Origin of the sequence: Myroides profundi (genome assembly GCF_000833025.1) — a bacterium.
GTDB classification, from domain to species: domain Bacteria; phylum Bacteroidota; class Bacteroidia; order Flavobacteriales; family Flavobacteriaceae; genus Flavobacterium; species Flavobacterium profundi_A.
The window spans coordinates 692,059-749,729 of record NZ_CP010817.1 but is presented as its reverse complement, the minus strand read 5'-3'; the positions used below and the strand labels follow the sequence as shown (position 1 = coordinate 749,729).

Sequence of the window (57,671 nt, the reverse complement as noted above, 5' to 3'; positions counted from 1 at the left end):
GACTCATCATATGATATTGCATTTCTAAATGCAGAGAAAGCCTCATTAAAGTTATTCTCAGCTAAATAAGCCTTACCTAAAATATTATATGCGTTTGCATTAGTGTAATCTGCGTTAATAACATCCTGAGCTATTGCAATTGCTTCTTTTGGTAATTTATTCTCTGAAGAAATATAAGCTGAAGCAACTAATAACTTTTCATCATAGTCCTTTTTTCGAATACTATTTAAAGCCTTATCTAAATTTTCTTTAGCTACAGGCACGTTGTTTTCTTCCAAGGCTAATTGTCCTAATCCTATATAATTAAGGAAACCTTTACTCTTAATTGCTATACCCTTCTCAAAATAAGAGCGAGCAGATTCTACTTCATCTTCTAGTAAGAACACATCCCCTAAATAATAGTAGTTCTTACCATCATTAGGTTTACTTTCAACTAAAGACTTTAAAATAGCCTTTGCTTTATCATATTGTTCATCCTGAATAGCCTTCTTCGCTGTTTCTAAGTCTTGAGCAAAGCTTGTAGCGCTAATTAGAGCTATTGCAAGTAATGATTTTAGATTTCTTTTATTCATAATCTAGATATATAATTTGATTTAACGATTTTTCTTATATTTCTTTTCTCACGTTTAATTCTCTAGGAGGAACTTTAAATGGTACTAGATTTGATTTCAAAACAATTCGTTGTCCCTTATATCCAGCGATATAAGAAGCATATCCAACACCTAAACCAGATTTTCCTTGAATATCCACTACATACAAATCTCTAGTAAGTGGATATGTTCCCTCTGCTATATTATTCTGTGATGGCTTATAATACTTACTATCCTTAGCATTCTTAACTGATAGTACTTTTAATTGAGCTACTTTCTCTTCTAATTCTACAGTTGGTTGAGTAAGCCAATTCAAACCAATAACACCTATCGCATCAGAATTCTTACTAACATAATCAATCACACTTTCAGTATCACCAGCAAAATAGGCATAATCCTTTGTGAATTCACTAACACCAGCTTTTTCCTTGAAAGAAGACACTATACTAGAATTAATATTATCAAAAACTAAGATCTTCTTATTTGATTTATCGGCAGAACTACTTTTTAAATTATTCAGAATCCCTTGATAATCAACAATACTATCATTAAAAACCTTACTTGTTACAAAGACAATTGCATCAGTTGCAAAGTGAGTCATCTTAGGCTTTACCCTACCTTTAAAATGTTCTACTTCTAAATCTGTAAGTTTACGAGGTAACACTGCTACACGAATCGAATCATTCATTAGCATATTCAATACTTCTCCTTCAGATTTCTTAACCAAATCCACCTTTACTCTGTTATACTCATACATAAATACTTCATTCACCTCATTCACTATTGGATAAACTGATTCATCAACAAGAATTCGTGTATAACCAGAAACTGGTGTTTCATCTAATGCTTTATAATCTATCTCCATATTACTCTGAGTAGATTGTACTTCTTTCTTTTTACATTGTATGAAAACAACTGAAAATGCAGTAAAAGCTAAAACATAGCTTAAAACTCTAAAACCTCTTTTTATCATTTAATAAGTAGTATCTAAAAAATCTTATTTTATAAAGATAGAAAAAACAAATAACTTCAATTGTTAAGATTTGAACAAAAAAAGAAAGCCGCTAAAAGCGGCTTCATATTTTAAGAATCAATCCTGATTCCAAAGTCTTATAAATCTAAATACTCCATACACAATTAATAATCCTCCGAAAAGCATTCTATGTGTGTATTCAAGGGCTATAGGCATATTATCCCAAAACAAAAACATGCAACCTAATCCTAAATAAAGTAAAAAGAAGCATAGTCCGAAAACAAACAGAAATCGCTGTACTAGCGATTTCTGTTGAAATTTATTTTTAAACATACCTATTGTACTTGGATAGTAATTGGTAATGTAAATTGTGATCTAACACTTCTATTGTTTTGAATAGCTGGTTTCCATTTTGGCATAGATTTAAGTACACGTACTGCTTCTTTACCAGCACCGTAACCTGGGTCACGAGCAACTTTAATATCAGTTAATGAACCGTCTATCTCGACAATAAACTGAACGATAACTTGGATTCTTTTCACTCCTGAATCGATATCTGGTGTTCTGAATCTACTGATAAATTGTTTGTTAAAAGCCGCCATACCACCTGGGTATTCTGCTCTAACTTGTACTGCTACGAATACCTTATTAGGGTCTCCATCTCCAGATACTTCTTGTTTTTTATCTTTATCAGCTTCACCTGTACCTTCTCCAGTTTTGATTTCACCTTTTTCCTTATCCCCTTTAGCATCTTTCACTCCTGGATCTGCATCCTTAAGTTCTTCTTGATTAGTTAACTTTTCAGTTACTTCCTCTTTTTTCGCTACTTCAGGTTCAACGAATTTTTTAGTATCATTCACGTTCTTCACTTCCTCTACTGGTGGTGGTGGAGGTGGAACTTCTTCTGGTGGTGGAGGTAATTCCTCTACCGGTGGTGGAAGATCGATCTCCTTAATTTCTAAAGGCACATCGTATTTCTCCACGTTTTTAACTCCAAAAGTACCTTTTGCCATGTCTATCAACATTGGAGAAGCAATTGCTAATCCAAAAAGAGCCATACCAGCAAACAAAGCTACTGTAGTAACCTTTGGGTTTTCTGATCTTAATTGATAAGCTCCGTAAGATTTGTTACGTCCTTCGAAAACAATATCAATCCAATCTTTTTTAAAGATATTTAATTTTGACATTTCTTTTTATTATTTAGACGTTAACTATTTCTCACCTAAGAACTCTAAATCCTTATCAGAGATATCAACGATAGCATAAGTTTTAGTACCTGTAATTGCCATTTCGTCTAAGATATCTACTAGATTACGATAATTTGATTTCTCACTAGCTTTGATAATTACAATTAAGCCATCTTCAGGATTTTGAGAATAAGCCAAAGCTTTTTTGGTATTCTCCATAATTACTTTTCTTATCCCGTTTTGACCGTATGAACTATCTGTTGGTCCTTCTAATGGTGCATTAGGCATACCTAAGTACCATTTTATTTTATTATCCGCTCCGATTAAGACAGTCATCGTACGATTCTCATCTACTTTCGTTTTATCTTCTTTCTTTGCTTCTTCAGACTTGTCTGGCATAGCTAAGTTCATCGACTGCGGTTTATTCATTGATGTAGTCAACATAAAGAAAGTAATCAATAAGAAAGCAAGATCCACCATCGCAGTTAAATCCACTCCAGCATTCTGCTTTTTACTTCTTACTTTTTTATCCTTGTCGCCTCCACCTGTATTTAATTCAGCCATTTACAGTTTGTTTAATGATTAAAAATCCTCATTTCTTAGACCTGTCACCAAATAGAATTTGTTTAGACGTTGCTCCTGCATAACATCCATAACACTTTTCACTTTTGGATAGTTTACAGTTGCATCAGCTTTAATTGCTACTTCAAGAACTTTATTGTTCAAGTCTTTAGCTACAACACGAGCAGTCTGAACCCAATCCTTTAATTGGTTATTTACAGAATCTGTAGGAATCCCAGGTTGGTTTGAAGTAACTTTATTTCTAACATCTGGCGGAAGATTTAAGAAACTTTTCAAATCTTGCATTGGTGTACCAACACCTTCTAAGAATGAAAAAGTCTTTTTCTCTTCATCATTAAATTCTATATTGTAACGCTCTCCCATTTTTTCAAGAGTTGCGATACGATCCTCTCTACCTAAAACCCCAAAGAAAACCTTTTCTGATCCTTCTTCACCTCCGATAGTAACTGTAGCTAAATTCACCTCTGGTAATTTAGTTTGTACTGTTGAAGATGGAGTATCCACAGGTAATGGTTCTGGCATTTTAGCAGTAGAAGTCAATACGAAGAAAGTCAAAAGTAGGAACGACACGTCACACATTGCGGTCATATCCACTCTCATACTTTTCTTTTTCATTTTACCTTTTGCCATTGATAGTGTTTTTTTATAAACTAAACCTGTATTGATTCTAAGTCTACACAGGCTTAGTATTATTATTATTTACTTATTCTAATTACTTTACTAAACCTTTGAATCTTCTGTAAGATTGAGTAATAGCAAATCCTGCTTCGTCAATTGAATAAGTTAATCTATCAATTTTAGTTGTAAATGAGTTATACATAACAATAGCTAATGTAGAAGTACCAATACCTGTTGCAGTACATACTAACGCCTCAGAAATACCTGTTGCTAATGCTGCTGAGTCAGGAGTACCAGAAGTTGCTAAAGCTGAGAACGCTTTAATCATCCCTGTTACTGTACCTAATAATCCTACTAACGTACCAATAGATACTAATGTAGCTAATACGATCATGTTTCTTTCTAACATTGGCATCTCTAATGTAGTAGCCTCTTCGATCTCTTTTTGAATAGCTTCAGTAGCTTCTTCGCTATTGAATCCTTCTTTTTTCATTTCTTCATACTTGATTAATCCAGCTTTTACTACGTTAGCTACTGACCCTTGTTGAGCGTCACATGCATCCATAGCCTCGCTGATTCTTCCAGCATTGATGTTTCCTTGTAAGTCTTGTACGAATTTACCTACATTACCTTTTCCTGATGCTTTAGAAATTACAAAGAATCTCTCGATTGAGAAAACTACAGTCATTGTTAATAATCCAATTAACGCCGCTACTACAATTCCTCCTTTATAAACCATTCCCATGAAGTTCCCTGGTAGTGGATGTCCGTTTTCTGGATCACCGTTTTCAAAGTTAGCTGGGTTACCCATTACAAATTTCCAGATAATGTAACCAAATACAATACAAAATACTACTGCTAGTGATGCAATTACTCTGCTTGCTCCTGAACTAGATCCTTTTTTCTCAACTGATTCGTTTGATACTTTTGTCATCTTTTTAAAAATTTAATTCTTTTTTTTTCAATTATTACTTATTACTTATTTTCTCTTTTAAAACTAATGAGAGTCGCAAATTTATGTTTTTAGATCAAATAAAAAAATTTATAATGATTTTTTTCAACTCTTTCTTTCTTGATTTAACACAGAGGAAATTTAACACCCCGTATTAAAAGGAAATGTTAAGCTAAGGTAAAGATAACAACTCTAAATGAAATAAACTAAAGCATTTTTTACATTACCTTCAAATTTAACATTTCAAATTTATATATAATTTATTTTGCGAATACATTATCTTTGTTAAAGTTTAAAGATGTTTTTTACAAAATGACAACTATGAATAAAGAAAATTTCAGCACTAATCTCCAACAAGGCTATTCTTTTAAAGGAGATTATATTACTATAGGTGCAGCAAAATTAGAAGGTGAGATTCTAGCCGATCACTTTATCAATATTCCACTCAAAACCATTAATAGACATGGACTTATAGCGGGGGCAACGGGTACTGGTAAAACCAAAACAATACAAGTATTATCTGAGCAACTTTCTGCTAAAGGTATACCTGTTTTAATGATGGACATTAAAGGGGACTTTAGTGGTATAGCAATGAGTGGTGTAGAAAATGACTTTATAAAAGACAGACATTCTAGGATGAACTTGCCTTTTACCCCTTCTGGATTCCCTGTGGAGCTATTATCAATTTCGCAACAAAATGGCGTAAGACTTAGAGCTACCATAACTGAATTTGGTCCAATCTTATTCAGTAGAATACTAGATTTAAATGAAACTCAGTCAGGTATCGTCTCTCTTGTATTTAAATACTGTGATGATAAACAACTTCCTTTACTCGATTTAAAAGACTTTAAAAAGACACTTCAATACTTAACTAACGAAGGAAAAGAAGAAATAGAAGCAGAATATGGTCGTATTTCCGCAGCTTCAACTGGCGCTATTATTCGAAAGATAATAGAATTAGAACAGCAAGGAGCAGATATATTCTTTGCAGAACCTTCTTTTGATATACAGGATTTAATGCGCATTGACGAGAACGGGTATGGGTATGTAAACATTCTACGTCTAACAGATATACAAGACAAGCCTAAACTTTTCTCTACTTTTATGCTAAACCTACTGGCACAAGTTTATTCTCAGATGCCAGAACAAGGAGATAGTGGACAGCCAGAACTAGTAATCTTCATAGATGAAGCACACTTAATATTTAACGAAGCTAGTAAAACACTATTAAATCAAATAGAAACCATCGTTAAGTTAATCCGTTCTAAAGGAATAGGAATTTACTTTATCACACAGAATCCTACTGATATTCCTAATGGTGTACTAGCACAACTAGGTCTAAAAATACAACATGCATTACGCGCATTCACAGAAAAAGATCGCAAAGCAATAAAAACTGCTTCAGAAAATTTCCCTTCTACTGAATATTATAAGACGGATGAGATTATTACTTCTATGGGAACAGGAGAAGCTTTAGTAACTGCTCTAAACGAAAAAGGTATCCCTACCCCACTTGCAGTATGTACTATGCGTGCACCTATGAGTAGAATGGATATTTTATCTGATCAAGAAATAAATAACCTCATAACCAAATCTTCTCTTGCTAAAAAGTACAATGAGTATTTTGACAGAGAAAGTGCTTATGAAATATTAAATGCAAAACTTGAAGCTCTAAAACAAGAAGAGCAAAAGACAAAAGAAACAAAAACAAGTGCTACTAAAACACAACAAGGAAATAGTGATGTTACAAAAGGAATTATTAAAGTTGTAACTAGTGCTACTTTTATAAGAGGCGCTTTTGGTATCTTAAATAAAATATTATCAGGAGGAAACTCTAAGGGTAAACGTAAATAAATTTAAAAGGGTATATGTGATCACATATACCCTTCTTCTTTATATTATAGAAGAGACTTTATCTTATTCATCACTTCTTCACTATCCCATTTGTGTATAATCTCATCCATTTTCATGACCTCATCCATAATACCTGCCTGTCTATCCCCTTCTGCTAAAGCTGATACATAACTTTCTGTACTAAATGTAACCCTATCATATAAAGGTAACCACAGACTAGGGTACTTAGCTGCAAATTTTGCCTCGATCTTTTTTCTTAACAAGAACATATCATCAGCCGTATCCTCACTCATCTCTCTAAAGTTGCGATAAGACAGCTCTGCTATAGCATCTCCATTAGGCTTTCTTTCTTCTTGGTATTTTTTTAATACATCAAACCAACTACCACTTCCTACCTGATTTATTATTTGATTTAACACATATACATCTTCCAATCCCGCATTTAATCCTTGCCCATAAAAAGGAACTACTGCATGTGCGGCATCACCGATAAGAGCGACCTTATCTTCAGACACCCAAGGAAAGCACTTCATTGTAACCAATGAATTCACAGGGTTCTCTCTAAATTGTTCCAAATAATTTGGTATCAAAGCGTCTACATCCTTAAAGTAAAAACTAAAGAACTTTCTAATTTCCTCATCCGTTTGAACAGTATTAAAAGAGACTTCCCCTTCATAAGGCATAAATAATGTACAAGTAAAAGAACCATCAACATTCGCCAAAGCAATAAACATAAAGTCTTTTCTTGGCCAAATATGAAATGCATTCTTAGATAACTGATGTTCTCCATTAGGCATTGCTTCTATACGAAGTTCTTTATATCCTAAATGTAGATATGATTGTTGATATTCGAATCTACTTTGTTTTTGCATTTTAGATCTGACTCTAGAATATGCACCATCAGCACCAAAGATCAAATCAGTTTTAATCTCATTCCACTGATCACTCTCTTTCTCTGCTGTATATAAGATCCCTTCTTTTAGATTAACATCCCATATAGGAGTATCAAACTTAAATAACACACCTTCTCTTTCTGCAATAGAAATCAAATCTTTATTTAACCCTCCTCTCGAGATTGCCCATATTGAATCTCCTTTTATACTATAAGGTTGATATTTGACATTTCCATCCTCAGTATGGATTGCTCTTTCAGACATTGGGATACCTAGTTCCCTTACCTCATCTTCTATTCCTAATTCTTTTAATATGCGCCACCCTCGATCTGATAAAGCTAAATTAATAGACCTTCCTCTAAAATCTATATTTCGAATATCCTCACTCTTATCATATACTGTTACTGTATAGCCTTTCTTTTTTAAGCTGATTGCCAACACCACACCTACTAATCCACTACCAACTATTGAGACATCTTTTACCATGACGCTAACTAATTTATTTTTAACAAATTAAAATACAAATCCTTTGATTACTTATATTTTAACTCCAATATTCTAAGTATATTTAAGCAACAACACAACTAACAGATTCCCTATGAAAGATTTAATTTGGATCCTAGTGATACTTCTTTTAACAGGGTGGTATCTCTTTTACATCGTCTTCAATATAGAACATATTTTAGTCTCTATATTGCTATTTGCTGCCACTATACTTTCTTTGTATAATATATTCTTTTGTGACAAACCTATAAAAAAATAAAGAGTCTCGTGAGACTCTTTATTTTTGTTTATTTTTTAAACTCTATCTTTTGTCCTACTGCTAAGCCTTGTGATTTTGCAAATGCTCCACACATATGGAACAATAATCTAGCCCCAACATTTCCATCCCAATCATCTTCTCCTGGTGCTACCTCTACTAAATCCATCCCTATAATTAACTTATTAGATTCTGATAAACGAGTAATCATATAAGTTGCTTGCTCATAAGTTAATCCTCCTGGTACTGGTGTTCCTGTATTTGGACAATACCAAGCTAATAAAGCGTCAATATCAAAACTAATAGCTACTTTCTCAGGTAATGAAGCGATGATTTGATCACATTTATCTTTCCAACTCATCCCTTCAAATTCATCTTTCTTCAAATCTGCATCAGTATGTACTAACACTCTACCATCAGCTTCTACTACTGTTGCTACTTCTTGCTCACAGAAATCACGAATACCTACTTGTACAATTGTCTTTACTTGAGGTAATTTTAAAGTATTGAACATAATAGACGCATGAGAATAAGTAAACCCTTCATAAGCATCTCTTAAATCCATATGTGCATCAAAGTGTAAAATACCAAAAGCATCGTGATGTTTTGCTAAAGCATTGTAATATCCAAATGGAGTACTGTGATCTCCTCCTAATAATACTACGCGTTTTCCTTTTGTCATCCAGTAAGATACTTTCTCTTCTACTTCTTTGTGAAATTTATCACATACTGCATTGATTGTATCTAAATCTTTTTGTAACTCTGGTAAGTCTGCAATGTTCTCACCATTCTCAAGTGCTTCAATGATTGGCTGAGCCATTTCTTTATACTTCGCACTATCTGTTGCCCAATGTTCTGGAGCTTCATCTATATAAATACCCAATTTCCATAAATCAGGATATTGTTGGTGTAATAAGTCTACTTGATAAGAAGCTTCTAATATAGCTTCTGGCCCTTCTGACGCCCCTGCTCCATAACTTACTGTTACTTCCCATGGTGCTGGTACCACTATAATCTCACTTTCCTCTGCTGTAAAAGGCAATCCATATATCGTCGCATCTGCTAACCCTGGTTGAGATGGATCGAAATTATCTATCTTATTTTGTTTAGTTGACATCGTATTTTATTTTTTTGCAAATGTAATTTAATTTAAATGATAGACAAATCAGGCAAATTAAATTCTATTAAATAACTATTCATTCCTTATTTTCTCTACTACACTAATGCAGTAATATATCATACTAATAATCTAAAAAAGACTATCTGCTTTTTTCAGAATCTCTCCGAAACGATATATATCTTCATAAGAAGTATAGAAAGGAACTGGTGCTAACCTAACTACATTAGGCTCTCTCCAATCTACAATTACTCCTTCATTCATTAAATACGAAAACAGATCTTTACCCTTTCCATGAAGAAAAACAGAAAGCTGACTTCCTCTTTCGATTTCTTTTTTAGGCGTGATTAATTCATAATTAGCATTAACCGCTTTAGCCACATCCTCCATTACAAATTCAAGGTAAGCAGTAATCTCTCTCTGTTTTGTTATCAAAGCCTCCATTCCCACTTCATCGAACATCTCTATAGATGCTAAATAAGGAGCTAAGCTAAGAATAGAAGGATTACTAATCTGCCATCCATGTGCACTCTCTACTGCATCAAATTTTTTCTCCATTAAGAAACGACGTTCTTTATTATGTCCCCACCATCCAGCTAATCGAATCAAATCTTTATCTGTATGATAACGTTCATGAATGAAACAGCCTGATGCACTACCTGGCCCAGCATTCATATACTTATAACTACACCATGCAGCGAAATCTACATTCCACTCATGTAACTTTAACTCTATATTACCAGCAGCATGAGCTAAATCCCATCCTACCTTAGCTCCATATTGATGAGCATGAGCTGTAATGGTTTTGATATCAAACACCTGCCCTGTATAATAGTTAAGTCCTCCTATTAATACTAAAGCAACCTCTTCTCCTACTTCATCTATCTTTTCTAATATATCCTCTAATCTAAAGTTATGTTCTCCAGGTCTTTTCTTTAACTCTATAATAGCTTCTTTAGGTTCTAACCCATGCAACCTTACTTGAGACTGTATCAGATATTGATCACTCGGAAATGCTTTCTCCTCACATATAATCTTATACTTACTAGCAGTAGGACGATAAAAAGTAGTCATCAGTATGTGAAGGTTAACAGTCAATGTATTCATCACTGTAATTTCTGACGACTTCGCTCCTGCTATTCTACTCAATGGTTCACTTAAACGTTCGTGGTAATCCCACCAAGGTTTCTCTGCGTAGAAATGCCCCTCTACTGCTAAAGCCCCCCAATCATTCATAACCTCATTGACATACTCTACAGCTCTTTTGGGTTGTAGTCCAAGCGAATTACCTGTAAAATATATAACCTGTTTTCCATTTACCTCTGGAAAGTTAAACTCATCTCTGTACTTAGCTAAAGGATCTTTTTCATCTAAGCTCTTTGCATAAGCAAGTGTATTTTCAAAAGTCATTATATAGGAGTATTTCTGATTAAGTATTAACTGTAAATTTACTTCTTTTTAAACAAATAAGTTCCTAAATATAAGATAAAAGTCCGCTCTATGCTATTCATAAAAAAAGCCTTTGAGAATCTCAAAGGCTTTCTAATTTATTTTGATTGATCTATTACAGAATCAACATTGCATCTCCGTAAGAGTAGAATTTATATTTCTCTTCTACAGCTTCTTTATAAGCTTTCATCATTAAGTCATGTCCACAGAATGCAGAGATCATCATTAATAATGTTGACTTAGGCATGTGGAAGTTAGTCACCATACAATCAGCGATACTGAAATCATAAGGAGGGAAAATAAATTTATTTGTCCATCCCACGAATGGGTTTAACGTTTGACTAGAAGAAACAGAACTTTCTAATGCACGCATACTTGTTGTACCGATAGCACATACTCTATTCTTTCTCTCTTTAGCTGCGTTTACAATATCACAAGCTTCTTGATTCACAAACATCTCTTCTGAATCCATCTTGTGTTTAGATAAATCTTCTACCTCTACTGGGTTGAAAGTACCTAAACCGATATGTAATGTTACATTAGCAAATTCAACACCTTTTATCTCTAAACGTTTTAATAAGTGTTTAGAGAAGTGTAATCCTGCTGTTGGTGCAGCTACAGCTCCTTCTTCAGTAGCATAGATAGTTTGGTAACGCTCAGCATCTTCTGGCACTACTTCACGATTAATGTACTTAGGAATCGGAGTTTCTCCTAATTCTTGTAATTTAAATCTAAACTCTTCGTAAGAACCATCGTATAAGAAACGTAAAGTTCTTCCTCTAGAAGTTGTATTATCAATTACTTCAGCTACTAATGAATCATCATCACCGAAGTATAATTTATTACCGATACGTATTTTACGAGCTGGGTCTACTAATACATCCCATAAACGTTGTTCAGCATTTAACTCACGCAACAAGAATACTTCAATTCTCGCACCTGTTTTTTCTTTATTACCGTATAAACGTGCAGGAAATACTTTCGTGTTATTTAACACCATCACATCTCCCTCGTCAAAATAGTCAATTAAATCCTTGAATAATTTGTGCTCTATCGTCCCAGTTTTACGATCTACTACCATTAGGCGTGCCTCATCTCTGTTCTCTGCTGGAAACTCTGCCAATAATTCTTCAGGCAAATCAAAATTAAAGTTTGATAACTTCATTGAATATGTGTTTTGTTAGAAAATAATACTAAACTAATTTGGAAATCTAAGAGTATAGATGTCCAAATTGAGTACAAATATACAACCTCAGAGTAGGGGTTGTCAAGTATTTAGCCATATTTAATTTTACAGCTCTATTTTTTAACAATATTTACACCGATTTCAGCCAAACAATCCCAGTAATTTATAAATGACTTAGTTACAACCTCTGCTTCTAAAATAGTAACCTCTCCTTTCAGAGATAATGGAGCAAAAGCCATAGCCATTCTATGGTCTTGATAAGTTTCAATCTCTATTCCTTCTCTCATCCCTTTAGAAGGGTGAACAACAATAGATTCTTCTGTGATATCAACCACACCACCTAATTTAGTTAGCTCATTCTGTAAAGCCACTAAGCGATCTGTCTCTTTTATTTTTAAAGTATGTAGTCCAGTCATTTCACAACGAATGCCTAAACCAAAACAAGTCACAGCTATAGTCTGTGCCAAATCAGGAGTCTCTATCAAATCTGCTTTAAACTCAAAGTCTGTCTCTCTTACTTTTTCTAATTTTATGGTATAGTCTTCTAAGTATGTAGTCTCTACACCTAGTATAGTATACAGTTGACTTACTTGACTATCTCCTTGTAAGCTATCCTCTTTATAACTCTTCAGTTGCATAGTCGTTCCTATAGGTGACAGTGCTACAAAAGAATAGAAGTAAGAGGCAGATGACCAATCTGATTCTACTGTAAACTGTTCTGTACTAGCCTTGACTAAAGGTTTTACACTAATGATGTTCCCATTAAAAGAGCTCTCCACTCCTAATTGGCTTAACAACTGTAGAGTCATCTCTATATAAGGACGAGAAGTAATATTACCTACCAAGTGTAATTCTATTCCATTCTTTAACCTAGTCCCTACTAATAATAGTGCTGTGATATACTGACTACTCACATCCGCAGGTAATTCTACCTTACCTCCTATTGCGATTTGGCCTTTTATATGAAGTGGAGGATATCCCTCTTTCTTACTATATGTGATATCAGCCCCTAACTGTCTTAGTGCTTCCACTAGTACACCGATAGGTCTTTCTTGCATACGACTACTCCCTGTCAGAGTAAGCTCACGAGTACTACACAACGAATAATAAGCTGTCAAAAATCGCATAGTAGTCCCCGCGTGATGTATATCTACTACATCACCCGTAGATGCTAATGCACCTTGCATGGCACATACATCATCAGAATCAGATACATTCCCTATCGTTAAAGATGGAAACAACTCTTGCAATATTAATAATCTATTGCTTTCGGATTTACTACCAGAGATAACAAGCGTCTTGTCATGCTCTACTTTACTTTTTAACAGCTTAATATTCACGTATTCTCTATTTTAATTTTTCATTATTGTGGTGACGGTCGTGATCTCTCTTTGTTTTCAAGTCCATCTTTTTGTCAAATGCCTCTTGTAGATTCACACCAGTCTGATTCGCTAGACACATCACTACGAATACTACATCTGCTAGCTCCTCGCCTAAATCTTTATTCTTATCACTTTCTTTTTCAGATTGCTCTCCATATCTTCTAGCGATGATACGAGCTACCTCTCCTACTTCTTCTGTAAGCTGAGCCATATTCGTCAATTCGTTAAAATAACGAACACCGTGTTCCTTAATCCAATTATCAACTGCTAACTGTGCATCTTGAATATTCATAATTACTTATTTTTTGTTTTAAAAATTCTTCCTTTTACCCATTTGTCATAAACGAACATCAGTGCGATAAAGATAATATACTTTACCACAAAACTAATTAAACACTGCTCATCACCTGAAAAAGCACAACCGACCTCATCTGTTAAGAACCACGTCATCATCACATAGATAACCGTGAATAAACTAAACTTTACTAAACTATTCATTATTCTTTATTTTGACTATCTATTACGATTGTTACAGGTCCATCATTTAGCAATTCTACTTTCATATCCGCTCCGAATTTACCTGTTTGTATACGTTTACCTAAATCATTTTCTAACTTATCTATAAACTTCTCATACATAGGTATAGCGAAGTCTGGCTTAGAAGCCTTAATATAAGAAGGTCTATTTCCTTTTTTCGTAGAAGCATGTAAAGTGAATTGACTTACTAATAATACCTCACCATCTACTTCTTTTACAGACTTATTCATCACTCCATTCTCATCTTCGAAAATACGCAAATTCACAATCTTACCTGATAACCATTCTATATCTAGTTCTGTATCAATATCCTCTACCCCTACTAAAACTAAAAGTCCTTGTCCTATATTACCAACTACACTACCTTCTACAGTCACAGAAGCCTTTGTCACACGCTGGATTACTACTTTCATCTCTTTGTTCTTTTTTATTCTATTACTTACAAACTTAAAAACTTTCTAAAGTTCTACCTTCATTTCATTAGATTAATTTCTAACAATAAAGTAGAATCAGTTACTTCATAAAATATTATTAGGCAGAAAGCTACTTTTATAATAACTTAGAGGCTATATAATTTGCACACAGAACAATCTTCTAATTTTCCTTATTTTATGAAATTAAAATCCATAATAGCACTTTTTGTTGTTAGTACTTCTATCACATTTGCTCAGACCAAACAAGTTCTTATTGAGAATGTAAGAATCCTAGACCACAAGACTGCAGCCCTTACTGCGCCTATGAATGTCCTAGTCTCTGATCAAAAAATAGAGAAGATAAGCCCTTCTTCTATTTCTGTTAAAGGCAAAGATGTTACTAAAATCAATGGAAATGGAAAAACACTTATGCCAGGATTAATTGATGTACACGTACACATGGTATTCGGAGCTTTGACTATGGAACAAATGATGTCCCCTAATGCAACTCCTGAAAGCTTAATGCAAAATGTAGCTGTAGGAGCACACAGCATGCTTATGCGTGGTTTCACAAGCGTTAGAGATGCAGGTGGTCCTATATTTCCTTTAAAAGCAGCTATTGATGCAGATAAGACTGCAGGTCCACGTATTTGGCCTTCAGGTGCTACTATCAGTCAGACTGCAGGACACGGAGACTTTAGAACTCCTAATGAGCGCTCTAGACGCTTCTTTGGGAAGCCTTCTCGTGCAGAAGAGATGGGAGCTACTTTTATAGCAGATGGTCGTGACGAAGTACTTACTGCTACTAGAGAGAACCTACGCTTCGGTGCTAGTCAGATCAAAGTAATGGCAGGTGGAGGAACTTCTTCTGCTTATGATCCTATCGATGTTACACAATATACTTTTGACGAAATCAAGGCAGCTGTAGATGCAGCAGAAGATTGGGGTACTTATGTGATGGTGCACGCTTATACTCCTAGAGCAGTACAGCGCGCTATAGAAGCTGGTGTGAAATCTATCGAACATGGACAAATGCTAGATGAAGAGACTCTAAAAATAATGGCTGAGAAGAAGATTTGGTTAAGTCTACAGAACCTAATGGACAACAACGATAATATGGATGCGCAACGCAAAGAAAAACGCAAACCTGTATTAGAAGGACAAGACAAAGTATGGCCATTAGCCAAACAGCTAGGAGTAAAACTAGCTTGGGGTACTGACTTCTTATTCGAACCAGAATTAAACAAAGAGCAAAATGATTATATCCTGCGTTTACAAAAATGGTTCACTAATGCTGAAATCCTAAAGATGGTCACTCAAGATAACGGAGAGTTACTTCAGTTATCAGGATTGCGTAGTCCATACCCTGGTAAACTAGGTGTAGTAGAAGAAAATGCTTATGCAGACTTACTACTTGTAGATGGAGATCCTCTAAAAGATTTATCTCTTATTGCTAATCCTGAGAAGAACTTTATCTTAATCATGAAAGGTGGTAAAATCTATAAAAACACCATCAATACAAAGAAATAAGAATATCATTATAATATCAGAAGACTGCCTAATAAGCAGTCTTTTTTGTTTTAGTTATAGCCCATTGCTAGTCATTCTAGTTTTAATCCAAAATATGCAATAGACATATAAACGAAAAGCAATGATACAAAAGAGGTCTTACTTAGAGATACAAACATACAAGAGTATGGTTTTAAAACTAATGAAGGAGCTATGAAGTAGAATGACTCTGCAGTATGTGGCTAATGCAATTTTAGGTTTAACCTCACTAAGGCTATAAAAATTCAATTATCTTTGCGCAGTTATTTTATGACCTACATGATTTACTTCTTTATAATAAATCAGTAGTGTAAAATAACAAGGCTACTATCAAGCCTCCTTAAATTAAAATGTAATTCAAAAATATGAGAACAGAAATTTGCTCTTGTGAAGGTTTAGATCCTTTTTGTGATAAATGCTTTGGAACTGGTCATGCTCCTTTATCAACTTCAAAAAAAACTGTAACTAAACAGTCAAGCAAAGTAAAGCCGATTAAAAAAATAAAATCTTACTTACCTGAGAAAATAGACTCTTTAACTAAAATAGAAATAGATGCACTCGCGATAAAGATTATCTCTACTTTAGACTTAAAGTCTAAAAAACAAATGCAGATTCTTAATTCTATTCCTTTTAGTACATCTACTTTTAGAAGAGATTATAAAGAAAAGTTTATTGACTTAGAAAATATCGAAACTGAAAAACAACAATTGAGAAATGACTTATTTATTCTTGATCAAGAAATAGTATCAAAGAACTATAGAAGCCATTTCACATTCAGACATTTCTTATCTGATAAAGACGTTGATGTAACATCTAATCGAGAACTTAAAGGTTTAATTAGAGAATACAAAAAGCTTAAAAAATAAGCTGTTTTCTAAACCAAAACAAATACATCTGTACAGTTCACCTGTAGCCTCACTTCATGTTGTCGCGGATACCGTAATCCGTGACATCGATTAGAGGATACACACAAGACATTGTATATCTTCCCACTGTATAAAAACACATTTAACAAGCTCTATACTTGTGTTATCTCCATTGTTCATAATCTGTATGAGGTGACATCGTTTGGGTGACTTTAAACGCATTTATATATTGTAATCATGCATTCTAACCTCTATACTTGTGTTATCTCCACTGTTCATAATCTGTATTAGGTGACATAGTTTGGGTGACACACAAGATATTGTGTCTCTACTGTAAACGCATTTATATATTATAGAACCTCTGCTCCTATTAAAAAACCTTTAAAAGCGTCTTTATACCGGTACTCCGCAAAGCATCTTACACAGATAACTCCTAATGACTTATAAAGACAATCTAAAGAAGTTAAATCTTCGTCTTTACTAATCTCATATCTATCAGCTAATCTTAATCTATCCCTTGTCTCTAGACTTAAGACATAACTAAATTCTAGTTTATCCTCTATATCGATATGCATCACTACTTTTATCTTGCACAGACTTGTAGATAGCACCTCTTCTCCTAATTGTATTTTATCTACTAGGTCTTGCCCTATACAAGATATGATACCACTTAATCCATGTTTAGAGCAACTAATCATTCCCATATATTCTAATTTTAAACATAACATACTACCTAAGCACAATAGATAGCTTCAAATCAAAAAGAGCAAAAATAAAACAAATAAAACTTTATTTTAACAAAAATAAAAACACATAAACCTTTAAATTAACAATTAAAACTCATGTATCTTTCTACTGAATTCGTGTTGCTGACCCGTCCTAAAAAAACTGTACAGTTTTTAAAACATTAAAAGATGGGAAGAGAACCAAAAAACAAAGAGCGTTATCATTTAAAATTCATAGAACAAATAGTTCAAGAAATAGAGAATGGAGCAAGTCAAAATTCGGTAATTCGCGAGTATAGCCTAAATAAATCTACGCTAAATCGTTGGGTTAAGAAATATGCAAGTCCCGAGTATCATGCTACACGTAAGAATAAAGTTTATTCAGAAAGCCTTAAACGTCAAGTAGTTCATAGTATTACAGAACACCATATGACAGCACAAGAAGCCTGTATAATGTATGGTGTAGAAAGTATAAGTACAATAAATAACTGGTTGTTAGTTAATTATAATAAAAACATAGATATTTGTAATGAAATTGTTATTCCGTCACTTATGGAAGAAAAAACATCCAATACAGAATCTTTAGAAATTAAAGCTTTAAAAAAGGCTTTATCAGAGGCACAATTTAAGATAGTAGCTTTAAATACATTGATAGATGTAGCAGAGAAAAGTTTGGATATTGATATCAGAAAAAAGTCTGGTTCCAAGCAGTTGAAGAAGTAAAACTCTTATACCCTAATAAGGGAATAAAAAAAATATGTCAACTGTTTGGTAAAACTCGAAGTGCTTATTATCAGTCAATAGACAGATACGCAAGTCAATCTATTAAAGATGAGATTATTCTTCAAGAAGTTTTAAATATTAGAGCTACTCTACCAAGAGTAGGTACTCGAAAACTTCAACATATGTTACAAGAACGCTTAGGTTCGCACAATATAAGCGTAGGAAGAGATTATCTGTTTGATTTATTAGACAGTCATAAAATGTTGGTTAGGCAACGAAAGCGCAAAGCATATACAACAGACTCCAGAGCTTGGAGAGGACAGTATTTAGACTTGTATAATGGAGTAAAAGTTACTAGACCAGAACAATTTTGGGTAAGTGACATCACCTATATCAGGTTAAATAATACTTGGGGCTATTTAAGTTTAATCACAGATGCTTATTCTCATAAAATAATGGGCTATAGTTTTAGCTTAGATTTAACTACTAATGGATGCTTACAAGCCTTGAAAATGGCATTAAAGAACAGGATTTATACAGAGAAACTTATTCATCATTCAGATCGAGGATGTCAATACTGCAGTAGTGTTTATACTAAAATACTGATAGAAAACAACATATCTATTAGTACAACACAAGGTGGTGAACCAAGAGATAATGCAATAGCTGAGCGTGTAAATGGTATAATTAAAGGTGAATTTGATTTAAACTATTCAAGTTTAGGTTATCAAAAAACGATTGATAAAATTAAGAATAGTATAGAAGCTTATAACCAAATTAGACCTCATGATAGTTGTGATAGGTTAACTCCAAATCAAGCTCATTTAAAGACAGGTATTCTAACTAAGAGATGGAAGAATTATTACAAGACTAATAAACAAAAACAACAACCTGTGCAGTAATAAAAGGTTTAATAAAAATCTGTACAGTATTAAGTAGGATTATTAACTATAACTGTACAGTTATAGTAGGACGAGACAAGTCTTAGTTGCGTTGAGTCCGTAGTGAGTCCGTTATGAGTCCGTAGTGACTCCGTTTTTTGGGCTAAAATAACGGACTCACTATATACTCAAATAGCTTCTATCATTCACATATACCTAACATACCACTATGAACCTTAGAGCTACTCAAAAACTGTATTCTAAATAATCACATCATATTTAGACATCATCCTATCCTCAACTATTTTTATATTATAAGAAGTAATTCTAAATAACAAACAACACATAAAAAGCAATAAAACTAAACACAAAAACAAAACAAATACCTAATAACCAATAAAATAAACAAACAAAAAACCTATAATACAACTAAGCTTACTTTGTAAAAAACTCACGTATTGTAGTTTTTTAATACATAACTAATCTAAATAAAATCATTGTTCGTTTTGAAAAGTAAAAAAACTCCTTACTTTTGCACTTTAATTTAGAATTAGTCTTAATTACAACACACCATTATGCTACTTACTCCACTACGAACTATTACTACTCTCGTAATCAGTTTATTTTGTGCAATTGGAGTCTATGCACAAGAGCCTGTATTCACAGGTAAGATTTTAGATCTAGAAACTAAAAAAGGATTAGATACAGCTATAATCACTGTACTAGCCTCAGGAGATACCTTCTTCTCTAATGAAAAAGGAGAGTTCCAAATTCCTGAACTCTATCACTCTTCTGTTATCATCAGCCATGAAGGCTATGAAAATCTAGAAATGAAATTAAAAAAGGGAAATCAAACAATCTATTTATTACCAACTACAAAACAATTAGATGAACTGATCATCCGAAAATCTACTAATATCAATGATATCGACATTCGTAATAGTACAGGTTCTGTAATCACAGTAGACATGACACAGCTGAGTCAACGCTCAGAGTTAGACATGGCGAAGTTATTAGAAGGACAAGTAGCTGGTCTTACTGTTACTTACTCTGGAGAATTGGGCAAAAAACCAGAGATAAGACTACGTGGTAATTCTTCTTTCAACTATCAAGGAAATGCCAATGAGCCACTATTTATAATGGACGGAATTGTGATTTCGACAGAGACTTTTATGACTCTTAATCCTAATGACTTCTCCACTATCAAGGTATTAAAGGATGCCCCTGCTACCGCTCTATATGGTATTAAGGCAGCTAATGGAGTTATCGAATTAACCTCTAAAAGAGGTTTTGACGGTAAACCGATTATTAGTTATGCTATGAAACAAGGAATAACAATGAGAGGGGAAAGAACGGCTAATATGATGAATACTGATGAGAAATTAGCATTCGAACGCAGAATGCAAAATCCTGCTACTCCAGGATATCTATACTCATCTGAATATATCAATACTACATATCAGAACAGTCCTCTTCTAAGTCAGAAACTACAAGAAGGAGAGCACAAATTAGACTCCTTAAGAAGGATTAATACAGATTGGTTTAAAGAATTAGTAAAGCCTAATTATTTCCAATCTCATAACCTTAGTGTAAGGGGTGGTACCGAAAAAAACTCTTATTTCTACTCGCTGAATTACAGTAAACAAGGTGGTCGTATACCAGGCAATGATATCAATCAAATAACCGCACGTGCTAATTTAGATTATATATTAGCTCCTAATCTAACCTTATCTCTTAACAATAGTTTTGGGCTTTCGACTACCAATACTGAAAATGGAATGGATAATGATCCTACTTCATTAGCCTTTATGCTTAATCCTTATGAAACAAAGCATTCGACAAAACTAACGAGTTATTCAGATCGCTCTTATGCTGACTTAATCAATCAATACAAACAAAAACAGACTAGTAAAAGATTTAGCAGTTCCATGGTAATGCAATGGGATATATTGCCCGAATTAAACATAGCAGGGGTAATAGGTGCAGACTATTCATTAAGCGAAACTTATAAAAGAATCCTTAGTACTGCCTATAGTCAAAAGCAAAAGCCTAACAATGCTAAAGGCTTTATATCTGACTCTGATAGCAAGAACTTCGATTTTACATATAATCTACGTGCTAACTACCAAAAACAATTAGGCGATCATGATATTTTCCTAGGAGTAAATATGGATTACTATACTACGAATACAAAAATAATTGGGGGCGAAGGTCATGGAATAGATGATGAAATCAGTAGTCTATCGGGTATCAACAACTCTTTAACAGGTGGTTATGCTCCTAAAAACTCAGGAAGCAAAATAAAGAATACGCAACTTGGTTTTGGAGCTGCGTTGGGATATACTTATAAAGGAACTTATGATGTATATGGAAGTTTTAAAAGAGATGGTTCTTCCCTTTTACCTTCAAGTAAACGATGGAATGATGCATGGTCTACAGGAATAGGATGGTCTCCTATTCACTATGATTTTTTCAAGAATCAAAATATACTAACTGATTTGAAATTTAAAGCCTCATTAGGATATACAGCAAGTATGACAGGAATCTCAATAAGAGATATAGAGTCTACTTTTAGCAATCCTAATACATTCTATGGAGATTATAGATTATTAGTGCTACAAGGAATACCAAATAAAGATTTAAAACCTCAACAAACTCACTCTATAAACTACTCCGTAGATTTCGGCTTCTTTGAAAGACTAAGTCTATTAGTTAACTTCTATCAAAACACAACAAAAGATGCTATACTATCTATGCCTATAGCTATGAGTAATGGGTTTAATACATTTACTAAAAATATAGGAGAACTAGAAAATAGGGGGATAGAATTTATGTTAAGTGGAGATGCTATCCGACTAAAAGATTTTAGATGGAATACTTCTCTTTCCTTATCCTATAACGCCAATAAGGTAAAATCTCTTTATGGTACAGATAGAATATATCTAACAGAAGAATCTGTAATACCAGAATACGAAGTAGGTAAACCTCTAGGTATCATCTATGGGCTGGAAACTAATGGTATACATCCATTAACAGGAGTACCAGAATACATAGATAATGATGGTCATGTAATAGATCTAAATCAGCCAAAAAATGCAAATCACTTCAGACGTATTGGATATAGTATAGCTCCTTATAACGGCTTTTTCAACAACTACTTTACTTATAGAAATTGGGCATTAAATATAAATATCAACTATAATTTCGGTGGTAAGAAAATGTACAACCAATCTTATGTAAGAGACTATAAAAGTTCTAATTTAAATGCCATAGAGGGACAATTACAAGATAGCTGGTTTGAAGTAGGAGATGAAGATAAGGTTTATCCTATCAAAAAACTACCAAGCAATGCAGAAGAATATTATCAAAGCTTTGCTAATAATAGAACAATATATAAAACAGACTTTATCAAGCTAAATTACATACAACTTAGTTACAACTTAGGCAATAATAACTTTATCAATAAGTATTTTAAATCCCTACAGCTAAGTGTACAAGCAGATAATATCTATACATACCGTTTTCAGACAGATAGAGGTTCTTTAAATGATGTATTACAGCCAATATTAACTTTCTCTCTTAATGCTACTTTCTAATGATTAAAAAAATATTCTACTTATTCGTATTTAGTTCTCTATGGGGATGCAGTCTAGAAAATAAATCTGAGAACGAAATCTCTGGAAATGATATTATCAATTCACCTATCAAAGCTTATGGAGTACTATCACAGGCATATAAAGCTACACCTATACAACCAAAAGATTATACTTTATATACAGAAGATCTACAGCCATCTTATCTAATTAATTATCTAAAAGGAAGTAGCCTCGCTTATAAATGGGATGAAACAACCTTATCGATTAATAGTAGTTTGATATGGAATAATCACTATGATGCCATTGTCCACCTAAACGTACTATTAGAATCAGATCACAACTTCAATAGTCAGGATCCTGTATGGCAGTATATTAAAGGTTCTGCTTTAGTCTTAAAAGCCTATAATTACTTCGATTTATTACAGCTATACTCTGAACGTTATAACCCTACAGCTTTAGGTATTATCGCTAAAGATAAATTAATCGTAGAGGAAAAAGCTAGACTAACTCAAGAAGAGTCTCTTAAATTAATCAAAACATACTTATCTGAAGGTCTTGATTTAATAAAACAATCTGGTAAACATCAAAACTACTTTATCAAAGAGAAAGGGATCAACATACTACAAGCTAGAGTGGCTATGTATGAAAAAGAGTATGCAAAAGCAGAGTCCATTGCCCAAGAACTTGTAAATGATGGAGCTAAACTTCCAACCTCAACAGAGGATTATCGCAATATTTGGACTTCAGATAATACTAATATATACTGGTTATACAACAACCTAGATAATCCTAATCACTACTTATATTACGAAGATAACCAAGGGGATCTACTTTACATCAATGAAGATTATAATTTTGACTTGGACGATATTAGATATGCCGTATCTCAATATAAACACAGTATGAAAGCGACTGCTGAGGACAAAATAGAGCGTTCTCTTCTAGGTAAATACAAAAGGTCACAACTAGATAAAGACCCTAGAGATGTGGTAATGATACGCAGTACAGAGGCATATTTCATCTTAGCAGAGAGTCTTTTAGAACAAAATAAATTAGCACAAGCAAAAGAAGTTCTCAATACATTCTTATCTGCTATAAATCAGCCTAACATAGAAGATACGCCTAGTCAACAAGAACTACGTCATAAACTTCACTTCGAAAAACAAAAAGAGTTCATTGGAGAAAAGAACAACCTCTTTGATCTAAAACGATGGAATACACCCATAGAACGAAAAAAAGAAGATAGCAATACTATCATTATCAAGATAGAACCTAATGACTATCGCTGGACATGGCCAATACCCATGAATGAATTGAGATATAATAGCAATGCTCAACAAAACAAAGGCTGGCCTTCATTCAAATAAACAAAGTAAGATGAAAACAAGTTTTAAACATATAGTAAAGTCATTCACTATACTACTCCTAACTACACTATCTTTAAGTAGCTGTAGTAAAGATGATGGGGTTACTAAAGAATACTTAGGTGAAAATAAAGTTCATCTATCTACCCAAAACACGGTGCTAAAAAACAATGGTGAAGATGAGATCTCTATAGAAGTATTACTAGTTAAAAAAACACATCAGACCATCACTTTAACTTTTGGTCTGGAAGATAATCAAGAGCAAGGCAAAGATATTTTAGAATTAAAGAGTCAAACTATCACCTTTGCTCCAGGTGAGAAGAAAGCAGTACTTACCCTTAAAAGTAAAACAGCTCGTACTATCACTGAAGCAAAAAGAATAAAACTAAATTTAGTAGAAAACAATACAACTATTCCTTTAGAAAAACCTCTTGTTTTTACAGTATTACCCTTGAGTGTTATAGATGAACTAACGAAAGAACAGATTACTTTACTAGACGGTTATAAAGAAAAAGGATTAGATTTATACCCTCTACTAGGAGAAATAGATGTCACTACAGAGGTTAACTATCCTGGAGGAGGTGTACAAGAAGTATTTAACCTACCTTATACTACAATTCTAACAGGTAAGACGATAATAACACTAAGCGAATTAGCCACAACAGATAAACCAGTTCTTAAAATGACCTCTAATGCTATGGGACTGGAGGCTTATTTCTACAAAATGTTTAGAGACTTAACTATTGATGATTTAGAGTTTTGGAATAACCCTGGACCTGATGCTCCTCCACAAAACAAAGAAGTAATGAAATCTGTAGGATTAACACGTACTTCTACAGAGTCATTTGAGGTGACACTTAACCATATCGCTATAGATATTAATACTAAAGAAGTATCTTTTATATCAACACTAAAGAACTTATATAATGATGAATATCTAGCTGTACCTTTTGAGTTTAAATATTCTGCTTGGGATAGATTAAAAAAACTACTAGATGCAGGAGATTTAATGGCTACTGAAAACTATGAAATGGGAGGTTCTCTTAATCCGATTGACCATATCAATGTAGATCAAATAATAGAAGACGATTATGACAATTATACTTGGAAAGAATCAAAAGCTAAACTGACAGATAGTAAGTTTACTTTTGAGTTTATATTCATTCATAACAATGCTGATGGATATATCCAAGTTAAAACAGAATACAAATTAAAATAATGAAACGTACTCAAATACTATATTTCTTTGCTTTAGTACTTTGCCCTCTGCTTGTAGTAGGGCAAGGTACTTTTTCTCCATTGCCTAAAGCAGAAAAAGCAATTTATGGAACATTAGACAATGGGCTAAACTATATCATCCATCCTATACCTCAACAGAAGACAGAGTATCGTCTAGTCTTAAATGTAGGATCACTACAAGAACGCAATGATGAGAAAGGATTTGCTCATTTCTTAGAACATATGATCTTTAACGGTAGTGATGACTTCCCAGGTAGACAAGCTATTGATACATTACAGCGTTTAGGCTATCAGTTTGGGAGAGATATCAATGCTTATACTACTTATGAGCGCACCGTATATGATCTGTCTCTCTTAGATATCAAACAACAGGATTTAGCAATAAATATACTAGCTAACTTCTTAGGTAAGTCACATCTACATGATGAGGGAATAGAAAAAGAACGAAGAATCGTTATCCAAGAGATTAAAGACTTTGGTACAGAGCCTTTATTTAACCGCAAAAAACTAGAAGGTACTCCTCACTTAGATAGATTGCCTATCGCTACTGAAAAAGAGATTCTAAATCTAGATCCTGTAAAGCTTAAAGCATTCTATAAACGATGGTATAATCCTGCTCTAGCTACTATAATCATCGTAGGTAATGTGAATACTAAAGATGCTGTAGAGCAAATAAAAAAATACTTTGGATCTTTTAAAGGGCAGTTGAATCTAGATAGAAAACAAAGCGAAAACACTTTTAGCCCTGTCTATACTAACTTATTAGAAAAGCAGAGCAATGCGACTATAAATTCTAATAAATTAGAAATAGTTCGCTTTACAGAAGCGCCTTTCTTAGCTTCTAAAGAAGATTACAGACAACAGCTTATAGAACAAATCTATAAACAATGGATCAATAAGAAACTGTCTATAAGCAAGAGCACTGCTACTGCTCACAGTCTATGGTATCTACCTAATAAAAATGAAAATGCCATAGAAATACAGGCTAAGACAGTAGAAGAATTACAGAACCGCATAAGTTTAGTAGCTAGTACAGTAAACACTATGTCTGTAAAAGGTATTCACAAAAAAGAGCTTGAACATTATAAGCAACATCTACTGAACCATTCTGTTCCTTCTGAAGACGAAGACATTGCTTATATCACCAATGCTTATGTTGATCAGGTCGTAGTGAATAGCCACTACTTATCTTCTATAGCTAGACATGCTTTACTAACTGAATTACTTCCTACTATCACCACAAAGGATATAGAAAGCAAACACAGTAACACATGGTCTACTGATCAAGAGAACCTATATCTACTTACATATAATGATAGTTTGTTCTCAATAGACTCTGCTGATGAACTAAACAAGTATTGGAATGAAGGAAGTACAAAAACATTAGTATTCAAATCTGCTAAACAAAAGAAGACGCACGAAAGACCACGTGGTTCTTTCCATTGGAGAACAATGCCTCCAATACAAAAAGCAACAACTGATATAGCTGTAAAAGAACAGCTATATGCGGATATTAATCTTACAGAACTAACATTAGCGAATGGACTACGCATAGGTATTAAACCAACAAAGGCAACAGATGATAATTATATCATGACTTTGTTCACAAGAAATGGGCTAAATCAAATACCTACATCTGAACAAAAATATTATCAAGATGCTGGATATTTTATAGACTCTTCTTGGATACACGGTTTTACTAATGACGGGTATATGCAAGCGGGATCTGATAGAGAAATATCTACACTCGTGAGTATAAATAAGGATGCTAGTATTATCAATACTTCTTCGCGAAAAGGAAATAGCAAAGACCTTTTTGAATGGACCTATAGAAAGTTATATGACTATATCACACCTCAACAGGATTTTAAAGAATATATAGAGGAAAGTATCTCTTCTATAGATACTACTTCTAAGCCTTCTGCTTTACTAGATAATCCTGCTATCAAAATAGGACATCAAATAGAAGAATATAAAAAAGGAGGTAGTTTATTCTCTGAAGAGCTCACAACGATAGAAGGCTGGAAGAAAGTTAATCTAGATAGTTTCTTTACTTTATACAATCAATCTTTTGCTAATCTAGAAGAAGTGTATGTACTTATCGCAGGGAATTTTGATACAGATGATATCAAGAAGAAGGCGATCGCTTACTTCGGTGCTTTAAATAATGCTCCAAAGCAAGGAGATAAAAACAAGGCTAATTCATCTAAGGTATTCGCAAAAGAAGAAATCACACGAGCTATGCTAACGAGTAGTGATATCGAAAGACCTGATGTGACAATAGTATTCAATGGAACAATTAAACCTACTCTAAAAGAGAGCATGATGGCTCATATCGTAAGAGAGATGTTTAACAACCAGTTCTTAACACTATCGAGAGAAAAAGAAGGATTAGTATATTCTCCTTATTCTGCTCTAGACGTAGAAGTTTACCCTGAGCCTAGAACATCTGTTAGTTTATTCTTCTCTACTTCTCTAACTGATATAGACAAACTAGAGAACTTAGCTAAAGAAGTGATTCACTCTCTACAGACAAAAAGTATCTCAAAGACAGAATTAGAACAGATGAAATTAACGATTCTGAATAATAAACGCTTACATCTAACAGATACAAGTACATTCCAATGGGTAGAAAAGCTTAGAGAAACTCTATTAAACTTTGGTTCTCTTGAGGACTTTAATAATTATGATGAAATACTAAATAGTATCACTCCTGATGACATTAAAGAGATTTCAAAATCTATATTTAATACCTCTACCTACGGAGTATTTATACTCACACCTCAATAAAATAACAAGTGGTTATTGTTCCACTTTATTTTTCTCTTTACTAATAATAATTGAATAAGGCTACCTGATTTAGGTAGCCTTATTTTTATTTCTTCTCTAATGTAACTTGTGTTTTTAACTGTTCTAATAATTGAATGTACACATCTCTCACGCTGTCATAATCTTTTGAAGCAATCACTCCTTTAGCTTTAATAAAAATCAAACTACACAGTACTTGATTGTCTTTTACCTCAAACTTAGTTTGTACTTCTAATCCTGTCTGCTCACTTTTTAAAGTAAAGTTTTGAGGTAGAGTACTTACTTTATACCCTTCAGGAATGACTATCCCCATTAGATAATTGTCTAACTCTGGATACCCTATGTAAATAGGATTGTTTCTATATTCGTTTTGAAATGGATTAGAATACAATGGGTAGAACTGAAATGGATTAATAATATACTTATCATTAAAAAACAATACACCATTCTGCTTACTGAACGAGAATACTGCTCTTACATCCTTCTCATTATTATCACCATTATACACACGTGTACTACTTACATTCATCCCTACATATTGGCTCTCGTACCACTTCCCAAATCTCCATTCACTACCATCATACATATTTCTAAACTCTAGAGCACGATAGTTTTTATAGTTCTCTATAATCTGACCTGAAATACTTCCATTCGAGTTAGGAGTGATCTGATACTTCACTTCTTTACTAGAAATAAACTGAGGCATTAGATTCACTTTAAGAATAGCTCCTGTATCGTATAGTATAGTACCTGTACCATTTAAGTCATCTAATGATAAGATATTAAGAGTCGTATACTTATTCGTAGCATCTACTAAATAAATACTATTATCAGCTTCTATAGCAGTAATAATATGGTTATAATAGTTGCGTTGCCAAGCGGTCTTCACACCATTACTTCTAGTACTCAATAATACTGGATTAGCTTTTATACCAACATATCTTAGCATGGCTGTCAATAGTAAGTTCACATCAGCACTATTTCCAGTCCCTTTATAGAAAGTAGTTTTAATACCGTTCTGTGCGTAAAGTCCATATTCTTGATTCCACGTTACTCGACTCTGTACTATATTTAATAGTTTTGAAATCTGAGCTTCTGTACTTAGCCCCTTATAATCCTCTAGGTTAATTTCTTTTTTAAGAAACTTATCTTGTTTTAATTCTTTACCAAACCCTCTATTTTTAAGTAGGTCAGCATAAAACTCTTTCTCTGTTTGCATTACTTTTTCCGCAGAATTACCAGGGAACTGTACTTGCTGTAAATCAAAGCGCACTGTTGAAATATAGTTTGCAGGATTATCAAGATAAGGCTCTACAATAAAAGAAGGTACTAATTGTGCTTTATATGTTTTTTCTATAGCATTGATTTCAGACTTAATCATAAAGCCATTCACCCCACGAAAAGATACTCTTCTGTTATACTCTTGTTCTGTTAGCTTTATATCGCCCTTTTTTACGATGCTATATAAAAAGTACTCGGGTACTACTACTGTATAACTTGTACTTTCTTTAGGCATATCACTCTGTATATACCACTCAGGTAATTCATCTATATAGTTCGTAGATTTAATATAAGAATACTCTATAATATCTCCTGCTTTCGCATCATTATAACTCACTCCCTTCTCTCTCCAATTACCTTTATCTTCATCAATTAGATTTAGTTTTGGAGATTTCTGTTTTACCACTTTACCGTCTACTAATCGATATATATTAGATACATTAATAGTCATATCCTCTCTTGCGTACCCTTTAGGTGCATAAGGAACTACGAACTTCAACTTTTCCTTAGCTACCTCATCATATAATTTGATTTTACGTGATACAGTCTCATTTACTCTAAAACCATATTCATCAGAATATTCAAAGTCCACTCTAACTTCTTCTTGTAGTATGACTGCTTTATCCTTAGCAAAAGAAGTATTGCTAAGTTCTGCTAACTCAGCTGGCTTTACTTTTCCTAAGAAATCTTGTCCATAAGAAGGAGTCTGTAGACAACATATTATTACAAATAAAAAACAGGCTATTTTATTCATTATCTTATTTTTTGTGGTAGTAATTATAAAGTCAAAATTTACCACAATTATACAACATAGCAAGAGGACTTACACCAAAAAGATTCTTAATTAATCTGACTACTACTTTAAATACATAAAAAAAACCAAGACTATTCGTCTTGGTTCTTTCCATCTTTATATATATCTGTTCGATAATGTTCTTCTTCTCCGTCTAGAATCTGAATATAAGTCTTATATCTAGACCAGGCTAATTCATCTCTATCCAATGCGTCCTTTACAGCACAGTATGGCTCCTCTCTATGCAAGCAATTATTAAACTTACACTGATCCTTTAAAGCAAAAAACTCAGGAAAATAGTCACCTACTTCTTGTGGTTCCATATCTACTACACCAAATCCTCTAACACCTGGGGTATCAATAATCTTAGCATCGAATGATAAGTCAAACATCTCTGCGAATGTCGTAGTATGCTGTCCTTGTTGATGTTGTTCTGAGATTTGAGCAGTCTTTAAGTGTAATCCTGGTTCTATAGCATTAATTAAAGTAGACTTCCCTACTCCTGAATGCCCAGTAAATGTAGATACCTTACCTCTCATTCTTTCTTTAATGGCATCTATTCCCTTACCTGTGACAGCAGATACTCTTAAACACTCATAACCAATCTGAGAATAAATATACTGCATGTACAACTGCTCATCTAAAGCATCTTCAGAATAAGTATCTATTTTATTAAATACTAATACTGTCTTAATTCCATAAGCTTCAGCAGTCACTAAGAACCTGTCAATAAAACTTGTAGTCGTAACAGGATTATTTATGGTTACAATTAAGAATAGAGTATCAATGTTAGAAGCAAGAATATGTACTTGCTTAGATAAGTTTACAGACTTACGAACAACATAATTCTTACGAGGTTTTATATCATTAATAACCCCCGTAGTAACATCGTTTGTAGTTTCTAGTTCAAAGCGAACATGGTCACCTACAGCAATTGGATTAGTACTTTTAATACCTTTAATCCTAAACTTACCTTTAATTCGACAGTCATAAAACACACCGTCTTCACCTTTCACTGAGTACCAACTACCTGTTGATTTGTAAACTATACCATTCATATGGCAAATATACTTCAAAAAATATGTTCCTTAAACAGGTTTAAAGACAATTCTTAGTTAACCTGATTCACTATTATACAATGCTTTAAACAAAGAAAGGGCCTTTACATCTGTAAAAGCCCTTCTATAATTCACATTACCAACTACTATTTGTTGATAATTTTATCTTGTCTATGAATACTCTCTTGGTGAATAGCAGTATAAATAGCAGTGATAAACTCTTCTGTAAATCCGATATGTTTACCTTCCTCTTGCATCTTTTCAAGAATTTTCAACCAACGATCTTGTTGGAATACAGCTACGTTTTTCTCCTTCTTCAATGTTCCGATAGCATCAGAGATAGCCATACGTTTTCTCAATAGATCAAGTAACTTACTATCCATATCATCGATTTGGATACGATGAGCTTGTATTTGTTGTAAGAACTCTTCAGTTTCATCCGTTACGTTTCTCACTTGTAATTTAGAAATAATATCTCCTAATTGATCAGGTGTTACTTGTTGAGCAGCATCACTCCATGCATTATCAGGATCACAGTGTGTCTCTATCATTAATCCTTCATAGTTAAGGTCTAATGCCTGCTGAGATACACCTAATATTTTATCTCTATTACCTGTAATATGTGATGGATCACAGAAAATAGGAATATTAGGTAAATGTAATTTTAGATCAATTGGGATTTGCCACTCAGGGATATTGCGATACTTAGTTTTCTCATAAGTACTAAACCCTCTGTGAATAACTCCTAATTTAGTAATACCTGCTTCTGCAAGTCTCTCTACTCCACCCATCCATAAAGATAAGTCCGGATTCACTGGATTCTTTAACAAAACAACTTTGTCAGTACCTCTAAGTACATCTGCAATTTCTTGAACAGCAAAAGGATTTACGGCAGTACGTGCCCCAATCCATAAGATGTCAATATCGTGCTCTAAGCACAATTGTACGTGTTCTGCGGTTGCAACCTCAGTAGCTAATAACATTCCTGTCTCAGCTTTAACTTGTTGTAACCATTTCAATCCAATGGCACCTACTCCTTCAAATCCACCTGGACGAGTACGAGGTTTCCAAATCCCAGCGCGATAGACTTTAACTTCTTTTGGCAGTGACTTAGCGATTCTCATGACTTGCTCTGGCGTTTCCGCACTACAAGGACCTGCAATTATTGCAGGATTTTGTCCTTGGAATAAAGACAACCAATCCTTGTTAATGTTTAGTTTTTCCATTGGTTAATTATTAATTTGTATTTACATATAATGACGTTTTTACAACTTTGGTTTTGTACTCACCAAAACTGTCAAAAAAAGACTCTAATATATTATTTTAAATTATAAAGTTGGCCTTTTATTCGATATTTATTTGATAAATAATTACTTTTAACCACTTAAGAACAAAATAATATAAAAAATGACCTTATTAACTTTCACGCTGATCATGTTCTTAGGAGCATTTGCAGCAGGCTTCATAGGCTCTTTATCAGGACTAGGAGGCGGTATAATAATCATTCCTTTGTTATCTGTATTCTTAGGTGTTGATATGCATTATGCTATTGGAACTGCCTTAGTTGCTGTAATAGCAACTTCTTCAGGATCAGCTTCAGCCTATGTCAAAGAAGGAATTACCAATATGAGATTAGGAATGTTTCTAGAAATAGCTACTACTGCAGGTGCTGTTATAGGGGCTATCATCTCTACCAATGCGAATACTTCTGTCCTTGCAGTTATTTTTGGATTAACTCTTACTTTTTCTTCTATCAATTCTCTTCGAAAAAAAGAAGATCACTTGGTTACTCCTGAGAACTCAAGTAAACTTGCTCATAACTTAAAACTAGTCAGTACATACCCTACCCCTAGTGGTACAACTGTAAAATATGGTATGAAGAATATCATTGGAGGCTTTAGTATGATGGGGATTGCTGGAATGATGTCTGGGCTTTTAGGTATTGGCTCAGGTGCTTTTAAAGTAATTGCTATGGATTCTATTATGAAGATTCCTTTTAAAGTATCTACTACTACAAGTAACTTTATGATGGGAGTAACAGCTATTGCTAGCTCAGTTATCTATATCCAAAAAGGATATATAGAACCCTCTATCTGTATGCCCGTAATAATAGGTGTATTAGTTGGGGCAATGGTAGGAGCCAAAGTACTTCTTAAGGCCAACCCTAAAAAACTAAAAGTATTCTTTGCTTTTCTAATCTTAGCTTTAGCGATTAATATGATTTATAACGGAGTAGTAGGTAATATATAAGATTATGGGAACAACTAAATTTTCAGATACAGACTTACAATCTATAATTGGTAATGTACTGCGATATGGAGTATGGACTGCCCTATCTGTCGCTGGTATAGGAGGTATTATACTTTTTTCTAGCAAAGGAAGTGAACAAGTAAACTTCACTAATTTTATAGAAAAAGATGATAATATAATCAACGTGATAAACAATATTTTATCAGGTGTAGCCCAGGTAGATGGGGAATCTATTATCTTCTTGGGGATATTGCTTTTATTTTTAACACCTGTGCTTAGAATATTTCTATCACTTTTATCGTTTTTCTTAGAGAAAGATTGGTTATATGTATTTATCACATTGATTGTAATAGGTATTATTGTATTCAGTGTTTCTTTCGGATTTTCACATTAAATATATACTTTTGTTACTATCATATAAATCAAGATAATGTCACTACAGGTTAAAAATATAAGCAAGTTTTATGGCAAACAGAAAGCCTTAGACAGTATTAGTTTCTCTATCCCAAAAGGTCAAATAGCTGGCTTTTTAGGCCCTAATGGGGCAGGTAAGTCTACACTAATGAAGATTCTAACGACATACATTCACAGTGATGAAGGTCAAGCTTATGTCAATGACTTTAACGTAGAGACAGAACAGCGAAATGTACAGCGCTCTATAGGTTATTTACCAGAGCACAATCCGCTGTATTTAGAGATGTATGTGCGAGAGTATTTACAGTTCAATGCTGATATTTATAAAGTAGCTAAAAATAGAATTGACGAAGTAATTAACTTAACAAGTCTAAGCCCTGAAGCACATAAGCGAATAGGTGAATTATCGAAAGGATATAGACAGCGTGTAGGATTAGCCACTGCTCTTCTTCACGATCCAGAGGTACTTATCTTAGATGAACCTACCACAGGATTAGATCCTAATCAATTAGTAGAGATCAGAGAGTTAATTAAAAACATTGGTAAGGATAAGACAGTATTTCTTTCTACACATATTATGCAAGAAGTAGAAGCTATTTGTGACCGGGTGATTATTATCAAAAAAGGACAAATAGTAGCGGATCAAATGCTTTCTGCTATGTTAGAGAATCAAAATGAACAGATAATAGCTGTTGAATTTGACTTTAAAATAGAAGTTCAGTTTATAGATAGAATCCCTAATCTTATTCGTGCTAATCATATTCATGACACACAATGGGAATTAGTATTCCCTATAGATAATGATTATAGACCTACTGTATATGACTTCGCTCAAGAGAATGGTCTTAAAACACTATCTATGCAAGTGAAAAACAAGAATCTAGAAAGTCTCTTTAGAGAGATTACACAATAAGCAAAAACACCTCTACTAAGAGGTGTTTTTTATACCTCAACCCTACAAAAAAAAGAGGTTGCCACGAATGACAACCTCTTACGCTAACTAAAAACAACAACCAAATACCATTCTAAAATGGATACTTTTTTTAAAAATAAATGCTCAATTAATTACGAGCATCTAACTCTTCTTGAGGAATGACTAACTGAAAGCGTTTATCCTGTGCAGGAAGAGATACTACAGTTCTGTGATTACCTGTACGAGTGATCCCTCTTAATAATCGCTTAGCATCGAACCACTCTACTCCGCATTCTCCATATAATTCTTTTCTTCTCTCTAATAAGATTACATCTAGTAACGCTGTACCAGTAGCACTTGTAGCTTTTGCTTTTGCATCCCTATTTAGACGGATAGCATCTAATATCTCTTTTGACTTTCCTTCATTGCCTAAATGATATTCTGCTTCAGCTTCTATTAATACCAATTCAGGATATCTGATAACTGGTAAATCTGCTTCGAATGTGAATTTAAACTTAGAAGTCACATACTCTTGCCAATCTCCTTTAGGCTTTTCATAAAAATTACTAAACAAGTTTCGCACATCTGTTGGGCTAAAATATTTCACAAACTCATCATTGATAAACGTACCGTGATAAGCTACCGCTATATGATCCATCATAGCATGTGGATGTGATTTATAATACACAGACTGATCAGCACTCTGAGGCAATGCCCATAACCACTCTGTCGCACTCATCGTATCAAAGCCTTTGTTGTAATCTTCTGCATTCAATACTTTTAGTATATTTCCTCCATAAGCTTCATTCGCATTCTTCTTTGCTAGATCCCATTTACCCATGTATTGATATACCTGAGCCAAAAAAGCTTGAGCTACTGATTTATTGATATATGATTTATTTATTCTACCTCCTCCTAGTCTAGATGAAGCTTCTTCCAAGTCTTTTACTATTCTTCCAAAGAACTCTTCCTTAGTAGAGAATGGATTAGGTACAGTAGTTGGCTCTGTATATATCGGTGGAAATGTTACGTTTTGATTAGATAAATAAGCATCTCCAAACTCTATTGCTAATTGAAAGTAATAATATCCTCTTAATGCTAATGCTTGACCGATCAGCTCATCTTTATCCTCTTTATTAAGCTTTGTACTACTCTCTACCCCTTGAATAAAGTTATTTACTTGATCTATGATTCTATAAGGCAATCGCCATGAGAACTTAGATCTAGTCCCTGTACTTAAATACACCTGGTAGTCATAATCTGAGCCAAACCAAATCTGTTTTTGTATCAAATCTGCTCCTTTTACACTTCGAGCAAATAAAATACTATGTAATCCAGACGCTTCATCATTAATCAAAGTGCTTCTCTGTAATCTCAAAATTCCTGATAAGAATGAGGTCGCCCCCTCTTTACTCCCAAATACTACTTCTGGAGATATACTATCTTTTGGTTTTGGGTCATCTAAGAAATCTGATGAACACCCTGTAACTGTACTAATGAATAATACAGCTACGATACTTTTTATTATTGATTTTATCACGTATTTACTCTTTTAGAAATTAATATTTAATCCAACAGATAGGGTTGCAGATAGAGGTACACGATAGTTAGTCACCCCATTAATTGCTTGCTCTGGATCGATACCTTTATGTGACTGGAAAGTCAATAAGTTCTCTCCTTGTACATACACCCTTGCTTGTTTTAATTTAAACTTACCTAAACTCTCGATAGGTAAAGTATATCCTAGTGTTAATGCTTTTAATCTTAAATAATCATTCTTATATAAGAATCTAGTAGATGTTGCAGCGAAGTTATTTGTAGAGTTAATAAGTACTGGGATATCCGTAATATCACCAGGCTTTTGCCAACGATTAACTATATCAGGTGAACTTTGATACCCTATAGACATACCATTCATTAATCCAGAATAATCATTATCATAAATATAACCTCCTAAACTAAAATTAAAGAATGCACTAAAATCAAAGTTTTTATAAGATAAAGCCGTATTAAATCCTCCTACTAGTTTTGGTAGAGCAGACTTATTATAGTAACGTGTTGCCTCATTATAGTCCTTTGTAGTTTCTCTTCCTGTCACTTGACCATTTGTATCTACTACATCCTTATACCACATTCCATATCCATCATTAGGGTCTACACCAGCCCAGTCTCTTAAATAGAAATCATAAAGAGAGCGACCTTCTGCCCATCTATTTAACCCACTGATAAAACTGTCTTGCGTCAGTGATTTAATCTTATTTCTATCAATAGAGAAGTTAAATGAAGTATCCCATTTCCAATCTCCAGAACGTATATTATGAGAAGTCAAACTTACTTCTAGTCCATAGTTTTCTATTGTTCCTGCATTAGATAATATCTCTAAGTTACCTGTAGAAGGAGCTTGTGGAATAGCAAATAATAAATCAATAGAACGCTTTTTATAGTAATCTACAGATCCTTCTATTCTATTGTTAAACAAGCTAAAATCAATACCAGCATTGAACGAAGCCGTTTTTTCCCATGTCAAATATGGATCAGCTAAATCACCTAATACAACTCCAGGATTATCTAACTGATTATATCCTGTATCAAATAATCTTAAGTAAGGAAAGTACTTACCTGTGATATTATTGTTCCCTAGCTCACCATAAGAAACTCTTAATTTTAATAAATCAATAGTATTATTGTCTACTAAGAAATCTTCTGATGACACGATCCAAGATCCTCCTACTGAGTAGAAGTTTCCTTTTCGTACAGATTTATCAAAACGAGTACTTGCATCACGTCTAAACGATCCTTCTACAAAATACTTGTTTGCATAGTCATAACTTACCCTTCCTAAATAACTAGTCAATCTATCCTCTACATCATATCCATTGATACCCTCTAATGATGTACCACTCCCTATTTCTGTATTACCAGGTAAGAATCCTGTAGTAGAAGCATTAAAGAAATCTTTCTTAAACTTATAAGCCTCGTAGATACCATCTACTGCGATATGGTGTTCTCCTAATGTCTTATCGTAGTGCAATGCATTAATAAAATTCAATGTCTCTGACGTATCCTTGAATCTAAGTACACGACCATTCACACTAGATGCCTGACCATACTGAGAGTTATTGTATTCTTTATTGTCATAATCAAATTTCTCATAAGACAGATTAGTTCTGAAATATAACCCTTCTGCCAAATCTAACTTAGCAAAACCATTCCAGCTCGTCGTAGATCGTCTAATTACAGTACTATTATTTTGTAATATCCCTGCTGCATTCTCACCACTCATGATAGGACGAACACTATTAATATCTTTACTAGAAGCATTACCATAGTCATAGATCAGACTTCCTTGAGCATCATATACTACTTGTCCATTTAAGTCTCTTTTATATACAGGATACACACTAGGCATAGCATAGATCCATCCCATTGGACTATAAAGATTAGTACCACTCTGTACAGGGAAGTTTTGATTAGAAGCAGAGTACGCAGTATTAGCTCCTAATTGTAACCAGTCTGTCACTTGACTTTCTATATTAAGACGAACAGTCGTACGTTCAAAGTTAGAAGTCTTGATCATTCCATCTTGGTTTAAGTAGTTACCTGAAAGGAAATAAGTCGTACGATCACCTCCACCTGCTACATTAAAATTGTATTCATTTCTAAACGCTTGGTTTCTCTGCAATTCTTTTTTCCAGTCTGTCTCCCATAACAACGGATTCTTAACTGTCCAATTACCATTATAATCCACAGGTTGATCTGTTCCAAATGGGTTATAACCAAAGTAACTTACTAACCCATCTGAAGCCGTTTTACGTGCTGTCTCTTCATCTTGTCCTAGCACATATTGATAGTTATTCTTTCTAGCTTCCCACAGATACTGTGTATACCCACGAGTATCTAATACCTTGTGTGTTTTCACAGCGTCGAATGCTACTCCAGAACTCAACTTGATATTCACGTCTGGTTGGCTATTTAGCTTACCCATTTTTGTTTTAATCAGGATTACACCATTTGCTCCACGAGAACCATATAAGGCTGTAGAAGACGCATCTTTTAGTACGTTGATACTTTCTATCTGATCTGCACTTATAGAGCTAATATATCCTGAATACGGTGCTCCATCTAATATAATTAATGGATCTGCTGATGCATTGATAGAACCGATACCACGAATACGTATTGTAGGGCTCTCTCCAGGTTGAGAGCTAGAGTTTATGATATTCACTCCAGCTACTGTACCTTGTAGTGCAGACACTACAGAAGTAGACACTTGCTTATCTAAAGCATCACTCTTAATCTGACTAATCGCACCTACTACAGCTTTTTGTTTTTGAGCACCATAAGCCACGATTACGATATCGTCTAAGCCTATTACATCCTCAGTTAAGCTAATATTCACTACGCGCTGCTTAGTCACAGTGATAGACTGAGGTTTAAATCCTACATATTCGAACTGAAGCACATCACCTTCATTTACATCGATAGCATACTTACCATCTAAGTCAGTTTGTACTCCTTTAGTTGAGTTCTTTACGATAACTGAGACTCCAGGTAGAGAGAATCCCCCCTGTTCACTTACCACACCTGTCACAGTTACTTGTTGTGCTAAAGCCACATTACACAGCAGTAGCAAGCTACTTATTAGTAGCCGAAGTTTAATACTTTTCATTTATACTAAAAATTTTATTATTTTTAGCAGCACACACATTACCTATCGTTTTTTTGCTGCTTAAAAAAACGATACAAAAAAAGGAGGCTCTACCAAAGCCTCCTTTTCTGTTATTAAAACAAAAAATCAATAAAGCTTTTCTTCACATAAGGGTACACACATCTTCTCCATACACATAGAGAAGTTTTTAGCAAGAACAGGTGTACTGCATGATTTCGAAATAGGTTTTACTATTTTTTGTATAATCTTCATTTACTTATTTTTTATCTGATATAACAGTGCAAAGATATACACATAAATATTTTTTCTACAACACAACCACAATTAAGGAAAAAACATCTACAATCAATATCTTCAAAAGAAAAAAGCATTACTTTTACATAACCTAAACTTCACTAAACAGAAAAATTAACTATGCAACACATAGACGAAATTGATAAAAGACTACTTATCGAACTTCAATTAGACGGAAAACAGTCGACAAAACAGCTAGCAGAGAAAGTAAACTTATCACTTACACCAGTACACGAACGAATAAAGAAGCTTGAAGCAACAGGTATTATTCAAGGATACACTGCCCAACTTAACCCAGATCTATTAGGAAAAAAACTAATCGTATACTGTCAAGTCATACTGATCAGACATCAAGAAAGTCTATTCGAAGAATTTGAGAAGTATGTAAAGGGATTAGACGAAGTATTAGAAGCTTCTTATATAGCGGGGGACTATGACTTCTTTTTAAAGTTATTAGTTGACGACGTGCAAGCCTATCAACAATTCGTAGTACACAAGATCTCTAAACTAGAGATCATCTCTAATATCAAAAGTTCTTTTGTAATTCAGACAATCAAAAAGACCTCTAATGTACCTTTATAAAAAAAGCCCTGATATCAAATGATACCAGGGCTTTCCTTTATTCTATATTAGCTCTAAAATAGACCGTTTATCTCAGCATCTATTTTATTGATTACGTTTCCTAAATCTTCTGGGTTTTCCACGAAATCCAAATTATCTACATCGATAATTAATAACTTTCCTTTGTCATACCCTCTAATCCACTCCTCATATCGTTCATTTAATTTGTTTAAATACTCGATAGAAATAGAGTTTTCATAATCTCTTCCTCTCTTTTGGATTTGTCCTACTAGGTTAGGTACAGAGCTTCTTAAATAGATTAATAAATCTGGAGCCCCTACCAACTCTTGCATCAATTCGAATAAAGATGAGTAGTTCTGAAAATCACGATTAGACATTAAGCCCATTGCGTGTAAGTTTGGCGCGAAGATATGTGCATCTTCATATATTGTACGATCCTGGATAATCGTCTTACCACTTTGTCTAATTTGTAAAACTTGACGAAAACGGCTATTTAAAAAATACACTTGTAAGTTAAAAGACCATCTGTCCATCTGGTGGTAGAAGTCATCTAGATAAGGATTATCTACTACATCCTCATAATGAGGTTCCCACCCATAGTGTTTGGCTAATAAATTCGTAAGCGTAGTCTTTCCTGCGCCTATATTTCCAGCAATAGCTATATGCATTACGGTAATTTTATAAAGTAATTATTTAATTTCTGTCCGTCAAAAATACTCAATTTTTGATTGCCATAAAAGAAGCCTGAAATGCTTTTTTCTTTTGTATCTAGAACAGAAGTCTTATTCGCTTTTAAATCAACAAAGTATAATTTATCTTTATAAGAATAAAGTAATTTATCTACCTCTAATATTTGCATTAAATCGTATTCCGTCTCTAGATTATACGTAACAACCTCTTTACCGACTAGGTCATTTCCATGTAATACGTTCTCTTCATCTACCCAAAAGAACAGATGAGGCAGTGTCAAATATTGTTTAATCTTAGCTCCTTCTGGAAAAGTAAATACACGGTGTAGCTCATAAGTAACACTGTTATATAAATTCACTGATCTGTTGCGCTCATTTACTAACCAATAATTACGCTTCGTACTCACCCCTGCAAAACTAGTCTCCATAGTTGGAAACTTAACTCCTAATTCGATGACATTGCGTTCTGCTAATTCTCTATTAACTAATACAAAAGCCTTCTTTTCTTTATAGAAAAGCATTAACTCTAGAGGATTAGTAATATCGATTAAGGTAAGAGAGTCAAAATTCTTACTCTTATAAGAAGTACCACTATATTTTGTGTTCTTTCTAAAAACATCTCCTTCTTTTAGATAAGTACTTTCATAAATATCTTTACCTAAGAACTGCTGATCCTTACCTACATTTTCATTATTCTGAAACTTTAGTCGTAAGGTATCCTTAATGATGATTGGCTCATCCTTCACTACAGTTTCTTTTTTTTGATCTATTGTTTTAGAAGATTCTTGAGCATATCCCAAAAATCCAACTAGAGCAACAATTAAACAAGAAAATATCTTTTTCATAACTTACTTTTTTTAGCTTTTCATATATGTCAAAAAGGTAAACGGATACTGATGTCTTGCATCTTTATCATGAAACTCCTCTCTGACTAACTTCCACTCTTTAGGATCTATAACAGGAAAGAAAGCATCTGCCTCTAATACCGTATGTACACGAGTTAATTCTATCTTATCTGCAAAAGGAAGAGCTAAATTATAGATTTCCCCACCTCCTATAATAAAACTTTCGTCTTGCTCTGTTACTAAATCTAAAGCCTTTTCTAAACTATTCACTACGATACACGCCGCAGGAGCATCATAGTCTTCCTGACGGGTAATAATGATATGCGTACGGTTAGGCAACGGTTTTGGAAATGACTCGAAAGTCTTTCTTCCCATGATAATAAAATGGTGAGACGTTAAGTCCTTAAAGTGCTTAAAGTCATCTGGCAAATGCCATAACAAATCATTGTCTTTACCTAAAGCATTATTCTCTGCAGCTGCAGCGATCAGTGTCAGCATATATTTATTTTTTATCTAATTCTGGTGAGCTAGTAGGAGTTGGTTGTTGGATTTGTGCTAAATCTCTCTGTGTATCTACTAATGGAAAATCCTTCTCTACTTTTGCTCTTAATTCTTTGATACGTTGTTCTTGTAGTTCTACTAAACGTCTTACTTGCTTATCCTCCCATCGCTTACCCATAAAGCGATCTACGATTAACACGTTCACAGCGTGTAAGAATACTAACAATGCCCATATCCCGATAGCATACGGCCACCAAATCGTAACTGTAGTCTGATCTTGAACTAAGCCGTTAAAACAAAACATGGCAATACTTCCTAAAACAAATACTACAAAGTGAAAGAATAACATCTTTCTTTGTTTTAATCGTTTGCGTGCATATTCATACATTTCGTAAGATTCATCTCTTTTCATAAGCTATATTTTTATTATTCTGTTTATACAGACACTTGTCCTTTTATAGCAGGATGAGGATCATACCCCTCAAGTGTAAAATCTTCGTATTTAAAACTAAATATATCTTTCACCTCTTTATTTATCACCATACGAGGCAACGGTTTTGGTTCTCTACTTAACTGTAACGTTACCTGTTCGATATGGTTATTATAGATATGTACATCTCCGAATGTATGGATAAAATCACCTACTTCTAGATCACATACCTGAGCTACCATCATCGTTAATAAAGCATAAGAAGCAATATTAAAAGGCACTCCTAAGAATACATCTGCACTGCGCTGATATAACTGACATGACAGTTTACCATCTGCTACATAGAACTGAAAGAATGAATGACATGGAGGTAATGCCGCCTTACCATTAGCTACATTCTCTGCAAAAGAAACAGAAGTATCAGGCATCACACTAGGATTCCACGCAGACACCATTATACGTCTACTATTAGGGTTATTCTTCAGTGTATCTATCACCTCTTTTATCTGGTCTATCCCTTCTCCATTCCAGTTTCTCCATTGATATCCATATACAGGTCCTAGATCACCGTTCTCATCAGCCCATTCATCCCATATACGCACGCCATTCTCACTAAGATACTTAATATTCGTATCTCCGTTTAAGAACCACAACAACTCATATACGATAGACTTTAAATGTACTTTCTTAGTTGTAACCAAAGGAAATCCTTCTGATAAATCAAATCGCATCTGATGACCGAATATACTCTTAGTTCCTGTCCCTGTACGATCTCCTTTTTGTGTTCCGTTATCTAGTACTTGCTGTACTAAGTCTAAGTATTGTTTCATTGTTGTGTTGTCTATATATAGGTTTATTATCTTTTATTTAATTCATCTCTTAGCAAGGCTGCTCTTTCATAATCCTCATTTGATAGAGCATCATCTAGCATTTTTTCTAAATCAGATTTAGTATAACTAGAATAATCATTAGCCTTCGCTTCCTCTTCTAAAAACTGCTCTACCTGAGAAGCAATATCTTCACCAGAATAAGGAACCTTCTGATCTTCTGCCTCCTCTTCTTCTTGTTCTTCCTCAGCATTAAGAATAATACCTGCTCTATCTAAGATATCTTTATAAGTATAAATAGGTGCATAAAAGCGTATCGCTAATGCTATCGCATCCGAAGTACGCGCATCTATCGTCTCCTCTACACCATCTCTTACACAAACTAAGCTAGAGTAAAAAACTCCATCTAATAGCCTGTTTATAATAACTTCTTTGACTATGATACTATATCGATCTGCTAGGGTCTTAAACAGATCATGAGTCAGAGGTCTAGGTGGTTTAATATCATCCTCTATCGCTATCGCAATAGACTGAGCCTCAAAAGCTCCTATTACGATAGGCAATTTTCTACTTCCTACCTCTTCTTCTAATATAAGTGCATACGCACCATTCTGTGTATGACTATAAGAGATTCCGCTTACCGTTAATTTTATTAAACTCATAATTATTTTTATACAAAAAAAGCAACTAAAACAAAGATATAAATATTCTTCGTCTTAGTTGCCTTATATATTTAAAAGCTTATAAAATGCTTATGCATTCTTTGCTTTAAATTCTTTTAATTTCTCTACTAATTGAGGTACTACTTGGAATGCATCTCCTACGATACCATAGTCAGCTACTTTAAAGAATGGTGCTTCCGCATCTGTATTAATAGCTACTTTTACTTTAGAAGAGTTCACCCCTGCGATATGTTGGATAGCTCCAGAGATACCTACAGCGATATATAAGTTCGCAGCTACAGGCTTACCTGTTTGTCCTACGTGCTCTTCATGAGATCTCCATCCTAAGTCAGATACAGGCTTAGAACAAGCTAATGCTCCACCTAATACTTCTGCTAAGTCTTCGATCATCTTCCAGTTCTCTGGTCCTTTTAATCCGCGTCCTCCTGATACTACTACATCAGCATCAGCGATAGTTACTTTTCCAGATACTTTTTCTACTCCTTCTACTTTTAGGCTGAAGTCAGCATCGTTTAACGATGGTGCAAAATCCTCAGCTGCAGCAGCACCAGAAGCCTCTACTAGTCCGTAAGAGTTCTTAGCTAATGCTAATACTTTTACATCTGTAGTTAATTCTGTATGCGTAAATGCTTTAGTAGAGAAAGAGTTTCTTTTTACTACAAAAGGAGAAGTACTCTCTGGCAAAGCTACCACGTTAGAAGCATATCCAGCGTTTAGAGCTACTGCTACATAAGGAGCAGCGTATAAACTGTCTGTTGTAGAAGATAATACTACTACTTTAGCTCCTTCTTTAGCAGCCGCTTGTTTGATTACATCTGCATAAGCTTTAGCATTAAAGTTAGCTAACTTATCGTTAGATACTTTTAATACTTTATCTACACCGTATTTTCCTAATTCGCTTACGTCTGAAGCATTGATCGTTACAGCCGTCACAGTTGTTCCTAATGACTCTGCTACTTTCTTAGCATAAGAAGCTAACTCTAATGCTACTTTTTTAAATTTTCCTTCTGCTGATTCAGCATATATTAAAACTGACATAATTCTTCTTTTTTAAAGGTTTACAAATAAATGAAATTAGATAACTTTTGCCTCGTTGTGTAACAAGTTGATTAACTCATCAATGTTATCAGGTGAAATCATTTTACAAGCTGATTTTGGAGCTGGTTTTTCGAATTTCACATCTTTAGTAGTTGCTTCTGCTCCTACTGGTTCTACTACAGCTAATGCTTTTGTTCTAGCTGACATAATACCACGCATATTAGGTATGCGCAAGTCTTTTTCATCTACTATTCCTTTTTGTCCACCGATTACTAATGGCAATTTTCCAGAGATAGTCTCTTTACCACCGTCTATCTGACGAATCGCTTTCACAGAAGTACCTTCTACTTCTAACCCTTCACATGAGTTTACGAAATCGTATCCTAAGAATGCAGCTAGCATTCCTGGTACCATTCCACCATTATAATCTAAAGATTCCTTACCAGCTAGTACTAAGTCAAAACCTCCATTTTTTACTACTTCTGCTAATTGTTTTGCTACGAACATTCCGTCAGTAGGATTAGCATTCACACGGATAGCCTCATCTGCTCCGATAGCTAATGCTTTACGCAATGTAGCCTCAGTATCAGGTCCACCTACATTCACTACAGTAACTGTAGCTCCTTGCTTCTCTTTGAACCAGATAGCTCTAGTTAAAGAATACTCGTCATTAGGATTGATTACAAACTGTACTCCGTTTGTATCAAATGTTGTATCTCCATTCGTGAAGTTGATTTTTGAAGTAGTATCAGGCACATGACTGATGCAAACTAATATTTTCATTTTTATATCGTTTTTTGTGTTTCACATTTACTTACCGAACGAAAATAAGAATTTATTTTTGATATTTTACTATGCATGCATATAAAATTATTAACCTTATTTAAATAGATTCTAATTAATAAACTTTTACACCAACCCTTTTCTAATACCTCAGAACCTCTAATTATATTGAATTACAAACTTTTTCTTTCCTATTTATGGTAGGTGTACTCCTGTCATTATCCTATTATTTCTCTGTAAATAACAACTCTTTTAATAAAAGAATTAACACGAATTTGGTTAAATAATCTTTTGACTCACTCACTTCTACTCTTAATACTCGAACAGAATTACGTTATCGCCACAGACAAATTCAGGTTTTAATCTATGCTTATAGTACTAATATCACCTTCCTTATTATAGCTATCTAAGCAAAACTCTTTTCTTTTTAAGTAATTCAACAATTATCTCTACTTCTTCAACACCGCTACAACACTTCTTCAAGATTTCTTCAACAAACAGCTTCTCAACTAGAGCAATCATGGAGAAATGTTGAAGAACTGTTGAAGGAAATAGCACAAAGCCTTATGTATACTGGCTTTAAAGCTCATCAACATATAACCTCCCTAAAAGTCAAAACAACAACAAACAACTAATTATCAATACTTTAAACCTAAAAAACAGTAAAAATAGATAAAAAAAACATCCTCTCTTTTTTACTATAAATAGGCCTAAAAGAACCTAAAAAGCCATTTTAAATGAAAAAAATCAATCACTAGGATATAAAACAACCTCAATACACCCCCTAAAAAGGTAAAGAATAAGAGAAAAAATGTAGACAATAAATTAATAATATAAAGACGGATTACTATCCCTCTTGAAAAAGTAAATAATAAGGAGAGAGAATATACACATTCAAAACACAGTGTTTAGCTAAGGCTGATCGCTATAATCTAACGACAATACTATAATAGAGATATAAACTACAAATCAGCAAGTCTATCTCCTAAATTCTAATGGATTCACTCCTGTCTCTCGCTTAAAGAAACGTCCCATATAAGAAGGATCTTGAAAGTTTAACTGCTCGGCTATTTGGCTAATGTTCAAATCCGTATTGCGAAGGTAATGTTTAATCTCTAAGACGACTTGGCGATTAATAAGCTCTTTAGGACTATAGTTTAAAAACTGCTGTGTAATCTGTGATAAATAATAAGGCGTGATAAATAAAGTATCCGCGTAGAATGCGACATCTCTATGCTGCTTAGCATGATGGGTGATCAAATCCCAAAACTTCCAACACAGCTCCTCTTGCCTACTGTAGTGTTTCTCTATAACTAATTCGTCATAGTTAACCTGCTCTGACAAACTTAAGAACAAAGTTTGAAATTGGTTACACAACATTCTTCTTGCATGTATAGAAGTATGCTCCATAATATAAAGAGACAGCGAATGCCAGTGATTATATATCACTACGTTCTCTTCTGTAAGGTGCTGCACTGGGAAATAATGTAAATAACTAAACAACTCATTTGGCAATACATAAGCAATCTCACTAGCAAAATCACGTTGAATCAAAAAGCAATGCATCAGAAAGTCTTCCGACACCTCTCTGAAAGTAACCATATTATCCTCTCCTACGATAATAAAGCTCCCTCTACTCAGCGCATAATCTTTAAAATCAACACTGACCACTGCACTTCCTACTTCTACAAAAAAGAAAGTCAAATAAGGTATAGTCACAGGATAATCATACTGATTCTCCTTCGTACATATCCCATAATCTACCCCAAAGCGAAGAGTAATACGATCATTTAAATCCATCAAAGCACTTTCCATAAACACACAATAAAACTAGAATACAATACAAATAAACAAATTTAGTTTCTAAAATTACATTTTCTTCTAAAATAATCATACACTCAGACTCATGTCATCCACCTACTTTTGCATCAGAATAATAACAAGTACTCTTACAAACAAAAAACAAGAGTACACAAAATGAAAAGAAGATGAGACTAGAAACAGAAAGATTGATTTTGCGCCCTTGGGAAGAGTCAGATGCAGAGAGTTTATATTTATACGCAAAAGACGAGCAAGTAGGCCCAGCAGCAGGTTGGCCTGCACATAAAAGTGTAGAGGAAAGTAAAGCAGTAATCAACAACGAATTTGCACACCCTGAGATATACGCCGTAGCTCTAAAAGACACCAATGAAGCAATAGGATGTATCGGATTATTAATTGGAGAAAACAGTAACTTTGACATTTCTGAAAACGAAGCAGAAGTAGCTTATTGGATAGGTGTACCACATTGGGGCAAAGGTTATCTCCCGGAGGCTCTTGACCGATTAATCAAACATGCATTTGTAGACCTAAAGATGGTAGACCTATGGTGCGGATTCTATGAAGAGAATATGAAATCACTACGCGCTCAGTCTAAATGTGGATTTACATTCGCTTATAAATCAGAAAACAGATACGACAAATACTTTAAAGACGATCGTATCGAAGTAATCACAAGATTAAAATATGAAGACTGGTTACAGTCTCAAAAATAATGCTTAGCCCTTCTAGTCATCTAGAAGGGGTTCTTTTTTTATCTCCTTTACATCCCCTTACACTATTATAACTACTACACTAGGGATAAATGAGCGTATATAAAAGCCAAAATACTACAACACCTTCAATTAAAGGTGTATAATATTAAAGAATTGTAAATCAGAAATAAAGTAGGATGTAAAAAATATAATAAAAACGGATTCGTAAGGTTAAAACCTATAAAACAATAAAACAGATACTCAAGATAAAGATATTTTTTCCTATTTTTGCTTTCGTAAATTAATTACACAAAATAGAAAATTATGAGAACGATTCAATTTAGAGAGGCCGTGTGTGAAGCGATGAGCGAAGAAATGCGTCGCGACGAATCAATATATTTAATAGGTGAAGAAGTAGCTGAATATAACGGTGCTTATAAAGCTTCTAAAGGTATGTTGGACGAATTCGGTCCAAAACGTGTTATCGATGCTCCGATTGCTGAGTTAGGATTTGCTGGTATTGCAGTTGGATCTGCAATGAATGGTAACCGTCCTATCGTTGAGTTTATGACTTTCAACTTCTCTTTAGTAGGAATCGACCAAATTATAAATAACGCTGCTAAGATGCGTCAGATGTCTGGTGGTCAATTTAATATTCCTATCGTATTCCGTGGACCTACTGCATCTGCAGGACAATTAGGTGCAACTCACTCACAAGCTTTTGAAAACTGGTATGCTAATGTACCTGGATTAAAAGTAGTAGTACCATCTAACGTATATGACTGTAAAGGATTATTAAAAGCGGCTATCCGTGATAATGACCCTGTTATCTTCATGGAGTCTGAGCAAATGTATGGTGATAAAGGTGAAGTGCCAGAAGGAGAATACACTATCCCATTAGGAGTAGCTGATATTAAGAGAGAAGGTACTGATGTAACTATCGTTTCTTTTGGTAAAATCATCAAAGAAGCTTATAAAGCTGCTGACGAATTAGCTCAAGAAGGTATCTCTTGTGAGATTATTGACTTACGTACTGTACGTCCATTAGATCAAGAGGCTATTCTTAAGTCTGTTAAGAAAACAAACCGTCTAGTAATTCTAGAGGAGGCTTGGCCATTTGGAAGTATTTCTTCTGAAATTACTTATATGGTACAAGAGCAAGCATTCGATCATCTAGATGCTCCTATCCAAAGAATCACGACTGCTGATACACCAGCACCATATTCACCAGTATTACTACAAGAGTGGCTACCTAACGCTAACGATGTAGTGAAAGCTGTGAAAAAAGTACTTTACAAGTAAAAAAAATAACGTATATTTGATAGACTCCATCTTATGCTAAGATGGAGTCTTTTTTTATGAATACTACTTTGCTATGAAAAATAAAGTTAAGTTTTTATTACTATTTCTACTCGTTTCGGTATTTAGTTGGGGACAAACCAAAGTAAGTGGGAAAATAATTGACGAAAACAACTTAGAGGTACCATTTGCTAGCGTTTACTTTAAAAACTCTACTGACGGAGTTATTGCTAATGAATCTGGTAAGTTCTACTTAGAGTCTACTAAGACCTATACTACCCTAGTGGTATCTTTCGTGGGTTATAAAACACTTGAAATTCCGTTAGAGGGAAAAACGAATCTAGATCTAAAAGTCGTTCTACAAGATGACAACACCTTAGATGAAGTTAAAATCTATGCTGGTAAAACTTCTAAGAAGAATAACCCTGCCTTAGATATTCTACGTAAAATATGGGAGCGTAAACGCAAGAATGGTTTATACATGTTCTCTCAATACGAGTATGATAAATACGAGAAAGTAGAATTTGATTTAAACAGTATAGATAGTGCATACCAGAAGAAAAAACTATTCAGAGGTATGGAGTTCATCTTCGAACAAATAGATACCAACCGCATTACTGGAAAGACATACTTACCTATTTTTATCAATGAAAATATAGGTCAGGTATATGGTGATAATAGAAACGGTAAGAAAATCGAAAAAACCTTAGGAAACAAAAACTCAGGTTTTGATACGAATCAACATATCATCGAGTTCGTTAAAGACTTATACGCTGAGTATAATATCTATAACAACTATATCAAGATATTCGACAAAGACTTCGTCAGTCCACTATCTCGTACAGGTATTAATGTGTATAACTATGTACTAGCTGATAGTGCATATATAGATGATAAATGGTGCTTTAATATCGTGTACTATCCTAGACGTAAAGGAGAACTAACATTCAAAGGAGACTTCTGGGTAAACGACTCTACATTCGCAATCAAGAAGATCAATATGGAAGCGAGTAGAGATGCGAATATTAACTGGGTAAAAGAGATCTATATAGAGCAAGAGTTCGATGTTCTAAATGATTCTGTATTCCTATTGACTAAAGATCACTTCATGTCTGACTTTGCCCTTTCTAAAAGAGAGAAGTCTAAAGGGGTCTATGGTAAACGTACTTCTATCTATAAACATCACAAATTTGACATAGAGCATCCTGATGAATTCTATCAAAAGAATGTGAATGTATATGATGAAGGAATCTATAAGAGAGATGAAGACTTCTGGAAAAGTTATCGCTTTGAATCATTAAGTAAAGACGAACTAGGAATCTATAAAATGCTAGATACATTAAAAACAGTACCTAAGTTTAAGTTTCTATTTGATCTATCATCTACTATAGCAAGTAACTACTATAATATTGATAAGTATAAATTTGACTACGGACCTATCTTTTCTACATTTGGTTATAATGATATAGAAGGATTGCGTTTACGTGCTGGTGGAAGAACTTACTTTGGACCAAATGACAAATGGAGATTAGAAGGATATGGTGCATATGGATTTAAAGACAATCAGTTTAAATACGGTATCAGTGCTAAAGTACTATTGCACAACGATAGTAGATTAATCTTATTCGGAGGGAATCGTAGAGATATAGAGCAAATAGGTGTAAGTCTTACTGAGACAAATGATGTGTTGGGAAGAAGTTTTGCTTCGAACTCTTTATTTGCAAGTGGAGATAATACTAAGTTGACTAAAATTAATCTTTCTACAGTAGGTCTAGAGATAGAACCTGTCAAGAACTTAAAGTTTAGTACTTCGTTTAATTATAGAACACTAAGAGCGGCATCAGACTTATTTAACCTAGACTACTACGAGGATAAAGAGAATAATATCATCGCTAACGAAACAAAACAGTCTGAATTTAACCTAACTGCTGAATATACACCTAAACGAAAAACAATAGGATACGGTGTAGATAGAACGGATGTAGATAAAAAATATCTACGTATGTTCTTAAAGTATACACAAGGGTTCAAAGGTGTAATAGATAGTGACTTCGAGTATAAAAAAGTTCAATTCTATGCTAGAAAACCTTTATTGTTAGGAGGCTTTGGTACATTGACACCAACATTCGAAGCAGGAAAGACATTCGGAGAAGTACCATTAGGATTATTAAGTGTTGTACCTGGTAACCAATCGTGGTTTAATATAGAAAATACGTTTGCTAACTTAAACTACTATGAATTTGTTACTGACCAATATGCATCATTGCATTTAGAGCACAATTTTGGAGGTCGCTTATTCTCACGTATTCCATGGTTAAGAGATTTCAATTTACGTGAGATCGTAGGAGTTAGAGGAATATACGGAAAAGTATCACAAGAGAATATAAACTTAAATGCATCAGGGCTACAATACAAGGCACCTAGTGATGTATACTATGAATATTATGTTGGTGTAGGTAATATATTTAAAATCTTTAGACTTGATCTAAGTTGGAGAGGAAATTACCTAGATATGCCAGATGCTAGAAAGTTTGCCATTAGAGGATCTTTCGGAATTTATTTCTAATAATTAATCTAAAACTTGTTATAAACAAGTAATTAGAGTACTTTTGCACACGATTTTTAGAAATAAGATTTAAATAAAAAAATATGAATACATTCGAAACTTTTGATGCATTTGTTGAGATTCCAGCAGGCAGCAGAAACAAATATGAGTATGATTTTGATTTAAAAAGATTGCGTTTTGACCGTCTTTTATATTCTAACATGAGATATCCAGCTGATTACGGATTCATTCCAGAAACATTAGCATTAGACGGAGACCCTCTAGACGTACTTGTAATGTTCACTGAGCCATCTCTTCCAGGAATGGTAGTAGAGGTAAAACCTGTAGGAGTTTTCTATATGGCTGATGATAAAGGACAAGATGAAAAAATCTTATGTGTACCTGTATCTGATCCAATCATGAATAAATTAAACGATATTCAAGATGTAAACGAGCACTTCAAAAAAGAAGTAGAACACTTCTTCAAAGTATACAAAGACTTAGAAAACAAAACAGTTACTACTGATGGTTTTGGAGATAAAGCAGCTGCTGTTCAATTAATCAAAGAATGTACTGAGCGTTTTGAAAAATTAGAAAACAAAGCTGAAGGTTTATTCAGCATCCGTTACTAATAACATATATAAAATAGCCACTCATAAGAGTGGCTATTTTCTTTTATACCTACTTTATACTTCACTATTCTTTATCTAAATACCTCTCTGATAGAACCTCTATATGATGTAAGGTATGTCCATAGTTAAGCCTACCGATCTCTTCTACTGAAAGTACATAATGAGCCATCTGATTTTTTAAGGCTAACGCTTCTGTTGTAAAACCTTTAAACTGATAGTATACACTCTTCATCAGTGTCACATATTCTTCTATTAAATCTTGAGGTTCTTTATTCTCCCCTTTTGCATTATCTATATAGTGATTCTCATCAAATCCACTTAAGACACTTGTATCCTTACGAGCGATATGTAGAGCGCGATAACTAAATATTCGCTCACAGTCTATTAGATGTTGTACCAATTCTTTTACTGTCCACTTCCCCTCTGCATAAGCATAATCCCATTTATGCTGTAAAGTTACCTTGTCCAATGCATCCAAAACAATAGGAATGCGGGCTATTAATATTTCTTCTAAAGACATTCCTTCTGAACGTCTAATATAATCTAGGTGTGACATAAGCGCAGTGTTTATAGTTTTGTTAGTTATTTCTCCAAAGTTAAAAAACGACTTTATTAATCCACTAAATTTCTTACCAACAAAAAACAAATACTTCACTAAACTGACTATATAAGTTAGTTAGATTTACAAAGAATGATTTTAAATTTAAAAAAAGACAATTTTAACACCCTTCAATACTTAAAATTTTCTTAATTTCCACAAATCTAAAACAAGTACATTTCTACTTAACAACAAAAGATGTACTACAAAAACACACAACAATAAGCACAAACAACACAATGGAAGAAATTATTAAATTACTAAATGACTTAATTTGGTCTAACATTTTTATCGCGCTCTGTCTGTTAGCAGGACTTTACTTTACGATTACAACAGGTTTTATACAGATCAGATACTTTCGCCACATGGTGAAATTACTTTTTACAGAAGGCTCTTCTGACAAAGGCGTGAGTCCATTCCAAGCATTTAGTATGGCTATCGCTGGGCGTGTAGGAGTAGGAAATATCGTAGGAGTAGCTACAGCTATTGCTGCCGGAGGGCCTGGAGCGATCTTCTGGATGTGGGCTATTGCCTTTTTAGGAAGTGCATCTGCATTTATAGAATCTACATTAGCACAAATTTACAAAGTAGATAAAAATGGTCAATACGTAGGAGGACCAGCTTTCTACATAGAAAAAGGAATGAAAAGCAAAGCATTTGCTCTATTCTTTTCTATCGTAACTCTAATCAGCTGTGGTCTATTCTTACCGAGTATTCAAAGCAATAGTATCGCTGTAAGTATGCATTCTGCATTCTCTATCCATACGTGGGTTAGTGGGATCGGTATCTGTTTATTTTTAGGGTTTGCAGTATTCGGTGGAGCGAAGAAAATGGGATTAATAGCTCAGATCATTGTACCTTTTATGGCAAGTGCCTACATTATCATGGCTATTGTTATTATAGGACTAAACATACAAGAGGTTCCTCACATCTTTGCTTTAATCTTTAAATCTGCCTTCAACCTAGAATCTGCTTTTAGTGGAGTCTTCGGTGCTGCAATCGCATGGGGAGTAAAAAGAGGGATATACTCTAATGAGGCAGGACAAGGTACAGCACCACATGCTGCTGCTGCATCAGAAACATCTCATCCTGTAAAACAAGGATTAGTACAAGCTTTCTCTGTTTATGTAGATACACTATTCGTATGTACAGCAACAGCCTTAATGATTTTATTTACGAATTCGTATAATGTGATAGATGAGTCAGGAGCTTATATAGTAGAAAATATGCCAGGTGTAGAAGCAGGAGCTGCTTATACGGTGAAAGCTGTTGCGACACACTTTCCAGTATTCGCTTCTCAATTCATTGCTATAGCACTAACTTTCTTTGCTATTACTACCGCTATGTCTTATGTGTTCATCGCTGAGTCAAACTTTGAATACTTAAGTAAAAAGAAAAATATTGTTCTTAGATGGGTTATGCGTATCATCATATTAAGCATTGTATTCTTTGCCTCTACTAGTGAACCAAGTATAGCATGGGGAATCGGTGATATCGGTGTAGGAGCTATGGCATGGATTAATATCATCGCTATCTTTATCCTAAGAAAGCCTGCTCTAAAAGCATTAAAAGATTATGTAGCACAACGCAAAGAAGGAAAAGATCCTGTATTCGAACCTAATAAAATAGGTATAGAGAATGCTTCTGAAGAATGGGATAAAATAAATGAACGAAGAGCACATCAGTAATAATCAGGAGTTCTCTTAAACTTTCTTACCTTTGTACTAATTCAAATTAAGAAAAATGCATTATACAATTAGACCTGCAAAAAGAGAAGATTACGACGTAGTTCCAGAATTAATGCTACAAGCAATGGAAGATATTGTCTTCACATTTATCCAAAAAGAAGACATCGAAGAAGCCATTAACTTTCTAACTATTATGTTCCGTAAACCAGGTAACTTATATAGTTATGAAAACACTTTCGTAGCGATAGATGAAGAGGGTGATATCGTAGGATCTATTACTGGGTATAACGGAGATGACTTCATCACGTTAAGAGAACCTGTACTAGACCTAATGAAGCAACAATATAATAATGACATGATACCTGAACCAGAAACTGCTGGTGGAGAATACTACTTAGATACTGTAGCTGTATCTCCTAAAGTACAAGGTAAGGGAGTAGGTAGTCACTTACTGAAACATGCTGTAGACTATGCTAAGTCACAAGGTCATGAACAAGTAGGACTAATCGTAGATTTAGAAAACCCTAGTGCAATGAAACTTTATTCTCGACTAGGATTTAAACAAGGGAATCAACTAGAATTTGCAGGTGGTGAATACTACCATATGTATATCTAATCTCATATAGATAAACCTGAGCACATGCTCAGGTTTTCTTTTTTACATCCCTCCTATTTCTTATTTTAGATAATTGGTAGTTGTCTTTAGCTACTTCCTTATTTAAAAAGCATTTATTCTTCATTTTGACACAAAACGAAACTTCTCATTTGGCTTTTAATAATTATATTTGTCAAAAATAAAATACAATGTCAAAAAATATTACTCCATACGAAGGATCTGAATTAGGCAAGAAACAACAAGTTGAACAAATGTTTGATACTATTTCAGGTAACTATGATAACCTAAATAGAATGATTACTTTCGGTACTGATCAAGGATGGAGACGCAAAGTATTAAAATTAGTATCTGAGCAAAAACCAAATACAATATTAGACATTGCTACTGGTACAGGAGATTTAGCTATTTTACTTTCTAAAACAAAGGCTACTAAAATCATTGGATTAGACTTATCAGCTGGAATGCTAGAAGTAGGTAAACAAAAGATCAAAGCACTAAACCTAGATAACAGAATAGAAATGGTACAAGGAGACTCAGAAAACTTGCCATTTGAAGACAACACCTTTGATGCTATCACAGTAGGTTTTGGTATTAGAAACTTTGAAGACTTAGAAAAAGGATTGTCAGAAATACTTCGCGTATTAAAACCTGGAGGAATATTCGTTATTCTAGAAACTTCTGTTCCTACTAAATTCCCATTTAAACAAGGGTACTTCTTCTATACACAGAATGTAATGCCATTCATGGGTAAATTGTTCTCTAAAGACCAAAAAGCTTATAAATATTTATCTGACTCTGCAAAAAACTTCCCTTTTGGAGAAGCTTTAAACAATATTTTAAGAAAAGTTGGGTTTAAAGATGTAAAGCATCTTCCTCAAACGATGGGAATTGCTACGATATATTCATCTTCAAAATAATATGAAAAGACTAATTGTATTTTTTTTAATTCTATTCGTTAGCTCACAGTCTTATGGGCAATGGATATTTGGTAAAAATCCCATGCTTAACAAAAGAGATTGGGACAAACAACGTGTACATTGGGGCTATTACTTAGGAGTTAATTCATACAATTACAAGTTCGATTATAATGCAGACTATTATCACAAGCTACAAGCATTAAAAGAAAAATACCCTAATGACTATACTGAGATCCAAGTTAAGTCATCTATGGGATTTAATGTTGGTCTTGTGGGGAACTTGCGTATCATGGAGCATCTAGACTTGCGTTTTGAACCAGGACTAACATATGCTAAAAGAGAATTGTCTTTCCCAAGAGCGCTTATCTATGATTATTATGCTACACAGCACAATAACCTAGAGCCTTCAGAATACGAGTTAAACAGTTCTTCTCAAAAATCAACTAGTGCAACATATTTGCACTTCCCTTTATTATTAAAATTCTCTGCTTTGAGAACTGGAAATATACGTCCTTATGTATTAGGAGGTTTTTCTTTAGACTTAAACTTAGGAAGTAACAATAAAGTAGA

General features: G+C 33.9%; 51 protein-coding genes (2 of these 51 only partly in view). 21 read left to right on the top strand and 30 right to left on the bottom strand.

The window, feature by feature from the left end; genetic code table 11:
* The 6 genes from MPR_RS03385 to MPR_RS03355 form a co-directional block, all read right to left on the bottom strand.
* Positions 1 to 572 carry the start of a tetratricopeptide repeat protein gene (locus MPR_RS03385; RefSeq protein WP_041889128.1) on the bottom strand. 1,084 nt of this gene lie to the left of the window's left edge, so only the first 572 of its 1,656 coding nucleotides appear in the window; its start codon is at positions 570 to 572; the stop codon falls past the left edge of the window.
* A gap of 34 nt (positions 573 to 606) precedes the next feature.
* Positions 607 to 1,563, bottom strand: coding sequence for a PstS family phosphate ABC transporter substrate-binding protein (locus MPR_RS03380; protein ID WP_041889125.1), 957 nt, complete (start codon positions 1,561 to 1,563; stop codon positions 607 to 609).
* 335 nt (positions 1,564 to 1,898) lie between these two features.
* Positions 1,899 to 2,750, bottom strand: coding sequence for an energy transducer TonB (locus tag MPR_RS03370; RefSeq protein WP_041889122.1), 852 nt, complete (start codon positions 2,748 to 2,750; stop codon positions 1,899 to 1,901).
* Between the two features lie 24 nt (positions 2,751 to 2,774).
* Complete coding sequence (locus MPR_RS03365) at positions 2,775 to 3,314, bottom strand: ExbD/TolR family protein (protein ID WP_041889120.1); 540 nt, start codon at positions 3,312 to 3,314, stop codon at positions 2,775 to 2,777.
* Positions 3,315 to 3,332: 18 nt separating this feature from the next.
* The gene (locus tag MPR_RS03360; protein WP_006257211.1) at positions 3,333 to 3,962 is read right to left on the bottom strand and encodes an ExbD/TolR family protein; all 630 of its coding nucleotides are present in this window, start codon (positions 3,960 to 3,962) and stop codon (positions 3,333 to 3,335) included.
* Positions 3,963 to 4,044: 82 nt separating this feature from the next.
* On the bottom strand, positions 4,045 to 4,884 hold the full coding sequence (locus MPR_RS03355; RefSeq protein WP_006257212.1) for a MotA/TolQ/ExbB proton channel family protein: 840 nt from the start codon (positions 4,882 to 4,884) through the stop codon (positions 4,045 to 4,047).
* Between the two features lie 339 nt (positions 4,885 to 5,223).
* Between MPR_RS03355 and MPR_RS03350 the strand changes: the two genes are divergently transcribed.
* A complete protein-coding gene (locus MPR_RS03350) occupies positions 5,224 to 6,756 on the top strand; it encodes a helicase HerA-like domain-containing protein (RefSeq protein ID WP_041895146.1) in 1,533 nt (510 codons plus the stop codon).
* Positions 6,757 to 6,800: 44 nt separating this feature from the next.
* On the opposite strand, the gene MPR_RS03345 is transcribed toward MPR_RS03350, so the two are convergent.
* The 8 genes from MPR_RS03345 to dtd form a co-directional block, all read right to left on the bottom strand.
* A complete protein-coding gene (locus tag MPR_RS03345; RefSeq protein ID WP_041889117.1) occupies positions 6,801 to 8,135 on the bottom strand; it encodes an FAD-dependent oxidoreductase in 1,335 nt (444 codons plus the stop codon).
* Positions 8,136 to 8,440: 305 nt separating this feature from the next.
* Positions 8,441 to 9,526 (bottom strand): agmatinase family protein, encoded by a 1,086-nt coding sequence (locus MPR_RS03340; RefSeq protein WP_041889114.1) that lies wholly within the window; start codon positions 9,524 to 9,526, stop codon positions 8,441 to 8,443.
* Between the two features lie 132 nt (positions 9,527 to 9,658).
* Positions 9,659 to 10,936: a kynureninase gene (gene kynU, locus MPR_RS03335; RefSeq protein ID WP_041889111.1), complete on the bottom strand. Its 1,278-nt coding sequence runs from the start codon at positions 10,934 to 10,936 to the stop codon at positions 9,659 to 9,661.
* 154 nt (positions 10,937 to 11,090) lie between these two features.
* Positions 11,091 to 12,140 carry a tRNA preQ1(34) S-adenosylmethionine ribosyltransferase-isomerase QueA gene (gene queA / locus MPR_RS03330; RefSeq protein WP_006257217.1) on the bottom strand — a complete coding sequence of 350 codons (1,050 nt, stop codon included), beginning with the start codon at positions 12,138 to 12,140 and terminating at the stop codon, positions 11,091 to 11,093.
* A 134-nt stretch (positions 12,141 to 12,274) separates the two neighbouring features.
* Positions 12,275 to 13,501 (bottom strand): 3-phosphoshikimate 1-carboxyvinyltransferase, encoded by a 1,227-nt coding sequence (locus MPR_RS03325; RefSeq protein ID WP_006257218.1) that lies wholly within the window; start codon positions 13,499 to 13,501, stop codon positions 12,275 to 12,277.
* Positions 13,502 to 13,508: 7 nt separating this feature from the next.
* Entirely contained in the window at positions 13,509 to 13,835 is a 327-nt protein-coding gene (locus tag MPR_RS03320) for a nucleotide pyrophosphohydrolase (RefSeq protein WP_006257219.1), read from the bottom strand.
* A gap of 2 nt (positions 13,836 to 13,837) precedes the next feature.
* The gene (locus MPR_RS03315) at positions 13,838 to 14,041 is read right to left on the bottom strand and encodes a hypothetical protein (RefSeq protein ID WP_006257220.1); all 204 of its coding nucleotides are present in this window, start codon (positions 14,039 to 14,041) and stop codon (positions 13,838 to 13,840) included.
* Positions 14,041 to 14,493 carry a D-aminoacyl-tRNA deacylase gene (gene dtd / locus MPR_RS03310; protein WP_041889106.1) on the bottom strand — a complete coding sequence of 151 codons (453 nt, stop codon included), beginning with the start codon at positions 14,491 to 14,493 and terminating at the stop codon, positions 14,041 to 14,043. The genes MPR_RS03315 and dtd overlap by 1 nt, the downstream gene beginning before the upstream one ends.
* Before the next feature lie 198 nt (positions 14,494 to 14,691).
* Here dtd and MPR_RS03305 point away from each other — a divergent pair, with 198 nt between their 5' ends.
* Positions 14,692 to 16,023, top strand: coding sequence for a metal-dependent hydrolase family protein (locus MPR_RS03305; protein ID WP_041889103.1), 1,332 nt, complete (start codon positions 14,692 to 14,694; stop codon positions 16,021 to 16,023).
* Between the two features lie 383 nt (positions 16,024 to 16,406).
* A complete protein-coding gene (locus MPR_RS03300) occupies positions 16,407 to 16,907 on the top strand; it encodes a hypothetical protein (protein WP_041889101.1) in 501 nt (166 codons plus the stop codon).
* Between the two features lie 350 nt (positions 16,908 to 17,257).
* Here the strand turns inward: MPR_RS03300 and MPR_RS03295 are convergent, their stop codons facing one another.
* Complete coding sequence (locus MPR_RS03295; protein WP_041895143.1) at positions 17,258 to 17,611, bottom strand: hypothetical protein; 354 nt, start codon at positions 17,609 to 17,611, stop codon at positions 17,258 to 17,260.
* A gap of 210 nt (positions 17,612 to 17,821) precedes the next feature.
* On the opposite strand from MPR_RS03295, the gene MPR_RS18085 reads away from it, so the two are divergent.
* The 6 genes from MPR_RS18085 (at position 17,822) to MPR_RS03265 (ending at position 28,225) form a co-directional block, all read left to right on the top strand.
* On the top strand, positions 17,822 to 18,355 hold the full coding sequence (locus tag MPR_RS18085) for a transposase (RefSeq protein ID WP_052472632.1): 534 nt from the start codon (positions 17,822 to 17,824) through the stop codon (positions 18,353 to 18,355).
* 23 nt (positions 18,356 to 18,378) lie between these two features.
* The gene (locus MPR_RS03285) at positions 18,379 to 19,257 is read left to right on the top strand and encodes an IS3 family transposase (RefSeq protein ID WP_041888823.1); all 879 of its coding nucleotides are present in this window, start codon (positions 18,379 to 18,381) and stop codon (positions 19,255 to 19,257) included.
* Positions 19,258 to 19,811: 554 nt separating this feature from the next.
* On the top strand, positions 19,812 to 22,832 hold the full coding sequence (locus MPR_RS03280) for a SusC/RagA family TonB-linked outer membrane protein (protein ID WP_041889099.1): 3,021 nt from the start codon (positions 19,812 to 19,814) through the stop codon (positions 22,830 to 22,832).
* Positions 22,832 to 24,199, top strand: a complete 1,368-nt coding sequence (locus tag MPR_RS03275) for a RagB/SusD family nutrient uptake outer membrane protein (RefSeq protein ID WP_041889097.1) — start codon at positions 22,832 to 22,834, stop codon at positions 24,197 to 24,199. The genes MPR_RS03280 and MPR_RS03275 overlap by 1 nt, the downstream gene beginning before the upstream one ends.
* Positions 24,200 to 24,209: 10 nt before the next feature.
* Positions 24,210 to 25,415, top strand: coding sequence for a DUF4929/DUF8472 family protein (locus tag MPR_RS03270; protein ID WP_041889094.1), 1,206 nt, complete (start codon positions 24,210 to 24,212; stop codon positions 25,413 to 25,415).
* Complete coding sequence (locus MPR_RS03265) at positions 25,415 to 28,225, top strand: M16 family metallopeptidase (protein WP_041889091.1); 2,811 nt, start codon at positions 25,415 to 25,417, stop codon at positions 28,223 to 28,225. Before MPR_RS03270 ends, MPR_RS03265 begins: the two co-directional genes overlap by 1 nt.
* An 85-nt stretch (positions 28,226 to 28,310) precedes the next feature.
* On the opposite strand, the gene MPR_RS03260 is transcribed toward MPR_RS03265, so the two are convergent.
* The 3 genes from MPR_RS03260 to MPR_RS03250 all read right to left on the bottom strand — a co-directional run bounded on the left by MPR_RS03260 (position 28,311) and on the right by MPR_RS03250 (position 32,601).
* Positions 28,311 to 30,278 carry a DUF3858 domain-containing protein gene (locus tag MPR_RS03260; protein ID WP_041889088.1) on the bottom strand — a complete coding sequence of 656 codons (1,968 nt, stop codon included), beginning with the start codon at positions 30,276 to 30,278 and terminating at the stop codon, positions 28,311 to 28,313.
* A 131-nt stretch (positions 30,279 to 30,409) separates the two neighbouring features.
* On the bottom strand, positions 30,410 to 31,375 hold the full coding sequence (gene rsgA, locus MPR_RS03255; protein ID WP_041889085.1) for a ribosome small subunit-dependent GTPase A: 966 nt from the start codon (positions 31,373 to 31,375) through the stop codon (positions 30,410 to 30,412).
* A gap of 146 nt (positions 31,376 to 31,521) precedes the next feature.
* Positions 31,522 to 32,601 carry a chorismate mutase gene (locus MPR_RS03250; RefSeq protein ID WP_006257233.1) on the bottom strand — a complete coding sequence of 360 codons (1,080 nt, stop codon included), beginning with the start codon at positions 32,599 to 32,601 and terminating at the stop codon, positions 31,522 to 31,524.
* Between the two features lie 181 nt (positions 32,602 to 32,782).
* Between MPR_RS03250 and MPR_RS03245 the strand changes: the two genes are divergently transcribed.
* Genes MPR_RS03245 through gldA form a run of 3 tightly spaced genes read left to right on the top strand, consistent with a single transcriptional unit; the run spans position 32,783 to position 34,952 of the window.
* Positions 32,783 to 33,625, top strand: a complete 843-nt coding sequence (locus tag MPR_RS03245; protein WP_006262864.1) for a sulfite exporter TauE/SafE family protein — start codon at positions 32,783 to 32,785, stop codon at positions 33,623 to 33,625.
* Positions 33,626 to 33,629: 4 nt separating this feature from the next.
* A complete protein-coding gene (locus MPR_RS03240; RefSeq protein ID WP_041889082.1) occupies positions 33,630 to 34,019 on the top strand; it encodes a DUF1634 domain-containing protein in 390 nt (129 codons plus the stop codon).
* 36 nt (positions 34,020 to 34,055) lie between these two features.
* Entirely contained in the window at positions 34,056 to 34,952 is an 897-nt protein-coding gene (gldA, locus tag MPR_RS03235) for a gliding motility-associated ABC transporter ATP-binding subunit GldA (RefSeq protein ID WP_041889078.1), read from the top strand.
* Positions 34,953 to 35,100: 148 nt separating this feature from the next.
* Here gldA and MPR_RS03230 read toward each other — a convergent pair whose 3' ends face one another.
* Entirely contained in the window at positions 35,101 to 36,492 is a 1,392-nt protein-coding gene (locus tag MPR_RS03230; protein WP_041889075.1) for a RagB/SusD family nutrient uptake outer membrane protein, read from the bottom strand.
* Between the two features lie 12 nt (positions 36,493 to 36,504).
* Positions 36,505 to 39,621, bottom strand: a complete 3,117-nt coding sequence (locus tag MPR_RS03225; protein WP_041889072.1) for a SusC/RagA family TonB-linked outer membrane protein — start codon at positions 39,619 to 39,621, stop codon at positions 36,505 to 36,507.
* Between the two features lie 414 nt (positions 39,622 to 40,035).
* On the opposite strand from MPR_RS03225, the gene MPR_RS03220 reads away from it, so the two are divergent.
* Entirely contained in the window at positions 40,036 to 40,497 is a 462-nt protein-coding gene (locus MPR_RS03220; RefSeq protein WP_041889069.1) for an Lrp/AsnC family transcriptional regulator, read from the top strand.
* Between the two features lie 53 nt (positions 40,498 to 40,550).
* Here the strand turns inward: MPR_RS03220 and MPR_RS03215 are convergent, their stop codons facing one another.
* The 9 genes from MPR_RS03215 to MPR_RS03175 all read right to left on the bottom strand — a co-directional run bounded on the left by MPR_RS03215 (position 40,551) and on the right by MPR_RS03175 (position 48,108).
* Positions 40,551 to 41,165: a deoxynucleoside kinase gene (locus MPR_RS03215; RefSeq protein ID WP_041889066.1), complete on the bottom strand. Its 615-nt coding sequence runs from the start codon at positions 41,163 to 41,165 to the stop codon at positions 40,551 to 40,553.
* Positions 41,165 to 42,031 carry a hypothetical protein gene (locus MPR_RS03210; RefSeq protein ID WP_041889064.1) on the bottom strand — a complete coding sequence of 289 codons (867 nt, stop codon included), beginning with the start codon at positions 42,029 to 42,031 and terminating at the stop codon, positions 41,165 to 41,167. Before MPR_RS03210 ends, MPR_RS03215 begins: the two co-directional genes overlap by 1 nt.
* A 12-nt stretch (positions 42,032 to 42,043) precedes the next feature.
* The gene (locus tag MPR_RS03205; protein ID WP_006266370.1) at positions 42,044 to 42,529 is read right to left on the bottom strand and encodes a dihydrofolate reductase; all 486 of its coding nucleotides are present in this window, start codon (positions 42,527 to 42,529) and stop codon (positions 42,044 to 42,046) included.
* Positions 42,530 to 42,533: 4 nt separating this feature from the next.
* Positions 42,534 to 42,944, bottom strand: coding sequence for a 2TM domain-containing protein (locus MPR_RS03200; protein ID WP_041889059.1), 411 nt, complete (start codon positions 42,942 to 42,944; stop codon positions 42,534 to 42,536).
* A gap of 23 nt (positions 42,945 to 42,967) precedes the next feature.
* A complete protein-coding gene (locus MPR_RS03195) occupies positions 42,968 to 43,792 on the bottom strand; it encodes a thymidylate synthase (protein ID WP_006257244.1) in 825 nt (274 codons plus the stop codon).
* Positions 43,793 to 43,818: 26 nt separating this feature from the next.
* Positions 43,819 to 44,451, bottom strand: a complete 633-nt coding sequence (locus MPR_RS03190; protein ID WP_041889056.1) for a bifunctional nuclease family protein — start codon at positions 44,449 to 44,451, stop codon at positions 43,819 to 43,821.
* Between the two features lie 90 nt (positions 44,452 to 44,541).
* On the bottom strand, positions 44,542 to 45,510 hold the full coding sequence (locus tag MPR_RS03185) for an electron transfer flavoprotein subunit alpha/FixB family protein (protein WP_006257246.1): 969 nt from the start codon (positions 45,508 to 45,510) through the stop codon (positions 44,542 to 44,544).
* 36 nt (positions 45,511 to 45,546) lie between these two features.
* Entirely contained in the window at positions 45,547 to 46,293 is a 747-nt protein-coding gene (locus MPR_RS03180; protein WP_041889054.1) for an electron transfer flavoprotein subunit beta/FixA family protein, read from the bottom strand.
* Between the two features lie 978 nt (positions 46,294 to 47,271).
* On the bottom strand, positions 47,272 to 48,108 hold the full coding sequence (locus MPR_RS03175; protein WP_041889051.1) for an AraC family transcriptional regulator: 837 nt from the start codon (positions 48,106 to 48,108) through the stop codon (positions 47,272 to 47,274).
* A gap of 173 nt (positions 48,109 to 48,281) precedes the next feature.
* Between MPR_RS03175 and MPR_RS03170 the strand changes: the two genes are divergently transcribed.
* The 4 genes from MPR_RS03170 to MPR_RS03155 all read left to right on the top strand — a co-directional run bounded on the left by MPR_RS03170 (position 48,282) and on the right by MPR_RS03155 (position 53,282).
* Entirely contained in the window at positions 48,282 to 48,827 is a 546-nt protein-coding gene (locus MPR_RS03170; RefSeq protein ID WP_041889048.1) for a GNAT family N-acetyltransferase, read from the top strand.
* A gap of 303 nt (positions 48,828 to 49,130) precedes the next feature.
* Entirely contained in the window at positions 49,131 to 50,108 is a 978-nt protein-coding gene (locus tag MPR_RS03165) for a pyruvate dehydrogenase complex E1 component subunit beta (RefSeq protein ID WP_006257250.1), read from the top strand.
* A gap of 73 nt (positions 50,109 to 50,181) precedes the next feature.
* On the top strand, positions 50,182 to 52,671 hold the full coding sequence (locus tag MPR_RS03160) for a DUF5686 and carboxypeptidase-like regulatory domain-containing protein (RefSeq protein ID WP_041889045.1): 2,490 nt from the start codon (positions 50,182 to 50,184) through the stop codon (positions 52,669 to 52,671).
* Positions 52,672 to 52,754: 83 nt separating this feature from the next.
* Complete coding sequence (locus MPR_RS03155) at positions 52,755 to 53,282, top strand: inorganic diphosphatase (RefSeq protein WP_006257253.1); 528 nt, start codon at positions 52,755 to 52,757, stop codon at positions 53,280 to 53,282.
* A 64-nt stretch (positions 53,283 to 53,346) separates the two neighbouring features.
* Here the strand turns inward: MPR_RS03155 and MPR_RS03150 are convergent, their stop codons facing one another.
* A complete protein-coding gene (locus MPR_RS03150; protein WP_041895140.1) occupies positions 53,347 to 53,838 on the bottom strand; it encodes a DinB family protein in 492 nt (163 codons plus the stop codon).
* 281 nt (positions 53,839 to 54,119) lie between these two features.
* Here MPR_RS03150 and MPR_RS03145 point away from each other — a divergent pair, with 281 nt between their 5' ends.
* From MPR_RS03145 to porT, 4 genes are all read left to right on the top strand, one after another.
* Positions 54,120 to 55,568 (top strand): alanine/glycine:cation symporter family protein, encoded by a 1,449-nt coding sequence (locus MPR_RS03145; RefSeq protein WP_041889042.1) that lies wholly within the window; start codon positions 54,120 to 54,122, stop codon positions 55,566 to 55,568.
* Positions 55,569 to 55,623: 55 nt separating this feature from the next.
* Positions 55,624 to 56,184 carry a GNAT family N-acetyltransferase gene (locus MPR_RS03140; protein WP_041889039.1) on the top strand — a complete coding sequence of 187 codons (561 nt, stop codon included), beginning with the start codon at positions 55,624 to 55,626 and terminating at the stop codon, positions 56,182 to 56,184.
* Between the two features lie 188 nt (positions 56,185 to 56,372).
* A complete protein-coding gene (gene ubiE, locus MPR_RS03135; RefSeq protein ID WP_041889036.1) occupies positions 56,373 to 57,101 on the top strand; it encodes a bifunctional demethylmenaquinone methyltransferase/2-methoxy-6-polyprenyl-1,4-benzoquinol methylase UbiE in 729 nt (242 codons plus the stop codon).
* A gap of 1 nt (position 57,102) precedes the next feature.
* Positions 57,103 to 57,671 carry the 5' portion of a type IX secretion/gliding motility protein PorT/SprT gene (gene porT / locus MPR_RS03130; RefSeq protein WP_041889033.1) on the top strand. It continues 229 nt past the right edge of the window, so the window shows 569 of its 798 coding nt (coding positions 1-569); the start codon lies at positions 57,103 to 57,105; its stop codon lies off the right edge, out of view.

Coding starts and splice junctions, on each gene's coding strand:
- MPR_RS03200 (WP_041889059.1), bottom strand. CDS start 42,944: ATGAAAAGAGATGAATCTTACGAAATGTATGAATATGCACGCAAACGA.
- MPR_RS03225 (WP_041889072.1), bottom strand. CDS start 39,621: ATGAAAAGTATTAAACTTCGGCTACTAATAAGTAGCTTGCTACTGCTG.
- MPR_RS03220 (WP_041889069.1), top strand. CDS start 40,036: ATGCAACACATAGACGAAATTGATAAAAGACTACTTATCGAACTTCAA.
- MPR_RS03195 (WP_006257244.1), bottom strand. CDS start 43,792: ATGAAACAATACTTAGACTTAGTACAGCAAGTACTAGATAACGGAACA.
- MPR_RS03275 (WP_041889097.1), top strand. CDS start 22,832: ATGATTAAAAAAATATTCTACTTATTCGTATTTAGTTCTCTATGGGGA.
- MPR_RS03370 (WP_041889122.1), bottom strand. CDS start 2,750: ATGTCAAAATTAAATATCTTTAAAAAAGATTGGATTGATATTGTTTTC.
- MPR_RS03245 (WP_006262864.1), top strand. CDS start 32,783: ATGACCTTATTAACTTTCACGCTGATCATGTTCTTAGGAGCATTTGCA.
- MPR_RS03205 (WP_006266370.1), bottom strand. CDS start 42,529: ATGCTGACACTGATCGCTGCAGCTGCAGAGAATAATGCTTTAGGTAAA.
- MPR_RS03360 (WP_006257211.1), bottom strand. CDS start 3,962: ATGGCAAAAGGTAAAATGAAAAAGAAAAGTATGAGAGTGGATATGACC.
- rsgA (WP_041889085.1), bottom strand. CDS start 31,375: ATGAATGGTATAGTTTACAAATCAACAGGTAGTTGGTACTCAGTGAAA.
- MPR_RS03180 (WP_041889054.1), bottom strand. CDS start 46,293: ATGAAAATATTAGTTTGCATCAGTCATGTGCCTGATACTACTTCAAAA.
- MPR_RS03140 (WP_041889039.1), top strand. CDS start 55,624: ATGCATTATACAATTAGACCTGCAAAAAGAGAAGATTACGACGTAGTT.
- ubiE (WP_041889036.1), top strand. CDS start 56,373: ATGTCAAAAAATATTACTCCATACGAAGGATCTGAATTAGGCAAGAAA.
- queA (WP_006257217.1), bottom strand. CDS start 12,140: ATGAAGTTATCAAACTTTAATTTTGATTTGCCTGAAGAATTATTGGCA.
- MPR_RS18085 (WP_052472632.1), top strand. CDS start 17,822: ATGGGAAGAGAACCAAAAAACAAAGAGCGTTATCATTTAAAATTCATA.
- MPR_RS03300 (WP_041889101.1), top strand. CDS start 16,407: ATGAGAACAGAAATTTGCTCTTGTGAAGGTTTAGATCCTTTTTGTGAT.
- kynU (WP_041889111.1), bottom strand. CDS start 10,936: ATGACTTTTGAAAATACACTTGCTTATGCAAAGAGCTTAGATGAAAAA.
- MPR_RS03355 (WP_006257212.1), bottom strand. CDS start 4,884: ATGACAAAAGTATCAAACGAATCAGTTGAGAAAAAAGGATCTAGTTCA.
- MPR_RS03185 (WP_006257246.1), bottom strand. CDS start 45,510: ATGTCAGTTTTAATATATGCTGAATCAGCAGAAGGAAAATTTAAAAAA.
- MPR_RS03175 (WP_041889051.1), bottom strand. CDS start 48,108: ATGGAAAGTGCTTTGATGGATTTAAATGATCGTATTACTCTTCGCTTT.
- MPR_RS03150 (WP_041895140.1), bottom strand. CDS start 53,838: ATGTCACACCTAGATTATATTAGACGTTCAGAAGGAATGTCTTTAGAA.
- MPR_RS03165 (WP_006257250.1), top strand. CDS start 49,131: ATGAGAACGATTCAATTTAGAGAGGCCGTGTGTGAAGCGATGAGCGAA.
- MPR_RS03270 (WP_041889094.1), top strand. CDS start 24,210: ATGAAAACAAGTTTTAAACATATAGTAAAGTCATTCACTATACTACTC.
- MPR_RS03170 (WP_041889048.1), top strand. CDS start 48,282: ATGAGACTAGAAACAGAAAGATTGATTTTGCGCCCTTGGGAAGAGTCA.
- MPR_RS03210 (WP_041889064.1), bottom strand. CDS start 42,031: ATGAAAAAGATATTTTCTTGTTTAATTGTTGCTCTAGTTGGATTTTTG.
- MPR_RS03280 (WP_041889099.1), top strand. CDS start 19,812: ATGCTACTTACTCCACTACGAACTATTACTACTCTCGTAATCAGTTTA.
- MPR_RS03345 (WP_041889117.1), bottom strand. CDS start 8,135: ATGGTAAAAGATGTCTCAATAGTTGGTAGTGGATTAGTAGGTGTGGTG.
- MPR_RS03155 (WP_006257253.1), top strand. CDS start 52,755: ATGAATACATTCGAAACTTTTGATGCATTTGTTGAGATTCCAGCAGGC.
- MPR_RS03320 (WP_006257219.1), bottom strand. CDS start 13,835: ATGAATATTCAAGATGCACAGTTAGCAGTTGATAATTGGATTAAGGAA.
- MPR_RS03315 (WP_006257220.1), bottom strand. CDS start 14,041: ATGAATAGTTTAGTAAAGTTTAGTTTATTCACGGTTATCTATGTGATG.
- MPR_RS03305 (WP_041889103.1), top strand. CDS start 14,692: ATGAAATTAAAATCCATAATAGCACTTTTTGTTGTTAGTACTTCTATC.
- MPR_RS03145 (WP_041889042.1), top strand. CDS start 54,120: ATGGAAGAAATTATTAAATTACTAAATGACTTAATTTGGTCTAACATT.
- MPR_RS03365 (WP_041889120.1), bottom strand. CDS start 3,314: ATGGCTGAATTAAATACAGGTGGAGGCGACAAGGATAAAAAAGTAAGA.
- MPR_RS03160 (WP_041889045.1), top strand. CDS start 50,182: ATGAAAAATAAAGTTAAGTTTTTATTACTATTTCTACTCGTTTCGGTA.
- MPR_RS03295 (WP_041895143.1), bottom strand. CDS start 17,611: ATGGGAATGATTAGTTGCTCTAAACATGGATTAAGTGGTATCATATCT.
- MPR_RS03350 (WP_041895146.1), top strand. CDS start 5,224: ATGAATAAAGAAAATTTCAGCACTAATCTCCAACAAGGCTATTCTTTT.
- MPR_RS03240 (WP_041889082.1), top strand. CDS start 33,630: ATGGGAACAACTAAATTTTCAGATACAGACTTACAATCTATAATTGGT.
- MPR_RS03215 (WP_041889066.1), bottom strand. CDS start 41,165: ATGCATATAGCTATTGCTGGAAATATAGGCGCAGGAAAGACTACGCTT.
- MPR_RS03380 (WP_041889125.1), bottom strand. CDS start 1,563: ATGATAAAAAGAGGTTTTAGAGTTTTAAGCTATGTTTTAGCTTTTACT.
- MPR_RS03260 (WP_041889088.1), bottom strand. CDS start 30,278: ATGAATAAAATAGCCTGTTTTTTATTTGTAATAATATGTTGTCTACAG.
- gldA (WP_041889078.1), top strand. CDS start 34,056: ATGTCACTACAGGTTAAAAATATAAGCAAGTTTTATGGCAAACAGAAA.
- MPR_RS03250 (WP_006257233.1), bottom strand. CDS start 32,601: ATGGAAAAACTAAACATTAACAAGGATTGGTTGTCTTTATTCCAAGGA.
- dtd (WP_041889106.1), bottom strand. CDS start 14,493: ATGAAAGTAGTAATCCAGCGTGTGACAAAGGCTTCTGTGACTGTAGAA.
- MPR_RS03190 (WP_041889056.1), bottom strand. CDS start 44,451: ATGAGTTTAATAAAATTAACGGTAAGCGGAATCTCTTATAGTCATACA.
- MPR_RS03340 (WP_041889114.1), bottom strand. CDS start 9,526: ATGTCAACTAAACAAAATAAGATAGATAATTTCGATCCATCTCAACCA.
- MPR_RS03265 (WP_041889091.1), top strand. CDS start 25,415: ATGAAACGTACTCAAATACTATATTTCTTTGCTTTAGTACTTTGCCCT.